This window comes from Bacillus sp. RHFS10 (assembly GCF_016757475.1).
GTDB classification, from domain to species: Bacteria; Bacillota; Bacilli; order Bacillales; family Bacillaceae; genus Bacillus; species Bacillus subtilis_G.
Genome location: NZ_JAESPO010000002.1, coordinates 288,357 through 345,606, shown reverse-complemented (window position 1 = coordinate 345,606; position 57,250 = coordinate 288,357). Strand labels below are relative to the sequence as shown.

Annotated in this window: 60 protein-coding genes (2 of these 60 only partly in view); 18 read left to right on the top strand and 42 right to left on the bottom strand. The window is 45.7% G+C overall.

What is annotated here, in order from left to right; translation table 11 throughout:
- The 5 genes in view from JMN17_RS08405 to spsA are tightly spaced (at most 20 nt apart) and all read right to left on the bottom strand, a layout consistent with a single transcriptional unit that may run on beyond the window.
- A protein-coding gene (locus JMN17_RS08405) for an N-acetylneuraminate synthase family protein (RefSeq protein ID WP_202327896.1) crosses the window boundary here: on the bottom strand, positions 1-59 show its 5' end (the start). The gene continues 1,063 nt to the left of window position 1, outside the view; only the first 59 of its 1,122 coding nucleotides appear in the window; it begins with the start codon at positions 57-59; its stop codon lies off the left edge, out of view.
- Positions 59-928, bottom strand: coding sequence for a GNAT family N-acetyltransferase (locus tag JMN17_RS08400; protein WP_202327895.1), 870 nt, complete (start codon positions 926-928; stop codon positions 59-61). Before JMN17_RS08400 ends, JMN17_RS08405 begins: the two co-directional genes overlap by 1 nt.
- Positions 929-2,098: a DegT/DnrJ/EryC1/StrS family aminotransferase gene (locus tag JMN17_RS08395; RefSeq protein ID WP_202327894.1), complete on the bottom strand. Its 1,170-nt coding sequence runs from the start codon at positions 2,096-2,098 to the stop codon at positions 929-931. It lies immediately after the preceding gene.
- A 20-nt stretch (positions 2,099-2,118) separates the two neighbouring features.
- The gene (locus JMN17_RS08390; RefSeq protein ID WP_202327893.1) at positions 2,119-3,543 is read right to left on the bottom strand and encodes a CDP-glycerol glycerophosphotransferase family protein; all 1,425 of its coding nucleotides are present in this window, start codon (positions 3,541-3,543) and stop codon (positions 2,119-2,121) included.
- A 4-nt stretch (positions 3,544-3,547) separates the two neighbouring features.
- Complete coding sequence (gene spsA / locus JMN17_RS08385; protein WP_202327892.1) at positions 3,548-4,318, bottom strand: spore coat dTDP-glycosyltransferase SpsA; 771 nt, start codon at positions 4,316-4,318, stop codon at positions 3,548-3,550.
- Between the two features lie 321 nt (positions 4,319-4,639).
- Here spsA and gerQ point away from each other — a divergent pair, with 321 nt between their 5' ends.
- A complete protein-coding gene (gerQ, locus tag JMN17_RS08380; RefSeq protein ID WP_087992785.1) occupies positions 4,640-5,164 on the top strand; it encodes a spore coat protein GerQ in 525 nt (174 codons plus the stop codon).
- A 41-nt stretch (positions 5,165-5,205) separates the two neighbouring features.
- Here gerQ and JMN17_RS08375 read toward each other — a convergent pair whose 3' ends face one another.
- From JMN17_RS08375 to JMN17_RS08365, 3 genes are all read right to left on the bottom strand, one after another.
- Positions 5,206-5,577, bottom strand: a complete 372-nt coding sequence (locus JMN17_RS08375; protein ID WP_087992786.1) for a DUF423 domain-containing protein — start codon at positions 5,575-5,577, stop codon at positions 5,206-5,208.
- 61 nt (positions 5,578-5,638) lie between these two features.
- Complete coding sequence (locus JMN17_RS08370; protein WP_202327891.1) at positions 5,639-6,961, bottom strand: purine/pyrimidine permease; 1,323 nt, start codon at positions 6,959-6,961, stop codon at positions 5,639-5,641.
- 19 nt (positions 6,962-6,980) lie between these two features.
- Entirely contained in the window at positions 6,981-7,298 is a 318-nt protein-coding gene (locus JMN17_RS08365) for a YwdI family protein (protein ID WP_202327890.1), read from the bottom strand.
- Between the two features lie 165 nt (positions 7,299-7,463).
- On the opposite strand from JMN17_RS08365, the gene JMN17_RS08360 reads away from it, so the two are divergent.
- Entirely contained in the window at positions 7,464-8,834 is a 1,371-nt protein-coding gene (locus JMN17_RS08360) for an aldehyde dehydrogenase (RefSeq protein WP_087992789.1), read from the top strand.
- 24 nt (positions 8,835-8,858) lie between these two features.
- Here the strand turns inward: JMN17_RS08360 and JMN17_RS08355 are convergent, their stop codons facing one another.
- From JMN17_RS08355 to JMN17_RS08335, 5 genes are all read right to left on the bottom strand, one after another.
- Complete coding sequence (locus tag JMN17_RS08355) at positions 8,859-9,536, bottom strand: uracil-DNA glycosylase (protein WP_202327889.1); 678 nt, start codon at positions 9,534-9,536, stop codon at positions 8,859-8,861.
- Between the two features lie 14 nt (positions 9,537-9,550).
- Positions 9,551-10,357 carry a glycosyltransferase family 2 protein gene (locus JMN17_RS08350; RefSeq protein WP_087992791.1) on the bottom strand — a complete coding sequence of 269 codons (807 nt, stop codon included), beginning with the start codon at positions 10,355-10,357 and terminating at the stop codon, positions 9,551-9,553.
- Between the two features lie 89 nt (positions 10,358-10,446).
- On the bottom strand, positions 10,447-10,980 hold the full coding sequence (locus tag JMN17_RS08345; RefSeq protein WP_087992792.1) for a hypothetical protein: 534 nt from the start codon (positions 10,978-10,980) through the stop codon (positions 10,447-10,449).
- A 47-nt stretch (positions 10,981-11,027) separates the two neighbouring features.
- Positions 11,028-11,663 carry a permease prefix domain 1-containing protein gene (locus tag JMN17_RS08340; protein WP_087992793.1) on the bottom strand — a complete coding sequence of 212 codons (636 nt, stop codon included), beginning with the start codon at positions 11,661-11,663 and terminating at the stop codon, positions 11,028-11,030.
- The gene (locus tag JMN17_RS08335; protein WP_087992794.1) at positions 11,656-11,994 is read right to left on the bottom strand and encodes a PadR family transcriptional regulator; all 339 of its coding nucleotides are present in this window, start codon (positions 11,992-11,994) and stop codon (positions 11,656-11,658) included. Before JMN17_RS08335 ends, JMN17_RS08340 begins: the two co-directional genes overlap by 8 nt.
- A gap of 143 nt (positions 11,995-12,137) precedes the next feature.
- Here JMN17_RS08335 and JMN17_RS08330 point away from each other — a divergent pair, with 143 nt between their 5' ends.
- Positions 12,138-12,953 carry a bifunctional hydroxymethylpyrimidine kinase/phosphomethylpyrimidine kinase gene (locus tag JMN17_RS08330; protein WP_202327888.1) on the top strand — a complete coding sequence of 272 codons (816 nt, stop codon included), beginning with the start codon at positions 12,138-12,140 and terminating at the stop codon, positions 12,951-12,953.
- A gap of 90 nt (positions 12,954-13,043) precedes the next feature.
- Here the strand turns inward: JMN17_RS08330 and JMN17_RS08325 are convergent, their stop codons facing one another.
- From JMN17_RS08325 to scrA, 3 genes are all read right to left on the bottom strand, one after another.
- Positions 13,044-13,292, bottom strand: a complete 249-nt coding sequence (locus JMN17_RS08325) for a hypothetical protein (protein ID WP_087992796.1) — start codon at positions 13,290-13,292, stop codon at positions 13,044-13,046.
- A 93-nt stretch (positions 13,293-13,385) separates the two neighbouring features.
- On the bottom strand, positions 13,386-14,825 hold the full coding sequence (sacA, locus tag JMN17_RS08320) for a sucrose-6-phosphate hydrolase (RefSeq protein ID WP_087992797.1): 1,440 nt from the start codon (positions 14,823-14,825) through the stop codon (positions 13,386-13,388).
- On the bottom strand, positions 14,822-16,207 hold the full coding sequence (gene scrA, locus JMN17_RS08315) for a PTS system sucrose transporter subunit IIBC (RefSeq protein WP_087992798.1): 1,386 nt from the start codon (positions 16,205-16,207) through the stop codon (positions 14,822-14,824). The genes sacA and scrA overlap by 4 nt, the downstream gene beginning before the upstream one ends.
- A gap of 300 nt (positions 16,208-16,507) precedes the next feature.
- Between scrA and JMN17_RS08310 the strand changes: the two genes are divergently transcribed.
- A complete protein-coding gene (locus tag JMN17_RS08310) occupies positions 16,508-17,278 on the top strand; it encodes a formate/nitrite transporter family protein (RefSeq protein WP_202327887.1) in 771 nt (256 codons plus the stop codon).
- 38 nt (positions 17,279-17,316) lie between these two features.
- Here the strand turns inward: JMN17_RS08310 and sacT are convergent, their stop codons facing one another.
- Both sacT and JMN17_RS08300 read right to left on the bottom strand, forming a co-directional pair.
- Positions 17,317-18,147 carry a sac operon transcriptional antiterminator SacT gene (gene sacT / locus JMN17_RS08305; protein ID WP_087992800.1) on the bottom strand — a complete coding sequence of 277 codons (831 nt, stop codon included), beginning with the start codon at positions 18,145-18,147 and terminating at the stop codon, positions 17,317-17,319.
- A 39-nt stretch (positions 18,148-18,186) separates the two neighbouring features.
- Complete coding sequence (locus tag JMN17_RS08300) at positions 18,187-18,489, bottom strand: hypothetical protein (protein WP_087992814.1); 303 nt, start codon at positions 18,487-18,489, stop codon at positions 18,187-18,189.
- 530 nt (positions 18,490-19,019) lie between these two features.
- Here JMN17_RS08300 and vpr point away from each other — a divergent pair.
- Positions 19,020-21,440, top strand: a complete 2,421-nt coding sequence (vpr, locus tag JMN17_RS08295) for a serine protease Vpr (protein WP_202327886.1) — start codon at positions 19,020-19,022, stop codon at positions 21,438-21,440.
- 33 nt (positions 21,441-21,473) lie between these two features.
- Here vpr and JMN17_RS08290 read toward each other — a convergent pair whose 3' ends face one another.
- The 4 genes from JMN17_RS08290 to JMN17_RS08275 form a co-directional block, all read right to left on the bottom strand.
- Positions 21,474-22,478, bottom strand: a complete 1,005-nt coding sequence (locus tag JMN17_RS08290; protein ID WP_087992802.1) for an LLM class flavin-dependent oxidoreductase — start codon at positions 22,476-22,478, stop codon at positions 21,474-21,476.
- Positions 22,479-22,623: 145 nt separating this feature from the next.
- Positions 22,624-23,373 (bottom strand): oxygen-insensitive NADPH nitroreductase, encoded by a 750-nt coding sequence (gene nfsA / locus JMN17_RS08285; protein WP_202327885.1) that lies wholly within the window; start codon positions 23,371-23,373, stop codon positions 22,624-22,626.
- 106 nt (positions 23,374-23,479) lie between these two features.
- A complete protein-coding gene (locus JMN17_RS08280; protein ID WP_202327884.1) occupies positions 23,480-24,664 on the bottom strand; it encodes an FtsW/RodA/SpoVE family cell cycle protein in 1,185 nt (394 codons plus the stop codon).
- A 210-nt stretch (positions 24,665-24,874) separates the two neighbouring features.
- Complete coding sequence (locus JMN17_RS08275) at positions 24,875-25,936, bottom strand: GNAT family N-acetyltransferase (protein WP_242519873.1); 1,062 nt, start codon at positions 25,934-25,936, stop codon at positions 24,875-24,877.
- Between the two features lie 308 nt (positions 25,937-26,244).
- Here JMN17_RS08275 and ywcE point away from each other — a divergent pair, with 308 nt between their 5' ends.
- Positions 26,245-26,511 carry a spore morphogenesis/germination protein YwcE gene (gene ywcE, locus JMN17_RS08270; protein WP_081638379.1) on the top strand — a complete coding sequence of 89 codons (267 nt, stop codon included), beginning with the start codon at positions 26,245-26,247 and terminating at the stop codon, positions 26,509-26,511.
- A gap of 40 nt (positions 26,512-26,551) precedes the next feature.
- On the opposite strand, the gene qoxD is transcribed toward ywcE, so the two are convergent.
- Genes qoxD through qoxA form a run of 4 tightly spaced genes read right to left on the bottom strand, consistent with a single transcriptional unit; the run spans position 26,552 to position 30,498 of the window.
- Complete coding sequence (gene qoxD, locus JMN17_RS08265) at positions 26,552-26,926, bottom strand: cytochrome aa3 quinol oxidase subunit IV (protein ID WP_202327883.1); 375 nt, start codon at positions 26,924-26,926, stop codon at positions 26,552-26,554.
- 1 nt (position 26,927) lies between these two features.
- A complete protein-coding gene (gene qoxC, locus JMN17_RS08260; protein ID WP_087993191.1) occupies positions 26,928-27,542 on the bottom strand; it encodes a cytochrome aa3 quinol oxidase subunit III in 615 nt (204 codons plus the stop codon).
- A 13-nt stretch (positions 27,543-27,555) separates the two neighbouring features.
- Positions 27,556-29,505, bottom strand: coding sequence for a cytochrome aa3 quinol oxidase subunit I (qoxB, locus tag JMN17_RS08255; RefSeq protein WP_087993192.1), 1,950 nt, complete (start codon positions 29,503-29,505; stop codon positions 27,556-27,558).
- A 27-nt stretch (positions 29,506-29,532) separates the two neighbouring features.
- A complete protein-coding gene (gene qoxA / locus JMN17_RS08250; RefSeq protein WP_087993273.1) occupies positions 29,533-30,498 on the bottom strand; it encodes a cytochrome aa3 quinol oxidase subunit II in 966 nt (321 codons plus the stop codon).
- A gap of 513 nt (positions 30,499-31,011) precedes the next feature.
- Between qoxA and JMN17_RS08245 the strand changes: the two genes are divergently transcribed.
- On the top strand, positions 31,012-31,257 hold the full coding sequence (locus JMN17_RS08245; protein WP_003222176.1) for a GlsB/YeaQ/YmgE family stress response membrane protein: 246 nt from the start codon (positions 31,012-31,014) through the stop codon (positions 31,255-31,257).
- 69 nt (positions 31,258-31,326) lie between these two features.
- On the opposite strand, the gene galT is transcribed toward JMN17_RS08245, so the two are convergent.
- The 4 genes from galT to JMN17_RS08225 form a co-directional block, all read right to left on the bottom strand.
- On the bottom strand, positions 31,327-32,868 hold the full coding sequence (galT, locus tag JMN17_RS08240; protein WP_202327882.1) for a UDP-glucose--hexose-1-phosphate uridylyltransferase: 1,542 nt from the start codon (positions 32,866-32,868) through the stop codon (positions 31,327-31,329).
- 3 nt (positions 32,869-32,871) lie between these two features.
- Positions 32,872-34,044, bottom strand: coding sequence for a galactokinase (locus JMN17_RS08235; RefSeq protein ID WP_202327881.1), 1,173 nt, complete (start codon positions 34,042-34,044; stop codon positions 32,872-32,874).
- Positions 34,045-34,112: 68 nt separating this feature from the next.
- On the bottom strand, positions 34,113-34,496 hold the full coding sequence (locus JMN17_RS08230) for a GtrA family protein (RefSeq protein WP_148963448.1): 384 nt from the start codon (positions 34,494-34,496) through the stop codon (positions 34,113-34,115).
- Between the two features lie 17 nt (positions 34,497-34,513).
- Positions 34,514-35,185 carry a TetR/AcrR family transcriptional regulator gene (locus JMN17_RS08225; RefSeq protein ID WP_202327880.1) on the bottom strand — a complete coding sequence of 224 codons (672 nt, stop codon included), beginning with the start codon at positions 35,183-35,185 and terminating at the stop codon, positions 34,514-34,516.
- Positions 35,186-35,535: 350 nt separating this feature from the next.
- Here JMN17_RS08225 and slrA point away from each other — a divergent pair, with 350 nt between their 5' ends.
- The gene (slrA, locus tag JMN17_RS08220) at positions 35,536-35,694 is read left to right on the top strand and encodes a transcriptional regulator SlrA (RefSeq protein ID WP_014115625.1); all 159 of its coding nucleotides are present in this window, start codon (positions 35,536-35,538) and stop codon (positions 35,692-35,694) included.
- A 170-nt stretch (positions 35,695-35,864) separates the two neighbouring features.
- On the opposite strand, the gene JMN17_RS08215 is transcribed toward slrA, so the two are convergent.
- Positions 35,865-36,023: a hypothetical protein gene (locus JMN17_RS08215; RefSeq protein ID WP_176365304.1), complete on the bottom strand. Its 159-nt coding sequence runs from the start codon at positions 36,021-36,023 to the stop codon at positions 35,865-35,867.
- Between the two features lie 114 nt (positions 36,024-36,137).
- Here JMN17_RS08215 and JMN17_RS08210 point away from each other — a divergent pair, with 114 nt between their 5' ends.
- Both JMN17_RS08210 and JMN17_RS08205 read left to right on the top strand, forming a co-directional pair.
- Entirely contained in the window at positions 36,138-36,446 is a 309-nt protein-coding gene (locus JMN17_RS08210; protein ID WP_087993197.1) for a DUF485 domain-containing protein, read from the top strand.
- Positions 36,443-37,984: a solute symporter family protein gene (locus JMN17_RS08205; protein WP_202327879.1), complete on the top strand. Its 1,542-nt coding sequence runs from the start codon at positions 36,443-36,445 to the stop codon at positions 37,982-37,984. Before JMN17_RS08210 ends, JMN17_RS08205 begins: the two co-directional genes overlap by 4 nt.
- Before the next feature lie 95 nt (positions 37,985-38,079).
- Here the strand turns inward: JMN17_RS08205 and JMN17_RS08200 are convergent, their stop codons facing one another.
- The 7 genes from JMN17_RS08200 to cidR all read right to left on the bottom strand — a co-directional run bounded on the left by JMN17_RS08200 (position 38,080) and on the right by cidR (position 45,189).
- A complete protein-coding gene (locus JMN17_RS08200; RefSeq protein ID WP_087993199.1) occupies positions 38,080-38,682 on the bottom strand; it encodes a DsbA family oxidoreductase in 603 nt (200 codons plus the stop codon).
- An 88-nt stretch (positions 38,683-38,770) separates the two neighbouring features.
- Positions 38,771-40,021: an iron uptake transporter deferrochelatase/peroxidase subunit gene (efeB, locus tag JMN17_RS08195; protein ID WP_087993200.1), complete on the bottom strand. Its 1,251-nt coding sequence runs from the start codon at positions 40,019-40,021 to the stop codon at positions 38,771-38,773.
- Positions 40,022-40,039: 18 nt separating this feature from the next.
- Positions 40,040-41,194, bottom strand: a complete 1,155-nt coding sequence (gene efeM / locus JMN17_RS08190; RefSeq protein ID WP_087993201.1) for an iron uptake system lipoprotein EfeM — start codon at positions 41,192-41,194, stop codon at positions 40,040-40,042.
- Complete coding sequence (locus JMN17_RS08185) at positions 41,191-42,636, bottom strand: FTR1 family protein (protein WP_087993202.1); 1,446 nt, start codon at positions 42,634-42,636, stop codon at positions 41,191-41,193. The genes efeM and JMN17_RS08185 overlap by 4 nt, the downstream gene beginning before the upstream one ends.
- A gap of 156 nt (positions 42,637-42,792) precedes the next feature.
- Positions 42,793-43,461: a thiamine phosphate synthase gene (thiE, locus tag JMN17_RS08180; RefSeq protein WP_202327878.1), complete on the bottom strand. Its 669-nt coding sequence runs from the start codon at positions 43,459-43,461 to the stop codon at positions 42,793-42,795.
- A complete protein-coding gene (thiM, locus tag JMN17_RS08175; RefSeq protein ID WP_202327877.1) occupies positions 43,458-44,276 on the bottom strand; it encodes a hydroxyethylthiazole kinase in 819 nt (272 codons plus the stop codon). The genes thiE and thiM overlap by 4 nt, the downstream gene beginning before the upstream one ends.
- Before the next feature lie 7 nt (positions 44,277-44,283).
- On the bottom strand, positions 44,284-45,189 hold the full coding sequence (gene cidR / locus JMN17_RS08170; protein ID WP_202327876.1) for a cidABC operon transcriptional activator CidR: 906 nt from the start codon (positions 45,187-45,189) through the stop codon (positions 44,284-44,286).
- Positions 45,190-45,294: 105 nt separating this feature from the next.
- Here cidR and JMN17_RS08165 point away from each other — a divergent pair, with 105 nt between their 5' ends.
- The 4 genes from JMN17_RS08165 (at position 45,295) to JMN17_RS08150 (ending at position 47,880) form a co-directional block, all read left to right on the top strand.
- Positions 45,295-45,681, top strand: a complete 387-nt coding sequence (locus JMN17_RS08165; protein ID WP_003222205.1) for a CidA/LrgA family holin-like protein — start codon at positions 45,295-45,297, stop codon at positions 45,679-45,681.
- On the top strand, positions 45,663-46,340 hold the full coding sequence (locus tag JMN17_RS08160; protein ID WP_202327875.1) for a CidB/LrgB family autolysis modulator: 678 nt from the start codon (positions 45,663-45,665) through the stop codon (positions 46,338-46,340). The genes JMN17_RS08165 and JMN17_RS08160 overlap by 19 nt, the downstream gene beginning before the upstream one ends.
- Before the next feature lie 106 nt (positions 46,341-46,446).
- Positions 46,447-47,649, top strand: a complete 1,203-nt coding sequence (locus JMN17_RS08155; RefSeq protein WP_202327874.1) for an MFS transporter — start codon at positions 46,447-46,449, stop codon at positions 47,647-47,649.
- Positions 47,650-47,682: 33 nt separating this feature from the next.
- Entirely contained in the window at positions 47,683-47,880 is a 198-nt protein-coding gene (locus JMN17_RS08150) for a YwbE family protein (protein ID WP_202327873.1), read from the top strand.
- 34 nt (positions 47,881-47,914) lie between these two features.
- On the opposite strand, the gene JMN17_RS08145 is transcribed toward JMN17_RS08150, so the two are convergent.
- Positions 47,915-49,102 carry a class I SAM-dependent rRNA methyltransferase gene (locus tag JMN17_RS08145; protein WP_202327872.1) on the bottom strand — a complete coding sequence of 396 codons (1,188 nt, stop codon included), beginning with the start codon at positions 49,100-49,102 and terminating at the stop codon, positions 47,915-47,917.
- Between the two features lie 121 nt (positions 49,103-49,223).
- Here JMN17_RS08145 and glxA point away from each other — a divergent pair, with 121 nt between their 5' ends.
- On the top strand, positions 49,224-49,604 hold the full coding sequence (glxA, locus tag JMN17_RS08140) for a glyoxalase GlxA (RefSeq protein ID WP_087993211.1): 381 nt from the start codon (positions 49,224-49,226) through the stop codon (positions 49,602-49,604).
- A 51-nt stretch (positions 49,605-49,655) separates the two neighbouring features.
- Here glxA and celB read toward each other — a convergent pair whose 3' ends face one another.
- A complete protein-coding gene (celB, locus tag JMN17_RS08135) occupies positions 49,656-50,990 on the bottom strand; it encodes a PTS cellobiose transporter subunit IIC (RefSeq protein ID WP_087993212.1) in 1,335 nt (444 codons plus the stop codon).
- Positions 50,991-51,217: 227 nt separating this feature from the next.
- Here celB and JMN17_RS08130 point away from each other — a divergent pair, with 227 nt between their 5' ends.
- The 3 genes from JMN17_RS08130 to sacY all read left to right on the top strand — a co-directional run bounded on the left by JMN17_RS08130 (position 51,218) and on the right by sacY (position 55,884).
- On the top strand, positions 51,218-53,155 hold the full coding sequence (locus tag JMN17_RS08130; protein WP_202327871.1) for a S8 family peptidase: 1,938 nt from the start codon (positions 51,218-51,220) through the stop codon (positions 53,153-53,155).
- A gap of 452 nt (positions 53,156-53,607) precedes the next feature.
- Positions 53,608-54,987 carry a SacY negative regulator SacX gene (gene sacX / locus JMN17_RS08125; protein ID WP_087993214.1) on the top strand — a complete coding sequence of 460 codons (1,380 nt, stop codon included), beginning with the start codon at positions 53,608-53,610 and terminating at the stop codon, positions 54,985-54,987.
- 54 nt (positions 54,988-55,041) lie between these two features.
- Positions 55,042-55,884: a transcription antiterminator SacY gene (gene sacY, locus JMN17_RS08120; protein ID WP_087993215.1), complete on the top strand. Its 843-nt coding sequence runs from the start codon at positions 55,042-55,044 to the stop codon at positions 55,882-55,884.
- Positions 55,885-55,934: 50 nt separating this feature from the next.
- Here the strand turns inward: sacY and JMN17_RS08115 are convergent, their stop codons facing one another.
- Positions 55,935-56,795 carry a glycosyltransferase family 8 protein gene (locus JMN17_RS08115; RefSeq protein ID WP_202327870.1) on the bottom strand — a complete coding sequence of 287 codons (861 nt, stop codon included), beginning with the start codon at positions 56,793-56,795 and terminating at the stop codon, positions 55,935-55,937.
- 111 nt (positions 56,796-56,906) lie between these two features.
- Positions 56,907-57,250 carry the end of a YwaF family protein gene (locus JMN17_RS08110; RefSeq protein WP_202327869.1) on the bottom strand. The gene runs 370 nt beyond the window's last position, so the window shows 344 of its 714 coding nt (coding positions 371-714); its start codon lies beyond the right edge, outside the window; its stop codon occupies positions 56,907-56,909.

Below are 57,250 nucleotides of genomic sequence, written 5' to 3'. Positions count from 1 at the left end.
ATAATAAATACAGGAGCGTCTTTGCCCACAGTTTTATTCGCGATCTGAAACGTTGCCATTATTTCGCCTCCTTGCCCGGCCAAATATGATAATAGTAATACGATTGTTCAGCGGTGAAGCCCATTCTTTCATAAAGGCGGATCGCCCTTACATTGTGAAGCTGCGTCCCCGCTGTTACCGTTTTATGCTTCTGGATCAACGGGTGTTCTATGAGATTCGCCAATAAATGAAACGCGACACGTTTGCCTTCGAATCCCGGCTTCACAGCCATCAAATCGAGAATACATTCATCTTCTCTGGATAAGCCCTGAAGATAACCGATGACCTCGCCATTATGCTTAGCGGCAACATTGACAGCGGCCCTTCCATTCAGATTGTTTCGTGTCCACTCCTGAAAAATTTTGTTTGCTGCTTCGCGGCTGAGATGAGGATCTTGAAAATATCTGCTTTTGGTAAACGAATCGCGGGCCAGCTCACATATCGCTTCTGTGTCTTCGGGCTCAGGCGGACCCAGTTCAAAAAATGGCGGTGTTTTGTCATATAAAGACGGGGGATTCGCCAGCTTCAGCAAACTGCCGACAAAGTAAGAGGACGGCTGCTGCTGTATCACATGCGCGGCTCCGATATCTTCAGCCGGAACGCGAACAAAGATAAAATCCGTTTCATCCATTTGCCGTACAGAATAAAACGCTTGAAACAGCCTCTTCAGCTGCCCGGTGCTGTTTGCCGCCAGAAGCTTGACGTTCATGACTTTCTTCTGAAGAATCTTGCCTTCCCACAGAGAGTCTTCATAAAGCAAGACGCCTTGGAGCCCGCTGTTTTCAAAAAGGCCGAGGGAAAATTGATAGGGAACGTCCAGTGTAAGCTGCCTGCTGTGGAGAAAACTCTCAATCGCCTCTTTGGAGACATTTTCTTTTACCGTGTACACTTAACCAGCCCCTTTTACGATAGCCCGCACAGCTTCAATGACATCATTTACATCCTCGTCAGACATTGATGGATAAAGCGGGAGCGACAGGGTTCGTTTATAGTAATTCATCGCGATCGGGAAGTCCTCTTCCTTAAACCCGAATCGCTTTTGATAATACGGATGAATGTGCACGGGAATAAAATGAACGCTTGTGCCGATATTGTATTCATCCTTTAAAGCCGTAATCATTTCGCTGCGCGTGACACCGGCCTGTTTTTCATCCACTTGCAGAACATATAAATGCCAAGCGTGCCTGCCGTCATCATGGACAAACGGCGTGATCAGCCCCGAAATCTGCTGAAAAGCGGCTTGGTAGCGGCCGGCAATCTCTTCTCTCCGTTTCTGCATCTCATCCAGACGTTTCAGCTGATGAAGACCGAGAGCCGCCTGCAGATCAAACATGTTCATCTTATAGCCGGGCGATTCGACTTCATAATACCAGCTGCCATTTGAAGAATAACGGTTCCACGCGGCTTTGCTCATGCCGTGAAGGCTCAGCACCCGGATGTGATCGGCAAGCTCCTCATCGTCTGTCGTCAGCATGCCGCCTTCCCCTGTCGCCAGGTTTTTAGTGGCGTAAAAGCTGAATGCCGTCGCGTCCCCGATAGAACCGATCATTCTTTGCTTATAAGTCGTATACACAGCATGTGCCGCATCCTCAAGCACGAATAAGCCATGCTTTTGGGCAATTACCAATATCGCATCCATATCGCAGGACTGCCCGCCAAAGTGGACGGGTACAACTGCTTTCGTTCGCGGTGTGACGGCCGCCTCAAGCTTTACTGGATCAATATTGAGCGTGTTTTCGTCAATGTCCGCAAACACAGGTGTCGCTCCTGTATGAATAATCGTATTGGCGGTCGAGCTGAACGTAAGCGGAGAGGTAATGACCTCGTCACCCGGCCCGATTCCTTTTGCTTTCAAAGCCAAAAATAAGGCGGCCGTACATGAATTCAGCGCCACGGCGTGCTTCGCCCCGACAAACGAGGCAAACTCTTTTTCAAACTGCTGAACCTTCGGGCCTTTGGAGAGCCATCCCGATTCAAGCGTTTCTGTAACCTCCTGAATTTCTTCCTTGCCGATTAACGGTAAAGAGTAAGGAAGAAAATGATTTCTCTTTTGCACCATTTCTTTGCGCTCCTATCATTTTATTCAGTATCTTCCCGCCTGTAATCAACCCCTGTTTTGGCTTTCAATTCCGCAAATAAGGCGTTTGTTGATTCTGCCACCGGGTAATTAGCTGCTGTGAATGCCAGACGCGCCTCTTCTGCTTTTTGATGCACTGAGGGACTTCGAAGAACCGCAATCAAGGTGCGCGCCAGTTCATCCGGCTGATCAAATATAAAACCGCCAAGAGATTCATAATACGGATACGTGCGGGTTCCGGATGATTTCCCGATCAATGCAGGTTTTTGAAACAGCATGGCTTCAAGTCCGACTGTTGAGGTTTGCGTCACTGCCGCGTCAGCATACGGCAGCAAATCATACAGCTCCATCTCCTTTTTGATGACTCTGCAGGCATTATGTTTTTTCGCCGCAGCGTGATACAGATCCAGCTTATTTTTCCCGATTTCCCAAGGGTGGGGTTTGATGATGATTTGCAGCTGTTTCTGATCAGAAAGCTCTTCTAGCAAACCGGAATAAAAATCTTCCGAAAAAGGCTGGGTCGCAATAAGCACGATTTTTTTGGATGGATGAAAAGCAAGTTTTCGATAGAATACGGACATGTCGATAGGGGTTCTGTTAAATATCTGATCGAAGCGGGGATGTCCCGTTACGAGAATCTGCTCAGGTTTACAGCCTTTTCGTTTGAACCACTCCGCTTCATAAGCGCCAAAAACAGCCTGATAGGTTGTAAAAACAGGAATGAAGGCTTCATCTCCCATCAATGCGCCATGCTGAAGACAAATGCTGACGGCCCCTCTCTTTTCACACGTAAGAGCGAGCACCCTGCTGTAAATATCTTCTGCCGTTCCAACGACAACGGCAGAAATCTTCTCCTGCTCAAACAGCGCATCAACCGTATCAATGGCTTCCATAAATAAAGGAATATCTTTGTAAAGCCGGTCGCGAAACGCTTGATCACCGAATGCAGGGTGGTCATCAAAAGGGGCGAGAATCGAACAGGCTGTTTCGAGATACGGCTTCGGATCACCTTTTTGGCATGATTCCGCAATCTCACGCTTGCTAATCACAGGCAGATCACAATAATCAGGCAAACTCCACCGGGCCAAAACAGCTGTTTTTTCAGGATCGAACTGATAGTAATTTTCGTTTGTAAAACGCAGATAATCAAAGTGCAAAATGACTTTTCCCTTACCTGGTATGTTGTTTATTTTGGCTATACTTCGTATTTTTTCTTCAAAAAACGGCTGAATCTGCCCTTCATCGATATGCTGATCCACCGCTCCGAATAACTCCGGCTCTTCATCCATCATCACCCTTAGCTCCGGGCTGATGTATTGATAAAAATTACTGATAAGCCCAAGCGGAATCCCCTTGTAGCGAAGTCTGTCAAAAAGCTCTACATACTTCCGGTACAGCACCCAATAATTGCTTAAATAGGCCGACAAGCTCTCACCCCATCCCAAGCTTTTTTAATGATTCACGCAGCTCTCGGCAATTGCGCTGCGGAGGAAGGTTCCTGACGAATTCATTTTTTTCTGATTCAAACAGCTGAAAGTGAATCGATTGGTCGGTAATATAATTCAGATCCAGCTCCTCAGCCAGCGGGTAAAACGGATAAAAATGGTTGACCCTCCAAAAGAACCGGGCATCCCCGATCCTGTAAAACGCCGGGCTTTCATCCCAATAGGAGCCAAATTTCTCCTTTACCTTCTCAAGCACAGAATACCTGTGCATCACCGAGCAATGGTCGATGGCGCACGGCGCGTTCCACGTCACGTGAACGGCCGGCCTGATAGTTTCTTTTACAATGTCGCGATCCTCGTTTAAGTGATAGGTTTTGGAGGCTGAGTAAATCACAGCCTTTTCAGGATGATCATCGAGCTCCTTCACCATTTTTAAGAGCCGGTCCGGCATATAGACGTTGTCATCCGTCGCATAGGTGATATATTCACCCTTGGCCATCTCAATCGCCTGATTGATCAGCGCCGCGTATCTTGTTTTTTCCGTTCTTTCCTTTACTTCAGATACATCGCTTTGATAAAAACGCACTCGGTTATCATTCAAAAAAGGACGGATTACATTTAGCGTCTCTTCATTGGAGTTGTCATCCATAATAAACAATTCAAAATCGGAAAACGTTTGTGAAAGTATGCTGGAAATGGACTTTGCCACATAATCGCTTTTGTTATAACTCGTCATAATGACTGATACTTTCGGCAAATCCTACACCTCCTTCTTGAAACTTCACACCTGAAACTAACGTTATCTTATGTTGCTTATGCGCAAGTTGCGCTAGGGATACAAACCAATATGCGCGAAAAGTTTGTGTATGCCTACGAAAAACAGCGGCTGCCCAGACGAAAATCTGGCCCGTCCGCTGTTCTTTTTCCGCATATTCCAAGCATCAGCCTCATAAGGTGAAAGAGATAAAAATCGCACCAGCGACTAAGATCGTTTTCCATCGGAGGTGAGTCATCGCGGAGCGTTCATCTATACATCCGGAACTTGTTTTGAATGGTTTTCATAAAAAGGAGGAACGATATGAAACCGAAAAAAAATCAATATCAGCAAATGCAGGGATTTGATAATATGCAGGGATATCAGCCTCAGTACGGCGCCAATCCGTACCCGCAGCAAGGTCAAGGCGCGCAAATGCAGACGATGGGGATGCAGCCAATGATGCCAATGCAGCAAGGGCAGCAAGGATTCGGATTCCCGGGCCAGCAGGGCGGCGGGTTTCAAATTCCATCGGGGCCGACACCGTCGGCGCCCGGACAAAGCATTCCCGGCATGCTGCCTGTTGAGGAATCGTACATTGAGAACATTTTGCGACTGAACAGGGGAAAAACGGCCACCATTTATATGACATTTGAAAACAGCAAGGAATGGGGCTCAAAGATCTTTCGCGGCGTCATCGAGGCTGCGGGACGGGATCACATTATCATCAGCGACCCGAAATCAGGAACTCGCTACCTGCTCCTGACCATCTACCTCGATTACATTACATTTGATGAAGAAATTGCGTATACGTATCCATATTCCATGGCATCCTATTCGCCAAGATAAAGTAAAAGCCAATCACTCATATGATGAGGATTGGCTTTTTTTTATAGATATTTGACGGCTGCGACAATGATCATGATCCAAGAAATAATAAACGCCACACCGCCGAGCGGGGTAATGGCCCCAAGAATGGAGATTTGCGTCAAACTGAGAATATATAAGCTTCCGGAAAACAGCACAATTCCCGCAAACATCAGCCAACCGGCTGTCGTGACACTGCCGATGCCGGATAATTTATCGGCCAGGAAGGCGACAACGAAAAGCCCAAGGGCGTGATACATATGATACTGCACACCTGTGTGCCACACCTGAAGATATTTATCAGGAATTTTCCCTTCTAATCCGTGAGCGCCAAATGCCCCGAGTCCCACAGCAAGCAGGGCGTTAATGGCCCCTAATATGATAAAAACTTTCATCTAGCTCTCCCGCCTTTTCGTTAAACTCATATCCTTTATCTTATCGCACCTATACTAAAATTCAATATTTGTTCTCCGATGACACGAGATTGTCGGATTTTCTCCTGCGCCAAAGCTGGAACTGGTCTGACGCTATTGCAACAAGCGTTCCTAATACAAGCCCGTTGCTTAACAGAGAAATAAATACCGGGTGCAAACCCTTTAAGGCAGTTTCAGGAACAAACATAATGCCGACCCCCGTCAACAGCGAGGTGCCGATCACAGACCGCACCCTTTTCAGTTCCGCTTTCTCATATGAATCAAATTCTGCAAGGGCCAGACCGCCCATCGCGGAAAACACAACAAAGTTTACCGCAAATCCAACGGGTGACGGCAGGCTCGCAAACGCATTCATGAAAAACGGGATCACGCTGATCACAACAACGAAAATACTGCCGAGCATAAACGGTTTTTTAGAAGGCATTTTGGTCGTTTCAATAAAACCCGCTGCTCCCGAAATCGGAACCGGTGCAATGGCTCCCGTCAAACCGCTCAGCAGATGGCTGAATGAGGCGGCAAAACCGGCATGGCGTTCATGATGCCGCCCATCCGGCTGTTTGCCGAATTTTTTTACAGCGATATCCACAACCTTCATGCTCGCCAGCATATTCACGATCAGCAAGATGGTAATAAAAATGGAGGTGATGATAAGACCGCTGTTAAATAAAGGTTTGCCAAAAGGAAACAGGGAGGGCAGCTGAAACAGCCGATCAGGTATTTCCATCGGCTTTGCCGCTCCGGCAGCCGCAAACAGCACCCATCCGCCGAACAGAGCCAATAAAATAGAATATTGCTTAAAAAACGTGATGTTCGAATTTGTCATTATAAAGGCGGCGGCGACTACAACAAGTGCAAGACCAAATACAAGGCCGTCTACACCGTCCTTGCGGTAGCCGATTCCGAGAATTCCTTTTATAATGGGCTGACTCAGCTGCATGACAAGCAGCAATAAATAGACCCCCGTTACAACCGGAGTAAACAAGGCTGCGAGCCGGTCAATGACCTTGAAGATACTTAACAAAAAGAAACATACAGCGCTTACAAGAAGAGCTCCCTGCAAACCGCGCAGTGTGTCCCCGTAAGTTGCAAAAACAGTTCCCGTCAGCCCGCCGTAGATCGTATACACGCCCCACCACAAGCCGGCGGGGCTCTCATTGATCGGCAGTCTGTGGCCTTTCAAACACTGAATGACTGCGGCAATTCCCAATACAAAAAATGTGCTCTGGATCAATCTCGCAGAATCTGAGTGATCCAGATGAAACGACTGGGCAACCGCCACCGGAACAACAATCGCCGCAGCAATGATAAACGCTGTCCATTGCAGCGCGCCAAGAAACAATTTCACGTGCGCTCAACCTTTCTCATTAAAAATCAAATAAAGACTCTCCGTTTCCGTCCTCTTCCTGCTTCTCTTTTTCCTGCTTTCGATAATTTTTTAATCCCGCGCTTCCCATCATTTTTTCCATCATCAACTGGTCTGTCGATGGCGGCGCGGCAGGACTTGGCGTGCTGCTCGGCTGGATGCGGGGCGCGCTCGCGGCCTCCGGCTGATCCAGCACGACGTCACACAAAGAACGGACAACCGCTACCGAGCGCTTCAGCTCCTCATCTAGCTCAGCCGTCTTCGCTTTTTTGAGCTCCTCTTCCATTTTTTGAATCAAAGCAGATATATGAATGTTCATCAAGAACCCTCCAGAATATTTATCGTCTTCCTGCATTTTATCAAATTCCCGCCACAAACGCAGATATGAGTTTGTGATTTTTTCTAACAAACCTTGCGCATTTGACAAGCAGAAGAAATTTTTCACATAATAAATCACCATACTTTACAAAAAAGGAGCGATGGAATGAACAGCATACCCTTTATCGTCAGCAAGCATAAAGCATATTTTGCGGCGGGGCACACGAGACCGCTAGAATCGAGACTGGACCTGTTGCAGAAGCTGAAACAAGCCATCAAAACACATGAAGCTGATCTCACAGCCGCTCTCTATCAAGATCTCAACAAATCCGAACAAGAAGCATACACAACGGAAATCGGAATTGTGTTGGAGGAAATCAGCTTTGTGATGAAACGGCTGGGAAAATGGGCCAAGCCGAAACGAGTCAAAACACCGCTGACCCATCTAGGCTCCAAAAGCATCATCATCCCTGAGCCGTATGGAACCGTTTTAGTGGTTGCGCCATGGAACTATCCCCTGCAGCTGGCGCTTTCTCCCTTGATTGGAGCCATTGCCGCCGGGAACACGGTCGTTCTCAAACCGTCGGAATATACGCCGGCTGTTTCCGCTGTTCTTTCCAACCTCATCAGCAGCGTTTTTCCAAATGATTATGTCGCTATGGCGGAAGGCGGGCCCGACGTCAGCACAGCGTTACTACAGCAGCCCTTCGATTATATTTTCTTCACTGGCAGCGTTGCCGTGGGGAAAATCGTCATGGAGGCTGCGGCCAAACAATTAACACCCGTTACCTTGGAGCTTGGCGGCAAAAGCCCCTGTATTGTCCATAAGGATGCGGACATACAGCTTGCCGCTAAACGCATTGTCTTCGGGAAATTTACGAATGCGGGACAAACCTGCATCGCACCGGATTATTTATTTGTTCACGAAGACATCAAAACAAAGCTCACAGAAGAAATGAAGCGTGCGATCAATGAATTTTACGGCCCTCAGCCCGAACGGAATCCGCAGTACGGCAAAATCGTCAGTGAGCGCCACTATCGGCGGCTGCTCGATTTTCTAAATAATGGCGTCCCGCTCACAGGCGGACAATCTGATTCTGATCACCACAAAATAGCGCCGACGATTCTTGACCAAGTGGAGGATGACTCTCCTGTGATGCAGGAGGAGATTTTCGGGCCGATTCTTCCGCTGTTTACGTACGGCGATATCGATGAAGTCATTGAGAAAGTCCAATCGCGCCCGAAGCCACTCGCCCTGTACGTCTTTACCACAAACAAAGAAATCGAGCGGTCTGTTTTAGAGAATCTGTCGTTTGGCGGAGGCTGTGTCAATGATACGCTAATGCACGTCGCGACACCGTATTTGCCATTCGGCGGCGTCGGAGAAAGCGGTATCGGCAGCTATCACGGATTTGACAGCTTTAACACATTTACGCACAAAAAAAGCGTCGTCAAACAAACGAACCGCTTCGACATCGCTTTTCGTTATCCTTCTTCCAAAAACGGGCTGCGAATGATTCGGAAAATACTCAAATAAAAAAGCGCAGATGATCCGCGCTTTTTACAAATCCTTTATACACCAATCAATCGGCGCTTCTCCCATTTTCTCTAAGCACGCATTCGCCCGGGAAAACGGTCTGCTCCCGAAAAATCCGTTTCTTGCCGAAAACGGGCTGGGATGCGTCGATTCAATGATAAAATGCTTGGACGTGTCGATCCGTTCTTTTTTCATTTGGGCATGCCGGCCCCACAAAATAAAGATTACCGGCTGCTCCCTTTCATTCAACACGTCAATAATCCGGTCCGTCAGCCGCTCCCAGCCTTTCCCTTTATGAGAATTTGCCTGTCCGCGTCTTACCGTCAGCACAGTGTTTAGCAAGAGAACCCCTTGCTTTGCCCAGCTGACAAGCGACCCGTGGTTCGGAATGCTGCACCCGATGTCCTCCTGCAGCTCAAGAAAGATATTTTTTAATGAAGGCGGCTGCTTCACACCCGGCTTTACGGAGAAGCTTAAACCCTGAGCCTGTCCTGGCCCGTGATACGGGTCTTGGCCGAGAATGACCACCTTGACATCATCGAATGGGGTATAATGCAGCGCATTAAAAATATCCCGGCTGTCCGGATAAATCGTTTGCTCCGCGTATTCCCGCTTCAGCATTTCTCTGAGCTCTTGATAATACGGTTTCTCAAACTCTTCTTCCAGCTGATTCCACCAGCTGTCTTCTAAAATCTGTTTCAAGATTCAGGCCTCCCTTACGTACGATGAAGTCTGGAATAGACAGGTTTGCCATCCCAAACGATTTCACTTTTTGCTTCCCGTCTTTTCATCTCAGGCTCTTCAAGCAGGACGGCAAAGTTTTTCGTCGGCAGTTCCCCGAGTCCGTGCTTTTCACTTAAACGATCCAAATATTGTTTCCGCTTGGCGCCAAGGTCCGCGGACTGATTGTCTCCCGCGTCACTGAAGGCATACATCACACTGGCGCAAGGGACACGCTTCACCCGGTAATCCTTCGCCGCGCGCAAATAAAAATCCCAGTCCCAATAATTGTGCACATCAGCATCGAAATAACCGATTTCAGCATGCAGAAAACGTCTGTACATGCTTCCCGACGGCACATATGTAGAGAACACTCTCATATCCTCGTAGTCAGCGGTATAAGCAAACAGCTTCCGCGAAATTGGATATCTTGTTCCGTTTTTCTCTTCAAATGAGACAATCTCCGCATCAGAATGAACGAAATCCGCCGTTTCTATTTCCTTCGCCATTCTCTCCACATGCCCCGGTGTAAAGAAATCATCGTCATCACAAAGCATAATGCAATCGCCAGACGTTTCTTTTACACCGGCATTTCTCGCAGCCACATGCCCCGAGTTCTTTTCTAAATTGATGACAGCAATCGGCAGCTCCGGATACAGTGCTTTGACCGGCACGACCGATTCCCCGGCATCATTCACAATAATGACTTCATAAGGCTTCAAGGTCTGCTGCGAAATCGACTCCAGAAGCTCACACAAAGCCGGAATCCGATTATAGGTCACAATTACGATAGAAATCTTCATGATGCTCTCCTTCACATTTTCATAGTCATGTACTATTAAAACATATATTGGACAGGAGATCAGTGGGAATATCCTACTGAAACAGTAAACTAGAATGATAGAAACAATAATGTGGCACCGATCAATAGCACCAAGATCAGTGCCAGATCTCCAAATACATGAAAGAGATCTTTCAGGCGTACGCTATTCGGAAGGATCAGATGCCACAGCTTAGATTGATAGACCGGAAGCAGCACAAGTGCATAAGAAAGACACAAAAAAGTAAAAGCCGGCGGAACAAAAGCACAGCCTGTATCGTCCCAATTCATCACGATGTCTTTCATACTAGATCCATCCAATAAAAACAAACTTATCATGAAGGCCAGCAGCACAAAGGACCCCAATTGAACATCAAACAGGCGCATTTTCTGGTTATATGCAAACCTGACCGCCCAAAACCAGACATAAGCATATGAACATAACAGCATAAGAATGGCACCGGCTGTAAAGACGACATCAGGCAGCCATCCAAGAAGAAAAACAAAAGGCAAGCTGGCTAACATAGCCAAGAGCATGCAGCCGCCAGTAAACAAAAATACTGCGCCATGAACGAAAAAACCATATAAACAAGAGCTAAGCTTCACGACATACACCTTCCTTACATAGAAATTCTATGCATATACCTAAAAAATCAGGCAAGCTGACGCCTGCCAATATAACAGCCTATTCGGCCGAATAACGGAAATAACAGTGTTGCACAAGCGCAAATTCCGACAAACCAAGGCGTCAGAAAGGATTGAAACAGCGCAGCAGGAATCACATTGAACAGAAATACAAGCATAAAAATGATATTTGGCACTATAGAGATTTGAATCGTTTGTAAAACTAGCTTTTCTCCGCGTTTTCCAAACTCCCTCACCCCTTGATACCCAATCAGCACCCAGTACATGATATATGCAGCTAAGATCAGCCACACAGAAACAGAAATGCCTTTCCATACTGCTTGAACAATAGGCGATTCAAGCCAGACGTGCATCGTCGTAATAGCGATGCCGACAGCGAATAGTGCGCTGTTACAGAAAAGATGGAACACCAAAAACACACGGAACGTTACAGGCTGTTCTTTCTTAAACGAAGAAACAATGTCAGCTGGTGTTCCGAACGTCTGCAATAAAATCTGCATAGCTTCCGCCTCACTCTTCCCTTCCTGAAGAGAGTGGAGCAGATGATGTTCAATATGACTCTCAATCTCTTCTATTATCGTCTCTCCTTCTGGAAGCCCTATAAGTCCATTTTTGATTTCAGACAAATATGTTTCTTTATCCATTCTGCCCGCCCCGCTTCAACATTCGGTCCATCATAGCCGAAAATACGCTCCATTCCTTCGTGCGTTCCGCCAGCACCTCTTTGCCTTCATCTGTAATCCGATAATATTTGCGGTCCGGCCCTTTCTCCTGCTTCTCCCAAAAGGAAGAAATAACCCCTTGGCGTTCAAGCTTGTGAAGAGAAGGATACAAGGTCCCTTCTTTCATCTGCCATTCATTTCCGCTGCGGGTTCCCATTTCTTTTACAAGCTCATAGCCGTACATCGGCCGCTCGTTCAGAAGCGTCAATACCAATATCACAGTGCTGCCCTTCACCAGCTCACGATTTAACATCACAAAACCCCTACCTAGTTTTCTTATGTAGCATTTTACGAAAGCTCTTTAGTATTGTCAAATGATTCCTATAGATCTTCTATATTGTGATACAGAGAAAATCTAACTATAATGAAAGACAAAACATGATGGAGGTTCAAGACATGTCTATGCATAAAGCACTTACCATTGCCGGCTCAGATTCCAGCGGCGGTGCTGGGATTCAAGCTGATTTAAAAACATTTCAAGAGAAAAACGTATACGGGATGACCGCCTTAACAGTGATCGTCGCGATGGACCCGAACAACAGCTGGGACCATCAGGTATTCCCGATCGATACTGATACAATCCGCGCCCAGCTTGCAACGATTACGGACGGCATCGGAGTGGACGCCATGAAAACAGGAATGCTGCCAACCGTTGATATCATCGAGCTTGCGGCAAAAACGATCAAAGAAAAACAATTAAAAAATGTGGTGATTGACCCGGTCATGGTTTGCAAAGGGGCAAATGAAGTCCTTTATCCGGAGCACGCCCAAGCCCTGCGGGAACAATTAGCGCCGCTAGCCACTGTCATTACACCGAATCTGTTTGAAGCCAGCCAGCTCAGCGGCATGGATGAATTAAAAACAGTTGACGATATGATCGAAGCTGCTAAAAAAATTCACGCACTCGGCGCCCAATATGTCGTCATTACAGGCGGAGGCAAACTCAAACACGAAAAAGCCGTTGATGTACTCTATGACGGAGAAACAGCGGAAGTCCTCGAAAGCGAAATGATCGATACGCCTTATACCCATGGCGCAGGCTGTACGTTCTCAGCAGCCGTGACAGCGGAGCTCGCCAAAGGTGCGGAAGTCAAAAAAGCCATCTACACAGCGAAAGAATTCATTACCGCTGCCATTAAAGAATCCTTCCCGCTAAACCAGTATGTCGGACCTACGAAGCATTCTGCGCAGCGTCTGGATAAACAATCATAAACAACATCGGCTGCCTTACTTAGAGGCAGCCTTTTTTATATAACCAATAACTTTTCACAAAAAAAACTGCCGATCCCATCGGCAGCCTGTTTATTTGATTTTTAAATTGTTCGCAGATTTCCTCAAAAATGTTTCTATCGACTGAACAAAAAGTGCGTATTCCTTCATTTGCTCATATGCCCGTGAAAGAATTTCCGCCGTTTCACTGTGCGGTGCGGTCCCGCCAAGCATTTTTTTCAGCTGCAGCAGAACATCCTTATATTCTTCCCGCTTATCTTCAACCTGGTCCGCAGCCTTTTCCAAACATTCCGGTGTTATCTTCTGTTCATGTATATTCAAGAAAACAACTCCTTTTACAGAAAAAAATAGTAGGTTATCGTTGAAGAATAGCACAGATGGCACAGATTTCACATAAGAAAATAGAAGGATTTTCTACATAAGTGTCCAAATTCCGACATTCATTTCAGATTTTCCGGTCGAACTGGCTGTCACGTCATGATTTCCGGGGAAAGGAAAATATCTTGCACTAAAGACCTCTTCTCCATGATTGATAAAGATTTCTATAGATGACGCGTCGATAAACATGTGCACGGTATGCAAATCCTTGATGCGGCAATGTCTCGCTTCTGTTCGTTTTCCGTCGAAGCTCGTTCGCTCCAGCGTAATAACCCCCTCGTTCTGATCAAAGGAGAACGCAGCCGTTCCCCGGATACTGATTGAAAAACCGGACTCTGTCTCAATGTCTTCGATCAAGATCTCAGCTCTTTCAGGGTTTTCAACTGGAAGCGTCCCAGATGATCCATGCATGTTGATTTGTATGTTCTTCTCATTCCTGCGCATGGCTTTCAGCTCAGGCAGCGGCTGCTGAATCAGTTTCTGCCCTGATAGCGTCAGCTGTCTCGGCAGCGTCATACAGTGAATCCAGTGATAGTCAATTGTCGGATGAGATCCTTCATCCTGATCAGGCACCGCCATCCATGCAAACAAAATCCGCCTTCCCTGATCGTCTTCAAGTGTTTGCGGAGCGTAAAAGTCAAAACCTTGATCAAGCTCAATAAAATCGCCATGCTTCAGTTCAGGCTTGTTATAATCAAGACGCCCGACAACATAACCTGATTGATACACGTTCTGATAATGAAAACCGTCTGCCTCAAGACCCTGAGGTGAGACAATCAGCACATCGGACCCCTGAAGAGTAAACAAGTCAGGGCATTCCCACATGTACCCGAAATCGTCCAGCCCATTGAAGCCTGCGCCAGTTACCGGGCCGAGAAATCTCCACTCCGTCAGGTTATCAGAAGCAAACAACACAGCGTGTCCTTGCCTATTCTCCGTTTGCGCGCCAATCACCATATACCATGTGCCTTCATGCTCCCATACTTTCGGATCGCGAAAATGCGGCGTGTATCCTTCTGGAAGGCGGGCGACAACACCTTTCTTCTCAAAGGTCAGCCCGTCATCAGATACAGCAAGGCATTGATATGTTTCTCGGTTCCCCTCCTGATCCCTGACATTTCCAGTGTAAAACAAATAAAGCCGACCGTCTTTCGTGACAGCGCTGCCCGAGTAGCAGCCGTTTTTATCGAACCAATCACTCGGCGCCAGCGCAATCTCTTCCCGCTTCCAATTCACAGCATCCTGACTCGTATAATGGCCCCAGAATTTCGCGCCGTGCCCCGTCTGAAACGGCTGCCACTGAAAAAACACATGAAAGCTGCCCTTCCAATATACAACGCCATTCGGGTCATTCAGCAGCCCAACCGGCGGCATGATATGAAAATGCTGGCGGTGCGGATCACTGTCAGCGATAGGCTCTTTTTTCTCCACTTCTTCATATGCCCGGCGACGAAGCTCCTGATCATGTGATGTCATTTTTTTCTCCCCTCATCCTCATTAATCTTCATAATAAACGCTGCGGTAAACGATGACACTCCCGCTATGGCCATCCCAATCAGATAGTTGATCAAGTTGCCAACGCCAAACGGCGCAGCAATGGCGATCATCGGAATCCCTGTTAACCCGTAAGCGTTTGCAGCAACATGTGTAAAGACGACATACGCACCGCCCAATGCGCCTCCGATCATCGCGGCGATGAATGGCTTACGGTAGCGAAGATTGACTCCGAATATGACTGGCTCAGTAATGCCGAGAAAAGCAGAGAATGCAGCCGGAAGCGCGATTTCTTTTGTCTTTGCCTTTTTCGCCATAAAGAAGACGGCAAGGCCGGCCCCGCCCTGTGCGACATTCGCCATTGACCAGATCGGCAGCAAGTAGTTTTTGCCGATATCAGCAATAAGTCCTGCCTCAATCGCATGGAAACTGTGATGAACGCCTGTCAATACAATAAGTGAATAAGTCCCCCCGAAAACCAGACCCGCGACAAAACCAGCATGATCATATACATACGTTAAAGCAACCGTAATGCCGGAGCCAAGTGCTCTGCCCAAAGGACCAATCGCGATAAAAGCGACAAACCCGGTGACAATCACTGTGACAAATGGGGTAACAAGCAAATCTACCGAATGAGGAACCACTTTTCTTGTCCATTTTTCAATCTTGCTCATGACATAAACCGCCAGCAGGACAGGGATGACAGTCCCCTGATAGCCCAGAAGCGCGATATCAAATCCGAAAAGATGCATAAAATCTGGTGTTGCTTCCGCCAACCCCCAAGGATTCAAAAGCGTCGGATGAATCATGATTCCCCCGATAACCGCTCCCAAGTAAGGGTTGCTGCCAAACTCTTTTGAAGCACTGACCCCGATTAAAATCGGCAAGAAAATAAAGGCTGCGCTTGAAAACATATCAAGCAGCTGCAGCAAAGCAGACTCCTTGCTCATCCAATGAAACGCATTGATCATACCCAGTAAGCCCATTAACAGGCCGCTGGCGACAATAGCCGGAATGATTGGAACAAAAATATTAGAAAGCGTTTTCGCAAATCTCGCAGCGGGATTCAGTTTTTCTTTCGCCGCATCCTGGTGATTTACATGTTCGTCACGCTCGACATCAACTTCCTTCGAAAAAGCATCGTACACCTTATTGACAAGGCCTGTTCCGAAAATGATCTGGTACTGGCCAGAACTGCTGAAAGCGCCTTTGACACCGTCAAGCTCTTCTACTTGTGTTTGATCTATCTTTGATTCATCCTTAATCACTAAACGCAGTCTTGTTGCACAATGAGCCGCGCTGATAATGTTTTCTTTGCCCCCGAGAAGCTCGGTGAGGCGTTTTGCAGTCTCTTTGTAATCCATCTGTTTTTCCCCCTTTTATTTAAACAAAAAAGACCTAAAATTCGCCAACGAATAAAGGACACAGCGATCCTTTTTCATCTACGCAAATTTTAGGTCTTGCCTGCTTTACCAGTCACAATCCCGCTTATTCAGATTGAGAATACGCTTTCATCATAAATCATGACAGCGTTTTCGTCAACTGTTTTTTAGTTAAAAAGTTTGATAAAACATTTAGTCATAAATTCGTTGAATTTAATTGTGAAATACTTCACAATATCATGCTATACTATGCTCAATCATCAAAGAAAGCAGGAAAAGAACATGGAAACTCAAGCATTGCAAAAGGTTGAACAGTACGCTTTAAAAAAACAAAATATATTTATTTCCAGTAAATTCCGTTATTTGCTTAGATCCATTCTGGCCAGCATGTTTATCGGTTTCGGCATTACAGCCGCAAGCAAAACAGGCAGCTATTTCTTCATGGCTGATTCTCCGTTTGCCTTTCCGGCAGCCGCTGTCACATTCGGAGCCGCTATTCTGCTGATTGCTTACGGCGGCGGGGATTTATTTACCGGCAACACCTTTTATTTCACCTATACCGCGCTCCGAAAAAAACTTCGCTGGCGAGACACCCTGCACCTGTGGATGACAAGCTATGCCGGCAATTTAATTGGCGCCATCCTATTTGCTATTCTGATCAGCGCGACAGGACTTTTTGAGGAGGCTTCTGTTCATTCCTTTTTGATTCATCTGGCAGAGCACAAAATGGAGCCGTCAGCTTCCGAACTGTTTTTCAGAGGTATGCTGTGCAATTGGCTTGTGTGCCTCGCCTTTTTCATTCCGATGTCTCTCAAAGGAGAAGGAGCCAAGCTGTTTACCATGATGCTTTTTGTTTTCTGCTTCTTTATTTCAGGTTTTGAGCACAGCATTGCCAATATGTGCACATTCGCCATCGCACTTTTGATCGAGCACCCTGATACAGTGACACTGATGGGAGCGGTCAGAAACTTAATTCCTGTTACGCTCGGAAATCTGACCGCAGGAATAGTGATGATGGGCTGGATGTACTACACGCTCAATCCCGATAAATAAAAAAACTTCCAGAGATCACTCTCTGCAAGTCAAAGCGGTTATTCCGAGAGATCTTGAAGACGCTGGACATGCAGCGTGATATAGCCGGCCTCGGACTCCGGCAAATGTAATTGATATTCACTTTTCAAAAACTCCGCCAGCTCCAGCGCACATTGATAGGCAAATGAATACTTTTTTTGGATGAAATAAAGCATCTCCTCATCCATATGATGGAGCGCTTCATTTGATTCCAACCGACTGACCGCGTATCGCAAATGCGTGACAAGGCGTTGATAGGAAATGCTGTTTTCATCCACCTTTCGATTAAAGTAGTTTTCTATTTTCTCTATCATTTCTTTAATCATGGTCGTATGCTTCAGCGCTGAATACATGCTCTCCGCATCCATCTTCGCCGTATGGATGTGAAGGGCAATATAACCCGCTTCATCTTCAGGCAGAGACACGCCCAATGTCTCTTTTACATGTCTGATTGCCCACAGGCCGACCTCATATTCTTTTTTATAGAGCGCCTTTATCTCATGCAGCAGTTTATTCTGCACAAGCAGCCCATTTTGAACCCTTTCGATCGCAAAGGACAAGTGGTCAGAAAGCGCGATATGAATGTGGTCGCTCAACGGCGCCGCGAGCTCCCCCTCCGCATAGCTGATGATATCCTCAGCGATTTCAATATGCTCCTCCGGCAGCGTTTGCAGGATTTGTTTAAACTTTTCATTCTCGTCGTGCACGACAAAGATCTTTTCCACTTTATTCATAGGGATGAGATCATTTTTCTTTTTTTGAAATGCGATTCCCGGTCCCATCACGATTTTTTCCTGATTATCCTCTTTTATTAAAGCCGCATTGTTGTTTAATACTTTATAGATTTTCAAGAGGCTATCTCTCCCGCCAATTTGCTTTTGACTGGGATTTTACCTCCTTTTGACCGCCATGTAAAGGTGCGGTCCAGCTCTCTCCTGCTTTGGCGATTCCTTGAAGGCTTGCAAACACCTTCTTTTATAAAGCGCGGCGGCTTTCGCTTTCTGCTTTTCTTCGTCATTCACAGCCATCCGCCATTCATAAAACGAAACAAGTCCTGCGGCCTGCACCGCCGCTTTTCTTTGGTATGTACGCTGAGCCGAATAGACCGCAGCAGCCGCAGTTTTTCTGTCCGGCGTCACCCAGTTCATCAAAAAGACCATCCACACCCGTAAAGATACAAGCAAACGTTTCATAGAAAAACATCCCTCCGCTTCTTTTTGGCAGGCAGCCTTTTTAGCAGCCCGTTTTCTCAGCCGCAGCCCGCGGGAAAAGACGGCCGATTTCTTTTCTCGCAAACTAGCGGCTCTAGCAAAACTCATGACTCTATGATAGACCGCGAATAGAGAATTCTTTGTCACAATATGAGTGAAAAAACCAACTAGTTTTTAGAAGTTTTGTTGAAAGCTGAAAGAAATGAAATGAAAATTGGAGAACCGCTTCAAAAACTTTATACACAAGTTATCCCAAAGTTAAGAACAACTTAGTCACAAGAGATATCCACATGTCCACAATCCCTCTCAATATTTTGTATAGGAACATATATTCCCAACTACATATATACACAGGTTTATTCACTTATGCACAGGGTTCTGTGTATAACTCCTCCCTTATACACAATAGAATTTCAATAAATGGTTCATTTGACACAAGGATTTTTTTGAATTTTCAAGAAATATATACTAGGTCTTTAACATTTTTTCTAAAACACAAAGGGGGAAACACATTGAAAAATGGGATTATTCGCTTTCTGCTTCTAAGTTTCATTTTATTTTTCACGTTATCCACAGGTATGACAGGCATACAGGCAGCTCCGGCTTCTTCAAAAACGTCGGCTGATCTGGAAAAAGCCGAGATATTCGGTGACATCGACATGACAACTAGCAAAAAAACAACCGTAATTGTGGAGTTAAAAGAAAAATCCTTGGCAGAGGCGAAGGAAGCAGGTGAAAGCCAAACGAAAAGCAAGCTGAAAACCGCTCGCACCAAAGCAAAAAACAAGGCCATCAAAGCGGTGAAAAACGGAAAAGTAAACCGGGAATATGAGCAGGTATTCTCAGGCTTTTCTATAAAACTCCCAGCTAATGAAATTCCAAAACTTCTCGCGGTAAAAGACGTAAAAGCCGTATACCCAAACGTCACGTATAAAACAGACAATATAAAGGATAAAGACGTCACGATCTCCGAGGACGCCGTATCTCCGCAAATGGATGACAGCGCGCCGTATATCGGAGCAAACGACGCATGGGATTTAGGCTACACAGGAAAAGGCGTCAAGGTGGCGATTATTGATACCGGGGTTGAATACAACCATCCTGACTTGAAGAAAAACTTCGGACAATATAAAGGATACGATTTTGTAGACAATGATTACGATCCAAAAGAAACACCTACGGGCGACCCAAGGGGCGGATCTACTGACCACGGAACACATGTAGCCGGAACTGTTGCCGCAAACGGAACGATTAAAGGGGTTGCGCCTGATGCCACACTTCTTGCTTATCGCGTGTTAGGCCCTGGCGGAAGCGGCACAACAGAAAACGTCATCGCCGGCGTGGAACGTGCAGTACAGGACGGAGCAGATGTGATGAACCTGTCTCTCGGAAACTCTTTAAACAATCCGGACTGGGCGACAAGCACAGCGCTTGACTGGGCCATGTCAGAAGGCGTTGTCGCGGTTACGTCAAACGGCAACAGCGGACCGAACAGCTGGACAGTCGGATCACCGGGCACATCAAGAGAAGCGATTTCTGTCGGTGCGACTCAGCTGCCGCTCAATGAATACGCCGTCACATTCGGCTCCTACTCTTCAGCAAAAGTGATGGGCTATGACAAAGAGAATGACGTTAAAGCGCTCAATAACAAAGAAGTTGAACTTGTCGAAGCCGGAATCGGCGAAGCAAAGGACTTTGAAGGAAAAGATCTGACAGGCAAAGTCGCCGTTGTCAAAAGGGGCAGCATCGCTTTTGTGGATAAAGCAGACAACGCCAAAAAAGCCGGCGCCATCGGCATGGTTGTATATAACAACCTATCTGGTGAAATTGAAGCCAATGTACCTGGCATGTCTGTGCCAACAATCAAACTTTCATTAGAAGACGGTGAAAAACTCATCAGCGCCATGAAAGCAGGCGAGACAAAAGCAACATTCAAGTTGACGGTCTCAAAAGCGCTCGGTGAACAAGTCGCTGATTTCTCATCCCGCGGCCCTGTTATGGATACATGGATGATTAAGCCTGATATTTCCGCACCAGGCGTCAATATCGTCAGCACCATCCCGACACACGATCCTAACAACCCATACGGTTACGGATCAAAACAAGGAACGAGCATGGCATCGCCTCATATTGCCGGAGCGGTTGCCGTTATCAAACAAGCAAAACCGAAATGGAGCGTTGAACAGATTAAAGCCGCCATCATGAATACCGCTGTCACCTTAAAGGACGGCGACGGAGAAGTGTACCCGCATAACGCCCAAGGCGCAGGCAGCGCAAGAATCATGAATGCAATCAAAGCCGACTCCATTGTTTCACCGGGAAGCTATTCATACGGCACATTCTTAAAGGAAAACAAAAACGAGACGAAAAAAGAAACCTTTACAATTGAGAATCAATCTTCCATCAGAAAGTCATACACGCTGGAATACTCATTTAACGGCAGCGGCATTTCCACATCCGGCACTAGCCGCGTTGTGATTCCGGCCCATAAAACCGGAAAAGCTACTGCAAAAGTAAAGGTCAATACAAAGAAAACAAAAGCCGGCACCTATGAAGGAACGGTCATCGTCAGAGAAGGCGGAAAAACCGTCGCTAAGGTGCCTACATTGCTGATCGTCAAAGAGCCGGATTATCCGAGAGTAACATCTGTCTCCGTCAGCGAAGGATCTGTACAAGGCACCTATCAAATTGAAACCTATCTTCCTGCGGGAGCAGAAGAGCTGGCGTTCCTCGTCTATGACAGCAACCTTGATTTTGCAGGCCAAGCCGGCATCTATAAAAATCAAGATAAGGGCTATCGGTACTTTGACTGGGACGGCACGATCAATGGCGGAACCAAGCTTCCGGCCGGAGAATATTACCTGCTCGCCTATGCCGCGAACAAAGGCAAATCAAGCCAGGTTCTGACTGAAGAACCTTTTACCTTGGAATAAGAAGAAGCCCTGCCGAATCGGCGGGGCTTCTTCTTATTCATTCGCAAATGCTTCCTGTAACAAGCGGTAAGAATCAAGCTTATCTTCAAAATGATGCGTTATGGTTACCGCCATGATTTCCTCCGTGCCATACGCTTTACTTAAAGCCAACAGCTGCGCCTTCACCTGTTCTTTCGTGCCGACAATCATTCGATTTCGATTATCAGCAACTCGTCTCTGTTCATACGGAGAATACGTATTTTCCCGGACAGCTTTATACGAAGGAACTCCTTCTAAAGGGATGCCCTGCTCCCCCGCCAAAAGCGTGAAATCAAGCACTGCCGCAAGCTCCTCTGCCTTCTCCTCTGTGTCAGCACAAAGAACAAAAACAGCGACTGCCGCACGAGGCATGTCTCCTAAAACAGACGGCTTGAATCGTCTCTTATACTGTCTGACCGTATCTTCTCCGCCCTCTCCATTGATAAAGTGGGCAAACATATAGCCAGCGCCTGTCTCAGCGGCAAGCAGCGCGCTTTCTCCGGATGAGCCGAGCAGCCACACATCCGGCGCGGTGGAAATATGCGGCGCTGCCGTCAGATTCGGAAAACGGTGTTTGCCATCCGCCAAATCATGCAAATACATAGCCAGCTCCTTGATTTGCTGCGGATACTGATCAGCATTGCGCTTCCCGCCGTCATTCAGCGCCCATGACGCAATCGGCATTCCCCCCGGTGCTCTGCCAAGCCCGAGATCAATTCTTCCCGGTGTCAGCCCCTCCAGCACACGGAAATTCTCAGCTACTTTATAAGCGCTGTAATGCGGTAGCATGACTCCGCCTGAGCCAACACGGATTCGCTTCGTTTTCGCCGCTATATGACTGATCAGCACCTCAGGGCTGGACCCTGCCAACCGCTTTGAAAAGTGATGCTCAGATACCCAGAATCGCTTATATCCAAGATCCTCCGCAGCCTGCGCAAGCTCGACGGTTTGCTTCAACGCCGTTTCAGCAGAACTTCCTTCCGAAACAGGAGATTGATCTAAAATGCTTAATGTCATCATCCTTATCACCTCATCCTAGTGTATCACTGAACCTAAAGCCTTCTCACACTGTTTCATTTTTTTGGTTGAGCGTGTCTATATTTGTCGCATTATGTTACACGTGAAACATAAAAGCCTCTCCGTCAACAACAGAGAGGCTGCGGCATTATTTTTTATTAAAGCCTTTTTCTTTTACATATTCATTTAAGTACGTACGCGGCTTTTGCTTCATAAACTGAAGAATTTGGTCAGACCACGTCTCCACACGCTGGCCTTTTGTTCTTTCCTTATAATAATCAGAAATCGTTTGATCATACTCCTTCAGGTTTTGGCGAAAATTTTCTTCATTTAGGTCATAGGTATTTTCATGATAGACAGCCTGCTTCGGCAATCTCGGCTTTTTGCCTGATGGGTTTGCAGGATGCCCTACTGCTAGGCCAAAGAGCGGAAGCACGTGATCTGGGGTTTGCAACACCTCTGCCACCTTGTCCAGATCATTCCGAATGCCGCCGATATAACAAATGCCTAGTCCCATTGATTCTGCGGCAATGCTCATGTTTTGAGCTGCAAGCGCAGCATCAATTAAACTAACCATAAACAGTTCCGTATTTTCCAGCAGCTCAGAAATATTTTCGCCTTTTTCCTCAGCCAGTTTTTGATGGCGATACAAGTCCGCGCAAAATACAAAAAAGTGCCCGTTCTTCTCAACGTAAGGCTGTGGTCCTGCAAGCACAGACAGCTCGCGTTTCTTCTCAGGATCGGAAACACCGATAATGGAATACGCCTGCACATAGCTGGACGTAGACGCAGCCTGCGCACTTTTCACTAATATATCAATTTCTTCAGCTGTCAAAAGCTGATCAGTAAAAGACCGGATCGACCGATGATTCAAAATGGTTTCGATTGTGTTATTCATCACAAGAACCTCCTTATCTATTTTTTATCATATCCGAAAAAAAGAGAACTCAAAAGCAAAATGCTCTGCAACAAAAAAGACAGCCTCTGCCAAGGCTGTCTGCATATTAAGAATTAAACAGATAACTTCTGTATTTCGTCAGCTGTACACTCGCATTATAAACAATGCCGAAGCAGATTAGCGTGGCAAGCGTCGAGCTTCCCCCGTAACTGACAAACAGCAGCGGAATCCCGGTAACAGGCATAATGCCGATGTTCATACCGATATTCTGGAATGTATGAATGACAATCAACGCCGTATATCCCACGCAAAAGAAAGAAGCGAAGCGGCTATAAGGATGTATCTTATCAATGAGAACGACAAGTCTGTAGATCAAGAAGAAAAACATGATGACGACAATAGCACAGCCTAAAAACCCGAAACTCTCACCTAAAATAGCAAAAATAAAATCGGTCTGTCCCTCTGGTACATACACCTTTAGATTATGAACGCCATTTCCGATGATGCCGCCCGAACCAATTGCCATAACTGCCTGGTCAACCTGCCAGCCGCTATTTGCATCTTCTTGAGTTGTTCCATTTGAATCAGATACCCAAGAGGTAACCCTCTTAATTTGATACTCTTGAATCCCCACTGATTTGGCGACATCAGGGAAATTAATCATGACTAATAATATAAGAGTAATGAATAGAATACCTGCACCGCCAACAATCGCAATCAACTTCCAGTTTATACCAGACATAAAGACCATGACCATCACAATAAACATGCAAACCCCTGCAGTACCGGCATCCTGGAGAAGAATAAGCCCGATTGGCACTACAGAAACACCCGCTATCTTTAATAACAAATAAACATCATCTGTAAGTGATCGGATTTTTTTAGGATTTGCCTTAGAAATTACCGAGGCTACCACCATCATGAGACCAATCTTCATAAACTCTGACGGCTGCAGCGTAACAGAACCAAATTTAAACCAACTTTTCGCACCGTTTTTTTCAGGCGCAATTGACTCAGGGCTCACTCTTAATATCAATAAGAGCAGAATCCCGAATAAGAATACATACAAACTAAGTTTTTCTAACTGCTCAAGATCGAAATAAAGCAATACAAATACAGCGATAGCACCTAATATATAATAGACAATTTGTTTCTTCCAAGCATCGTCCCCATACTGCCCAAACTGGCCGGCAGCATAAATCGCAATTACACTTATAATAAAAAACACACCAAATATAAAAATCAAATCCCCTTGGTAAAAGGGGTTTTGCTGTTTCTTATATCGACTCATTCTATCCCGCCTTACATTTTCATCGGAAAATCACTAATGTTTATTATACATGAACCACGTTCAAGATGACACGTGAAGCTCGCTTCCATTTATGTTTTTTGCGCGCATACACGTCGCTTTTTCAGCTACACGAAATATGACGTATCATAAACCGAAATGTTTCGATTGATATTAAACTTTTCAAATAAAAAAACCCCATATAAATAGGGGTTAAAAGAAATCCATAAGAAATGGAGGTTTTAACTGAAAAACATCATCAAGTCGTTTGATTTCCGATACCGGTCCTTTTATCATACCTGTTTCATAAAGAAAACGGGCACTTCTGGCGCCAAGGAAGAAAGCGGTTAAAGAAGCTATATCGCATTCTATTAGATGGTCAGACACCTCTTCCGAAGTGACCTGTACTTGCCCCGAATCGACGCGGAAAGTCTGTTGATTCCATGGAGCCCATTGATCCGTTACCTTAAAGACAAAGGGTGCTGTCATGCGAGGTTTTGGATATTCCCGCAAAAAACCCTCAACGTCTACTATGCGTGCCATACTATAAGGATATACCTCCTGTTTGACACGGGGTTCGGCAGTTAAAAAATCAAGATCTTCCTCCATCCTTACAGTCAGTTCTACTTCATTTACCATCGAGTCATGCTGGCAAATAAAATTCCACAAGCCTCTCTGTGCCTCCCTGTTCAAATACACAAATTCCTCAACTCGCATCCTATTATTCTTGATGTCATACACAAGATATCCACAAGGCTTCCCATCTTCAGAGATATAAATAGCTTTCAATCCAGAGACCTTCTCTGCCCAATGCTCCTTTGAACGCTTCATCAGCCCGTTATGCTTTGTTCTGTACTGATTATAGATGGCATTCATTGTATCTGTTTCATCCTTTTGAAGCCTTCTTACATATCCTGAAACATGGTCTAGCTTTTGCAACTGTTCTTTAAGATACGTCAGACGTTTTTGGTAGAAACAGAGCTCCCACCCAAATTTGCGGTAGAAGGAAATGAGGAACGGATGTAAAAAGCTGATTTTTTGGTTTTCTTTCTTCATGACCGTTAAAGCGTTTAGAATCAGCTCCTTTACTGTTCCTTTTCTTCTGTATTCAGGCCAGGTTGCCACTCCGGCAATACCGCCCATCTTCATCTCCTGCTCCTCCAGCATGACAGAAAAGGGAATGATGTGAAGCTTGGAAAGTAATTTCTCTTGTTCTTTGATTCCAATGACGTAATGGTTCTCTAAAGCCTTTACTTTTCTCTTCTCGTTCCTCATCACTGAGTTCTTTCTGAAAAGCGTATTCAGACATATAGATCACTTCCCGCCAGTCTCCTCTTTCAAGCTTTATTACTTGGTACATCAACATCCTCCTTAAAAAGAAAGTCCCGTACATTCTCCTAGCTTATAACACTAAAAAATAAGACAATAGGTCCAGACCATTTCCGCAAAAACATGTATCAATTTCTGGAAAACATGGTATAATAATTGTAACAAAATGTTCAAAAAACGACCACAAAACAGACACAAATCAGTTCCTCTATTTCATTTTTGTAAACGTTATCACAAAATGAAAGGAGACGGGTATGATGGACATGTTTTTTGCTTATTTATTGGTTGCCAGCGCAACTCCTCTTTTTATTTGGCTTGATAACAAAAAAGTCGCACTCTCAGCTATTCCGCCAATCATCTTAATGTGGGTATTCTTCTTCTTTTACGCAACTGAAAGCCTTTCTCCATTAGGACACACTCTCATGATTATCTTGTTTGCCGTCAATGTCATTGTCGCTCATATCGCCGCATTTATCATTTACGGTCTTCCGTATCTTCGCAGAAAGCGAAGCAGCAGCTGAAACAGCAAAAAAACCCTCTTCTGACGAAGAGGGTTTTTGCTTATTCGTGGTGGCTTGAATGCTCTGAGTGTTCAGTGCCTCCAGGAGGATTTCCGTCCATATGGTCACCATGGTGATAGTGAGCCGCGAAAATCCAGATGGATCCAAGTACGATAACGATCGCGCCAAAGAATCCGAATAGCGTGTTTCCGACTTGGATGGTGCCGTTTTCGCTCTCTGTCATGTGCATGAACATGAGAAGCTGCAGCGCCGCTTGGATGAAGGCAAAGCCGAAAATGATCCAAAGTTTTGCTGATGAGCTCAGGTCAGTATACACTGCAACCCATAGAGCCAGCAGGGTCAAAACGATAGACAGTGCAAAACCTACGATGTGTTTCCATGGAAAGTGACTGTGTTCAGCAGATTTGTTTGCCATTTTACAGACCCCCCAATCCCATGAGATAGACACCCGTAAAGATGAAAATCCATACAACATCTAAGAAGTGCCAGTATAAGCTTGAGATAAAGATTTTAGATGAAGTTTGCGGAGTTAGGCCGCGTTTCTTCAACTGAATCAGAATTCCTGTGATCCAGAAAATACCGATTGTTACGTGAGTTCCGTGAGTTCCAAGTAAAACAAAGAATCCAGACCAGAACGCACTTGTACCGAGAGATGCTCCTTCATGTACATAGTGGACAAACTCGGTAATCTCAAAACCGACAAAGCCGGCACCGAGAAGAAGAGTGATAATTGTCCAAATGACGACGCCTTTTAAACTTCCGCGGCGCATTTCATGAACAGCGATCCCGCAGGTAAAGCTGCTGATAAGCAGCAAGAACGTCATAATCATTACCAGATTGACTTCAAACAGTTCGTCCGGTAAGACACCTCCTGCTGTTCTGTTTTGAAGAACGAAGAAGGTTGCAAATAGTGTTGAGAACAACACAATTTCTGCCCCTAAAAAGATCCAAAACCCGAGAATATTAAGTCTGCCGGTTTCAGATTGATATTCCATAGGCGCGTTAGAATTGCCGTGTTCTGCATGTTCCATAACTCACGCCTCCTTATTCGGAAATCTTTCTTTCCGTCTCTTTTATTTCATCAACACTAATGTAGTAGCCGTTGTCGTATTCGAATGAACGCAGAACCATGCAGAGCAGGACCCCGATCAATCCGACTACGCCCATCCAGTACCATTCAAAGACAAGTCCAAAGCCGGCAATACCGAAGGCAACAGACATAAAGAATGGTCTGCCTGAGTTGCTTGGCATATGGATTTTCTTGAATTTGCTTTCAGGGTATAACTCCGTTTTTTCTTCTTTCATCTGATGGAACGCATCTTTAGATTTGACTTCAGGAAGCACCGCAAAGTTGTAATGCGGCGGAATCGCAGAAGAAGTCGCCCAATCAAGCGTACGTCCCACACCCCATGAATCTCCGCTGATTTCACGAGTAGAGTAGCGGAAGCTGTAGTAGATGTTATAGCAAAGGATTAAGAATCCTACACCCATCATGAAAGCTCCGACAGTTGAGACAAAGTTCAATGCTGTCCAACCGTCATTCGGTCCGTATGTGTAAATACGGCGAGGCATGCCTTGAAGCCCCAAGAAATATTGCGGGAAGAAACACACATTGAAACCGATCATAAAGATCCAGAAGAACCATTTTCCGATTCTTTCGTTCAGCTTGTGGCCGAACATTTTTGGATACCAGAAAATAAATCCGGCGAAACAAGCAAATACAGTACCCGCGATCAGCACATAGTGGAAGTGAGATACAAGGAAGTACGTATTATGGTATTGATAATCCGCTGCTGCCATCGCAAGCATAACCCCTGTAACCCCGCCGATTACGAAGTTAGGAATGAACGCAAGCGCCCACAGCATAGGCGTTGTAAAGCTGATTCGGCCTTTATACATGGTAAAGAGCCAGTTGAAGATTTTAACCCCGGTCGGGATTGATATGGCCATTGTCGTAATTGAGAAGAATGAGTTAACGGACGCACTGTTCCCCATTGTGAAGAAGTGGTGAGTCCAAACTAGGAAACTCAATACGGAGATGGCGATAATAGATCCGACCATCGCTGTGTAACCAAACAATTGTTTTCTTGCAAAGCTTGAGATAATCTCAGAGAAAATACCGAACGCCGGAAGAATAACGATATATACTTCAGGATGTCCCCAAATCCAGAACAAGTTAGCCCAAAGCATCGGCATACCGCCTGCTTCCAATGTGAAAAAGTGAGCGCCGAACAAACGATCAAATGATAAAAGTGCTAAAGCTACTGTAAGCACAGGGAACGCAAACACGATAATAACCATTGTGATCAGTGTTGTCCATGTGAACATTGGCATACGCATCAATGTCATGCCTTTTGTTCTCATTTTTAAGATCGTGACCATAAAGTTGATCCCTGTCATCAGGGTACCGATACCGGCAATCTGAAGTCCGAGGAGGTAGTAGTTTTCACCCGGTCCAGGGCTCATTTCGTTACTTGCAAGCGGCATATAACTGGTCCAGCCTGCGTTCGGAGAACCTCCGATCACGAAAGAAATGTTGAAAAGCATCGCCCCTACGAAGAACGTCCAGAAGCTCAGGTTGTTCAAGTAAGGAAACGCAACGTCGCGAGCACCGATTTGAAGAGGTACAACAACGTTGATAAGACCGATTAGGAACGGCATCGCCATGAAGATGATCATGATTGTACCGTGAGTTGTAAAAATTTCATTATAGTGGTTTGAGTCTAAAAAACTGTTATTCGGAAGCGCTAGCTGGGCACGCATCATCAGGCCGTCGACACCGCCGCGGAATAGCATAATTACAGCAGCTATAATATACATGATTCCGAGTTTTTTATGGTCAACAGTAGTTATCCATTCAGACCACAGCCATTTCCACTTTTTGAAGTAAGTCAGTACAAAAATAATGGCAATGGTTGAAAGCGCAATGGAAACTTGTGCGCCCAGAATTAATGGGTCACCAGTTACGAAAAATTCGTCCCATTTGAATTTCATGCGGGCTTCCTCCTTTCCTGATCAATATCATTCTTCTGTATCATCAGACTTCTTAAATTCATTTTCTTTTACGTTTTCAAACGGATCTGTTTTAGAGTGCGGTGAAACGGCTTGGTAGCCAAGGCGTTTGCGCGCTTCCATCGCGTATTCTGCGTCCTGTCCGTGATCAACGTATTTTAAGTGAGTAGATGAGAACGTTAATTCATCCACATTTTCAGGAAGCATCAATTGATCATACTTCTCTTTTGTCAGCTTAGGCGCCTCGTTCTGAGACTTTTTCACCCAGCTGTTAAAGTCTTTTTCTGTGACTGCATTCACATCAAACTCTTGGTCTGCAAAATGTTCACCTGTGAAGTTCGCGTTGCGTCCTTCGTAAGTTCCCACTTCATCAGCCTGTAAGTATTGGTCCATCAGCATTCCTGCCATCGCGTATTTTTGTCCTCCAAGCTGAGGAATCCATAGCGAAGCCATTGAATCTGCAGATGAAATTTTGAACAAGATCGGGCGGTCTACAGGAATGTTTAAGTAGTTGACCGTTTCAATATCCTGTTCAGGGTAGCTGAATACCCATTTCCAGTCTACCGAAGTAGCATAAACAACAAGAGGCTCTTTATCCTTTGTTGCTTCAGGAGCTTTTTCTAACGAATATATCGTCTGTACGGTTGGCACAGAAAGTGCAATGACGATTAAAATTGGGATCACTGTCCAGACTACTTCTAAGAACGTGTTACCGTGAATTTCTGGGTTATAAGATCCATTATCTTTGCCTTTACGGTCGCGGTATTTTACTAAAATAATGGTAAATAGAACAAAGACGACCCCGACGATAAACAGCATAAATCCGATAGATAACAGGATCAAATCACTTTGCTGTTCAGCTACAGGCCCTTTCGGATCTAGTACTGAAGCATTGCTGCATCCCCCAAGGACGAAAACCACAGTTAACAGCGCTAATACAAGCAACGGTTTTAATGCTCTGAACAAGAAGATCACCATCCTTCCTATTGATGTAATAAATCTGAAGTGCATACTTCCTCAAAATCTTTTCTCTACTTTGTTATGCTATCAAAAAGTTCACTTATTAGCTTTATTTTTTTCTAAACTTCATCCCATTTTCGCTTAAATGTCATAAAATCGACAAAAATTGCTCCAACTTTATTCACATCTATCGCTTAAGATGAAAAGTTTCTAGTTATTTCCGCATATAAGTAAAGAAAGATGATGAAAAACTAATTCTGACAAATAAAGGTTTACCACAATAAAAAACTTAGGTCAATCAAAAATTTCATTTTGTTAAACTTTCTAGTTAGGAATTAATTTTTCCTTGTCTAGCATCTTTTCACACGATTACCATTTTAACGCATCAAATTTTGAATGAAAAGGCTTAATAAAGCGGCAATATGCTCTAAACTGTTCCCATTTTTTAAGAGAACATCCATTTGTTTAGCTTACACGCAATAGAGGAATGTTATAAGCAAATAAATACAAAATAGGATGTGTTGCATGATGAGTTTTATTATTTCACTTATCGTCGCTATTATTATCGGATGGCTTGGCAGTCTGTTTGTGAAAGGAGATATGCCCGGGGGAATTATCGGGTCTATGATAGCGGGTCTTATCGGCGCGTGGATCGGACACGGGCTGCTCGGAACATGGGGACCGAACCTAGCCGGATTTGCCATTATTCCGGCAGTGATCGGCGCAGCCATTGTCGTATTTCTAGTAAGCCTGTTAGCGAGAAAAAGAGGATAAGAGTGACAGCGCCCGAAGCGTCAGTGCTTTGGGCGTTTGTTTTGCGATAAAATCGAAAATGCCTCAACCCTAGCGGTTGAGGCTTTTGACTGGTTTAACGCCTAAATGATCAATAAACCTTTTGAAGGCCTGTTTTCCTTCCGGTGTTTGTTTAAATACACCGGCGTGTTCAAGAATGCGAGCGAATACATGTCCAAGCTCTTCCTTTATCACTAGATCGGCATTCTCTTTTGTTATCGTTCTTTTTTCCATCATCCGAAGAGCCCACTCCTTATGTTTTGCCGTGAGCGGATTTTGTTCTAAAACTGTTTTCGGATCAGCAGAACACAGCGCCACTGCCGTTTCTTTCATTTCTTCCTGTAAACGGCCCGGCAATATCGCCAATCCCATGACTTCAATCAGGCCGATATTTTCTTTTTTAATATGGTGAACGTCCTGATGAGGATGAAATATTCCTAATGGATGCTCCTCATCCGTCCGATTGTTTCTCAGCACGATATCAAGTTCGTACAAGTCTCCCTTGCGCCGCGCGATCGGCGTAACCGTATTATGGGGTGTATCGTCTGTATAGGCGGCTATCCCGGCTATTTCATCGGAATACGTTTGCCACGTGCGGAATATATGATCAGCAGCTTCAGCGACATGATCCGGTTTGTCTCCTTGGAGCCTGAGAACCGACATCGGCCACTTCACTAAGCCCAGCGACACACCGGGATGATCATGTAATTCATATACTTCCTCCGCTTCTGCACGCGCCATCGGAAAATCGTGCGCCCCGCCTTGAAAATGATCATGGCTCAGGATGCTGCCGCCGACGATTGGCAGATCCGCATTTGAACCGATAAAGTAATGCGGATATTGCCCGAGGAATGACAGCAGCCTTTCAAATGTTTTTCTGCTGATCTCCATCGGTTCATGCTCACCCTTTAAGACGATACAATGCTCTGGATAATAGACGTATGGCGAGAACTGCAAGTACCATTCTTCCCCTTTAAGGATGACCGGAATGATTCTGTGATTTTGGCGGGCCGGATGATTCACGCTTCCCTCAAACCCGACATTTTCTTTACAAAGCAAACACATCGGGTAATGAGTCTGCGTTTGCTCTTTTGCAGCCGCAATCGCTTTTGGGTCCTTTTCGGGCTTTGATAGATTAATGGTCATTTCCAGCTCGCCATATTCGGTCGGCACCGTCCAATGCACATTTTTGGCGATCCTGCCAGACCGGATATAGTAGACATCCTCTGAATATTGATAGAATTCCTTTGTCGCCTGTTTTGGGCCGTATAATGCTTTTGTCTCCTCAAACTTGCGAATGACCTCAGACGGAGGAGGTACGAAACATCCCATCAGCTTTGCGCTGAGCAAGTCACGGTATGTGTCTGTATCCGCTTCCATACGGCCGGTTTCCGCCGCCCATTTGTAAATAGGAGCAAGCAGGTTCGGAAGGCTCTGTTCCTTCTTGATACGTGTGGAGGAGACCGGCTCAGGATGTTCGATGTCCAATGCTTCATATAGACGGTTTCTCGTGTATTCCCGGTCCCAGATCGAAATCAGTTTTCGTTCCAGGCCATACTCCAGCAGCTGTTCCAGATATTCAACAATACGCATGTGTCACTCCCCCTTTAGTTCTCTCGCTCCCTCTCCAATATCAGCGATATAAAATTCCGCTTTGAGACCTGTTTTTTCTTGGTATCTGTCTCCAGCCTTTTGGATAAAATCATCAACAAACGCATCCCTTACAATGCTGATGGTGCAGCCGCCGAAGCCTGCTCCCGTCATTCTTGATCCGATGACTCCTTCGTGGTCCCACGCCGCAAACACAAGCTCATCAAGTTCAGGGCATGTCACTTCATAATCATCCTTCAATGAAAGGTGGGATTCCTTCATTAACCGCCCGATTTCATCTATATTGTTTTCTTTGAACATATCGGCCGTCTTGATCGCCCGGTGGTTTTCATATACGGCGTGCTTTGCCCGGCGTCTGTTCGTTTCATTTCGAATCAGGCTGGAATGCACGTCGAAATCAGCGGGCTTGATGTCGCCCAGCGAGGCAATACCGAGTGCTTTTTGCAGATCAAGCAACGCGTCATTACACTCTTGGCGTCTCGTATTATAGCTAGAGTCTGCCAATGTCCTTTTTTTGTTCGTGTTCGCAATGACAAGTGCGAGGCCTGAGACATCGAGTTTGCTATATTCATAGTCCAGCGTGTCACAGTTCAGCAGCATCGCATGGTGTTTTTTGCCCATTCCGATTGCGAATTGGTCCATAATCCCGCAATTGACACCGATAAATGTGTTTTCCGCATGCTGCGCCATTTTTACAAGTTCAAGCGCATCCACTTCAGGGTGGAAATAGGTTTGAAGCACGACTCCCATCAGCAGCTCAATAGAAGCGGAGGACGAGAGCCCCGCCCCGTTTGGAATATTCCCTGAAAATACAATGTCAAAGCCATGGGGAACTGAATAGCCCCTTTGCTGAAATTCATAAATGACGCCTTTCGGATAGTTCGCCCAGTCGTCTTCTTTTTGATAGCGGATGTCGTCAAGGCTGCACTCCTTGATGCCTGCGTCTTTAAAGTTGTCAGAATACATCCGGACAAGCCCGTCGTTTCTTTCTGCAACTGCAGCATATGTACCCATTGTCAGCGCGCACGGAAAGACATGCCCGCCGTTATAGTCTGTATGTTCTCCAATCAGATTCACTCTGCCAGGTGCGAAAAAAAACCGTAACCCTTCTTTTTCTCCGAATACACTTGCAAATATCCCCTTTAGCTCTTCCCGCATGTGCAATCACCTTTCATGGTTTTATTTTCTTATTTCCCCTTATTTCTTAAGCGAAACGATAGTGCCTGTCACACGCCTTCTTCTTTTGTCTTTTTAAAAACGAGCCATTTGCTTGCGGCATAGTTGACGACAACAATGACCGCGTTGTCGAGTATTTTAGCCAAGGTTTCATTTGTATTGAACTGGCCGACAAGAATGATCATCATGCCTAAATCTATGCCGAGAGACAGAACCCGAACGCTGAAAAAGGCAGTGATCTCTTTCATTAGGCTCTGCAGGTCATGTGTTTTTTGCTGAAACACATATAATTTATTCGTGATGTAAGCAAACAGCACGGACAAAACCCAAGCGGCGACAGTGGCTGCTTTGTAATCCATATTCATGATCTCTACCAATATATAAAAGCTGGCGATGTTCACAATGGTTGTGAAAACCCCCATGATGATATACATAATCATTTCTCTATACTTCACTGATGTTCCTCGCTTTCTGAAAAACTTTTCAAGATTCTTGGTCTCACGCGCTCTCTGTCTAGCGTGAAAAAAATCGAGAGTGCGTCTAAAAAGCTGCGGAATGTGGCGGGCTGTCCCAATACATATGCTTGTTTAATGATTCCGTCGAGTACCGCACATATTATTTTAGCCGTATATCCCGGATCAATACAGGCGTCAATCAGCTTTCTCTCCTTCAGCCACATAATATATAACGCGTTTTCCTCGACCCACAATTCGTACAGCCGTGCATAGGCCTTGCATTTCCGAAGGATTTTATATGTCGGCATATTCATGGCAAATGAGACAATGTCCCACGACGGCTTATTTATGTAATAGGAATAAAGCATCTCTGCGGCATGTTTCGCAGCCTCGTCCAATGTCAGCGGTTTCACTGAAATCTGCTCCATTTGATCAAGATACCCTATGATCATCTTTATTTTCATTTGGCGTTTTTCGAGAAGATGCTGCAGAAAATCCTCCTTGCTGACAAAATGAACATAAAAAGCTCCTTTGCTGTACCCGGCTGCTCTGCTGATATCCTCTACAGAAACCGGATCATACGCTCGGTCAATCAACAAATTCAAGCCAGCTTCTATAAAACTTTCAAATGTTACTTCTCTTTTAATTTGAAATTTGTTTTTTTTCATATTTTTCTCCAGGCGGCATGATTATCCTTATCTTACAACGGATCAATCTTTAGCGGTATTTATTTCTTTGAACGCTTATGCTACTCGGTTTCCCCGGGGTCATTTTTAATAGGCTAAATGATTTATTTTCATTTACGTACTATCCAGTCAGTATTTAATTGTTTATTATTATAAATAAGATTCATTGGTTATATTAGTCATTTTTTTAGGGAATAGGTAGGTGGTTTTTCCTTCAGTTTGTGAACATCGGGCAACTATGTGTGAAATTTGTTGTACTCGCCTCATCATCGCGCGGCTTTCTTTGTTGCCCGCATGTTGCAGGAAAACATTTTATACAATTGGAGGTTACTATGAAAACTCATGTTAAAAAAGATTTGGACAAAGATTGGCATATGCTAATGCAAGAAGCTAGATCCATTGGGTTAGGCATTCGTGATGTGAGGCAGTTTTTAGAATCTGAGACAGCTTTGAGAAAGAACAATCACAAAAAAACCGTCCGCCAAGACTAATCCGAACAGGCGGATCTATTACATCTGGCTTTTCTATCATCTGATCTGAGTTTTCACCATATCCTCTATTCGAAAGCGATTGCCGCGCCGAGCTTGAGGACAAACGGTGTGTCAGCTAACATACGACAGACAGCCGGTGATGCGGTCACCTCTTGGCACATGCATTGTCATTAAGAGGTGATGCGAACATCCATAACCAGGCTCTGGTAAACAGCAGCTTTGCTGAGAACAAGCTGCATTCGGTGAGGTTTTGAAAGCAAACTCGTATATACGCGGCCGAGCTGGAAAACCTTCGCCTGTCTTTCTGCCAATTTCGTTCCTATCTTCACGACTTCCTTCTTTTTTCATTCTTCAGATATTCTTCAATGCATAAATCAGACTTTCAGTACATACCTATTGGTGTACCTTTTTGCTTACGTTTAGTCAATAAAAGGAGGAAAGCCATGTACAAAGCTGATTACAAACAGATTGCTGCAACGCCGTCTTTCCAAGCTTTTTTAAAGCAGAAACACGCTTTTATTGTTCCTTCTGCGATTTTCTTTTTCGTCTTTTATTTTTCACTTCCTGTTTTGACGTCTTATTTCACCTTTTTGAATGCGCCGGCCATTGGAGCTGTTTCATGGGCTTGGCTGTTTGCTATCGCCCAATTCGCCATGACCTGGATACTGAGTACCGTGTATTCCCGAAGGGCAGCTCGTTTCGACAGATATGTAAGCGCTTTAAAGGAAGATTTGAAGGGTGAACAGACATGAATATGACTGCTTTTCTATTATTTTTAGCAATCGTCGGCCTAACGCTTGTCATCACCTATTTTGCCGCGAAGAAGACGAAAACGACGAGTGAGTTTTATACGGCTGGCGGCGGGCTCACCGGCGTTCAGAATGGACTGGCAATTGCCGGCGACTACATGTCCGCAGCCTCGTTTCTCGGGATTGCCGGAATGATTGCGTTATATGGATTTGATGGATTCTTTTACAGCATCGGTTTTCTGGTGGCTTATCTCGTTGTCTTGTACATCGTGGCGGAACCGCTTCGGAATCTTGGGAAGTATACGATGGCTGACATGATTGCGGCTCGTTTTAAGGAAAAGAAAATCCGCGGCGTCGCGGCTCTGAATACCATTGCCATCTCTACTTTTTATATGATCGCCCAGCTCGTGGGGGCCGGTGCGCTGATCAAACTGCTGCTTGGGCTGGATTATACCGTGGCGGTTCTCATCGTCGGAGTGCTGATGACCATTTATGTCGTGTTTGGCGGCATGATCGCGACAAGCTGGGTTCAAATCATTAAAGCGGTTTTGCTGATGGCCGGCACACTCGTGATTTCAATCATCGTGTTTTCAAAATTCGGCTTTAACCTTAATACCATGTTTGAGCAGATGAAAACGGCCACTCCGCTTGGCGCTGATTTTTTAAATCCCGGAAATAAATACAAGGTGCCGCTTGAGACTTTGTCGTTAAACTTGGCACTCGTGCTGGGAACTGCCGGGCTTCCTCATATTTTGATCCGGTTTTATATCGTTAAGGATGCTAAGACGGCCCGGACATCTGTTGTGTCAGCGACATGGATTATCGGCGTGTTTTACATTATGACGGTGTTTCTCGGCTTTGGCGCGGCTGCGTTTGTCGGTTTTGACGCGATTACGGCGGCTGACCAAGCGGGAAATATGGCGGCTCCGCTTTTGGCGAAAGCGCTCGGGGGAGACTTTCTGTTTGCGTTTGTGTCAGCCATCGCCTTCGCTACCATTTTAGCTGTCGTGACCGGATTGGTGCTGTCTGCCGCCTCAGCGTTTGCCCATGATATTTACAGCCAAATCATCAGAAAGGGAGAAGCAACTGAAATAGAACAGATGAAAGCGGCCAGATGGGCTTCTGTCGCCGTGTCAGTGCTCTCCATTCTTCTTGCGATTTTTGCACAGTCTTTAAATGTGGCGTTCCTTGTCGCACTTGCGTTTGCGGTGGCGGCCAGCGCAAACCTCCCGCTGATTGTGTTTACGGTCTTCTGGAAGAGATTCAATGCCTCAGGCGCTTTATGGGGCAGCCTGACAGGCCTGATCAGCGCGCTTGTGCTTGTGTCGATGAGCCCTAGTGTGTGGGATCCGTCCGGAGGTGCTGTTTTTATCGGCGATCCGATCATTCCGCTTTCCAATCCGGGCATTATTTCCATCCCGCTCGGCTTCCTCGGCGCGTGGCTTGGAACGGTGCTGTCGTCAGATAAAACAGTTGATGAAGATACGTTTGCGGAAATACAGGTGAAGGCGCATACCGGCATTCATATGGATCAAGAGTAAAAAAGAAATAGGAAAAACCAATCTGTGCTTGAAATCCAAAAAAGGCTGTCGAGGTACTCTCGACAGCCTGAGTTCTCTTGTATAGAGAGTTTTCCTTACTTTTTCTGCTGTTCCTCAGAAATCGCTTTTTCAAATACATCCTTGCCGGCAACACCCGGAATCACGGTGTCGCCAATGATAAAGGTTGGAACGGCTGTGATGTCAGCCTCTTCGTAGGCGTGTTTTAAGGCTTGGCGCTGCACGTCCTGATATGTTCTTAAGTCCAGTGCGAATTTGAATGAAGCTCCGTCTAGCCCCACTTCCTTGGCAAGCTTCGTCAAGATGTCAATGTCGCCGATATTTTGGCCCTCTTGGAAAAATGCCTGAAAGACACGGGTATTGTATTCATGTCCTTTATTGTATTCCTTTGCAAAGTGAAAGCCTTCAAACGCCAAATCTGTATATGGATGAGGCGAGATGTTTGGAAAATTAATCTCGACTCCTAATTTCTCCGCCATTGGCTGAATTGATGTCTGCCACATGTACTGCTTGGAAGGATCATTGACCGGGTCAAGCTTTGGAGATGGGCTTGGGCGCAGTTCAAACGGCATCCACTCGACTTCAATATCCTTTCCTTTAATCGCTTCTTCAAAAGCGGCTTTGCCAATGAAACAAAATGGGCAGACGTAATCTGAATAAACTTTGATGTGTACTGTCATGATAATCTCCTTTCGTATAGGTTGATTTTAAACTGTAACTATTAAAGTTACAAATGTTTTTTTTAAAAGAAGCCGATAAAGGCTTCTTTTATGATTCCAGCAAACGCTGGGCAATATATTCGCCCTTTTTGCAGCCGCCTGGGCATGCATATAAAGCGGAACCGATTGTTTGCGTGTATTCGTTTAACGCATCCTTTGCCGAAAGGGCCTTCAGCATGGGGATGAACTGATTGTCGGGATTTTTTTGAAAGCTGATAAACAGGAGGCCCGCATCCATATAGCCGGTTTTCGGATCAAGTCCTTCTGTGTAAGAGAAAGCCCTACGCAAAATTTGTTTTCCCGTAGATTTGGAAAGGCTGACGTGTGAATTTGACGGGATTTGATTCAGCTTCACAGGGTCTGTTTCTTTTTTCTGGCCGAAAGGCGCCCCCGAGCTTTTTCTGCGCCCAAAGGTGTCCTCTTGATCCTTGAGGGAAGAACGGTCCCATATCTCAAGGAACATTTTGATTTTCCGAAAGGCCATATAGGTGCCGCCCGTCATCCAGTCAGGCTCACCGGACTGAATCCACACGATCGAGTTCATCAAGGTATCATCCTTCGTGCTCTGGTTGCCTGTTCCATCTTTAAACCCGAAGAGATTGCGCGGCGTTTCGCCATTTTTCCCTCCGCTTAAAAAGCCTTTGTTCACAAAGCGGACCTCACAGGTGCCGATCGCTTGGTTCAGCAGATTTCTCAGCGCGTGAAACGCCACTTGCTCATCGTCTGCGCATACTTGAATGCAGATATCTCCGCCTCCCTGTTTTTCATCCAAGTTGTCATTCGGCATAGCTGGAAGAGCGGCAAGGTGCTTCGGTTTTTTGTTTTTCAGCCCGAAGCGGTCCTTTCCGTCTTTTTCAAAAAGGTCAGGCCCGAATCCGAATGTGATCGTTAAATTGGAAGGGGATAAATCAGCAGATTCACCTGTATCCTGCGGCGGCAAATATTGATTTTTCTGCTCAACTGACATTTTCTTTCCTGACGTCAGCATCTGTGTCAGACTTGTCCAGTTTCTGAATAATGTAATGATGTCGCTCTTCTCTTTTGCTGTTATATCCAGCGCGGCAAAATATACATACGTCTGATGGGCAGTTGTGATTCCGGCCTGATGCTTTCCGTAAAACGGGACGGCCTGCTCCTCCTCTTGCTCATCCTTTTTTGATGACTTAGCAGCAGTCTGAACAAGCGGGGCAAGACCGCCGAGTCCGCTGGCACCGATCGCAACGGCCGCACCTGCCATCGCTCCCCATTTTAAAATGTCCCGTCTATGAATTTGTTCTGGCTTTTTTTGTTCATCGCTCATGCTGTTACAAAACTCCTTTTATAGCACATTCGCAATCTTCGACATGGTTTCAGAAAGAGTCGTCAGCTTTGTGCTCAGCTCTCTGATTTGATCTTCACTTAATTTATCATAAGACGTATAAGACTGATCATTTGATTTGTATTTTGCCATTAAAACTTCAAATTCGCTGAATTCCGTATCCAGTTTTTCCGTCAGGTCAGAGTGATCTTTGACAAGCGCGCTTTTTACTGTTTGATAAACAGCTTCGGAGCCTTCCACATTCGCCATGAGGTCGACTAAATCAATTCGTGAGTAGCGCTCCTCTTCTCCCGTGATTTTCGAAATGCCGGCTTCGTTCAGAAGCTCCATCGCGCCTGCTACCATTTGTTCAGGTGTTAATGTCAGTGATTCAATTGAACCGTCAAGCTCCTTTACATCCTTGAGAAGCTGGTCAGCTATTGCCTTTTCCCCGGAAATATCTTTATCCTTCCAGATGGCTTTCTCAAGCTTATGGAAACCTGTCCATTTGCCCCCTTCTTCTACATCATTTTCACGGGCGTCAATTTTCGGATCGAGATCACCGAGGCTTTCAGCGATCGGTTCGATTCGTTCGTAATAAACACGCGCTTTCGCGTATAACGTTTTAGATTTTTTGATATCGCCTGATTTTACAGCGCTTGTAAATGCTTCCGTCGCTTTTACAAGCTGATCGCTCTGTTCTTTGACATAGTCTTTATATTCGTCCGCTGCCTTTGCCAGCTGTTCGCTTGCCTTTTTGCTGCTCTTCTTCGCTTCTGTCAGGTCTTCTAAGGATGCTTTCAATGACTCGGATTCCGTCTTGATTTTGTCAGTATCTGGTTTGTCTTTTTGCGCTTCTGTATAGATGGGCTGAAGGTGCTTTTCGATTTCTGTATACTCGAACGGATAATCGCTGCGGATATCATTTTCAAAGGAAAGCCAGTAGCTGTTTAACTCTTTCCCCTTTTTTTCGATCTCTTGTTGGTCTCCTTTTTCCGCTGAATCATTCAGCTTGGAAATCATGGTTTCCATTTTATCTACAGATGCGGCGATCTCTTTAGTAACCCCGCTTTTTTCAGATGAAGCTTTTTCTTTGGTTGAGGATGTCTCATTAGCTCCGCAGCCTGCTAGCGCAAGGATGCAGCCTGCTGATACAGCGATTTTTGTGAAATTCATTTTGTCAGTTCCTTTCCGTTTGTAAAATATTTTGCCGCTTCTGAGATAAGCGCAATCAGTAAAAAGAGTAAAATCAGCAATTGCGGAATGGCGCTGTACACGGACGGATAAACACCAAGCACCGATATAGACGGCAGCCAGCTCTCCGCATCAGACGGTAGAATGCCCGCCAGCTGCAGGCTGTGAACGCCTGTTCCGAGAAATTTCACGCACATATACAGGACGACCGCCATGGACAGCAGGAAAAACGGCTTTAATGGAATACGCATTCCGAGCTTGATCATTAGAACACCGACGATGACGAGAACGACAAGCCCCGCGGCAGTTCCGCCGATCAGCTCAGTGAGCGGGAGCTTCCCGACAAGGCCGATGAAAAAGATGACTGTTTCGAGCCCTTCTCTTACAACTGCCAGAAATGCAATGAGCGCAAAGGAAAGCAGGCTTCGTTTTTTAAGCGCCTGTGACTTCTGGATATTGATTTTTTCTCTCCATTTATCCATTGAGGCGTTTCTGTGCAGCCACACCCCGACATATAAAAGCATGAGAGCGGACAGTACGCCGGTGACGCCGCCAAGCAAGAAGTTGTTTTCTCCGAATACGCTGGAGGAGAACAGAAGCGTGACACCGATGCCGGCTGTCAAGGAAATAACCATGCCGGCTGACGCTCCACCCCAGATCCATACCGAGGAACGCGTGACACGGGCTTTCTTTGTCATGGTCAAAAGCGCCCCGATGACTAGCAGCGCCTCCATCCCTTCACGAATCGGGATCAACGCAGCATCCCACCAGCTGTAGCTGCTTGAAGCGATCGGCTCGAGCAATTGGATCATGTCGTCAATTTGCTTTGATACCTTTTCGGGATGGCTGCCGATCTCAGCCTTCATCAGCGCCAGATTTTCCTCTGATGTCGTATAGGCTTCTTTCGATTGGGAAACGACGTCTCCCTCAACAGCGAGCCAGGATGTAATTAAATTGTCGATTGCGGATGACGCTTCATCCAATCGGTTTTGCTCTATTAACGTTTTTGTGTCTTTTAAATTTTGAATATAGGCTGTTAAGGACGCCCTTGATTGACCCGAGGATGTCTTTTTCAGCACGACAGCCTGCTGATAGGTTTCTAGATGAGAAGAAAGCTCTTCAAGCTGCGTTTTGAGTTTATCTGCATCTTGATTAATGAAAGAAAGAGAAATCATCGCGATATTCGAGTCCATTTTGCTGTGGGAAGAAAGGTTTTCCTTTTTAATAGAAGGTTCTTCTTTTTTCCACTTTGCCTTGAATGTTTCAAACGTTTGTTGTGCCGATTCCGTATCTCCGTCTTTTACGGATTCGGTCATTTGCTTGTTTAATTGAATCAGCGCAGCGATCGGATCGTCTTCCGCATATGCCGCAGAACCGAAAACCATCAACAAGCTAAATAAAATAAGCGCCAGCCCCCGAGTCATCATGCTCCTCCTATAATTGAAAATGATTATCATTGTATAACATAATCATAGCCAGTTCCTGTTTTTTGTCAATTAAAATTTGAAGGTCTGAAAACCTTGATGCCACGGCAAAAAGGCTGTCCATTACGGAACAGCCTTTCGAAGAAATAAGAACGCTTATCTACCCTTTTTATACGTTTGAATGTCTTCATAAAACTTGCGTGCGGCACCCTCAGGATCATCCGCTTGACTGATGGCGCTGATCATACTGACACCGTCGGCCCCCGCTTGGATAACAGGTACGGCATTTTCGATTGTGATGCCGCCGATGCCGACAATTGGAATGCCGATGCCTTGGCGGCGAACCGCTTCGATAAGAGATACATCCTGTACGGCTTTCGTATCCTTTTTCGTTTCTGTCGGGTAGATTGGCCCGAGTCCGATATAATCCGCTCCATCTTCTTCAGCTTGCTTCACCTCAGACATTGTATGGGCGGAAACGCCAAGAATCATATCGCCTATAGCACTTCTTACTTCTTTTGCGCTGGCGTCTTCCTGGCCGATGTGGACACCGTCAGCCTTCAGTTTCAGAGCCAGCTCCACATCATCATTGACAATGAAAGGAACGCCGGCTTCACGGCAGGCTTCCTGCACGTTTTTAGCGAATTCAATCCGCGCCTCCCCTGTCAGCGCATCCCCGCCCTTTTCACGAAATTGGTAGAGAGTGGCCCCTCCTTTTAGCGCTTTATGTACGACTGCGAGAGGATCGGCTTTCGTATTGTTTGACCCCATAATGAAGTAAACAGACAATAACTCTTTCATCATTTCCCGAGAAATACGTGTCATGAGACAGTCACCCTTTCTATTGTCGCTAATTCTTGGACGTCTTGTTCAGTAACAGATGAAAGCTTGTTCAGCAATTCAATCTGAAAACTTCCCGGACCTTTGTCAGCTGTCTCTTGTGCGGCAAGCTGGGCTGCGACCCCATACGAAGAAATGGCTGCGATAGCAGCAAACAATTGATTTTCTTCGACAGCGCAAAACGCACCGACAACGGAAGTCAGCAGACATCCGGCGCCTGTCACTTTCGTCAGCAGCTTGTGGCCGTTATGGTGGGTATATACGTTTGACGAGTCGGCTATGACATCGACTTCGCCAGTGATCGCAATGACCGTGTTGAGCTTTTGTGCCGCCTGCTGAGCCAGGCGGATGATGTCGCCTCCACCTTCTCCCGCATCCACACCTTTGATCAGCCAATCGGTCACACCGACGGTATGGGCAATTTCCGCCGCGTTTCCTCTAATCGCAGAGAGGCGCACCTCACGAATGATGTCACGCGCTGATTCGGTGCGGAACGGTGTTGCTCCGGCACCGACAGGATCAAGAATGACGGGGACGCCATGTTCATTGGCTGATTTTCCCGCGATGATCATCGCTTCGACTGACTCCTTGCTCAGCGTTCCAATATTTAAAACGAGCGCACCCGCAATCTTCGCCATGTCGGCGACCTCTTCTTTCGCGTACGCCATCACGGGCGATGCGCCGAGGGCGAGCAGGCCGTTCGCTGTAAAATTCGTAACGACATTGTTGGTTATGCTGTGCACCAGAGGGCTATGGCGGCGGACAGCAGTAAGACATTTTGCAGCTGATTGTGCATCCATGTTTGCATCATCCTTTACTTTCTTTTTTCGGGTCCCATAAATACGATTTCGTGTGTTCAAGCCAAGCTCTGGCCGCAAAGGACAAGTAGCGGTCTTTTCTCCAAATAATGGCGAGGTGCCAAGGGATGACCGGCTCAACAAGCGGAATGACTTTCACTTTTTCCAAGTCAAGCCCGCGGCAGATTCGTTCCGGCAAAAGCCCGATTCCAAGGTTGGCTGACACCATCTCACTGATAAAATCCCATTGTGAGGTTTCGTAAATGATATGAGGCCGGAATCCAGCCTTGATACACTCGGTCATAATTCGATTGTGCAGGACAAAATCCTCCCTGAAGAAAATAAAAGGCTCGTTCTTTAACTCACGCAGCTTGCACTCTTTTTCAACTGCCAGCCGGTGGGATGGGTGAACGACAAGCATTAAGGTTTCTTTTACGATTGTAAACGAATGAAAGATGTCTTCGTTTGCAGGAAGAACCACAACGCCGATATCGAGAGAGCCGTCCCCAACACCTTCTTGGACTTTTATAGAACCGTCTTCGACGAGCTGAAAGGTGACATTCGGATAGTTTGCACGAAAATCGCCGAGCACTCTCGGGAAAAATCCCGACCCGATCATCGGCGGCAGCCCGATCCGCACGTGTCCTTTCTTGACCTCCATAATATCATTTAATTCTGACGTCAGGTTTTGAAACGATTTAATAATCTCCTGCGCCTGCACATACATGCTTTGGCCGGCGTCAGTCAGTTCCACCTGCCTGCCGTTCCGGTAAAATAGTTCGATTCCGAGCTCTTCTTCTAAATTTTTGATCATTTTTGATATTGTCGGCTGCGAAACATAAAGCGATTGGGAAGCCTTCGTAAAGCTTTTTAAACGGGCGACTTCCAAAAAGTATGTTAAATGGCGGATATCCATGTACTTCACCCTTCCTATAGACAAAAGGAATACTTATTATTCTTAATATATATTTTACCTATAGCGAGACCTTATGTACAATATGAATATAAGGGAGGCATCAATATGAAAAAACTGTTGCTAACCGTTATTCAAATCGCTCTGTTATTTATATTTGCTCGGCTGATTAATTGGGTGACAGCCCTTCTTCATATAAATATTCCCGGCAGTATAATTGGGATTGTGATTCTTTTCACATTATTACACTTTAAGATTATCAAGCTTGAATGGATAGAGCTTGGCGCGGCGTGGCTTCTCGGGGAGCTGCTTTTATTTTTTATCCCGTCTGCCGTCGGAGTGATTGAATACGGAGACATTATGTCGAAATTTGGTGTCAGCATTCTGCTTGTTGTCATCATCAGCACGTTTGTCGTGATGGTGTCCACAGGAACGCTTACACAAATCATTGCAAAAAGAAAGGAGAAAAAGCATACGTGTTCATCGGAATTGTAAGTTTGTTTTTAACGGTCTTGGTGTATGTAGGAGCAAAAAAGGTATATCAACGCTTTCCGCGTGTCTATACGTCTCCGCTATTGGTAACGCCCGCTGTGTTAGTCGGTCTGCTGCTGCTGGTGAATGTCCCGTACGAGTCATATAATCTTGGCGGCGAATTGCTGACCGATATGCTTCAGCCGGCCACCGTAGCTTTTGCGATCCCGCTATATAAATATTTCCCTGTTTTGAAGAAATACGCAGTGGAAATTATTTTGAACGTAGCCGTCGGCTCATGCATCGCGATTATTTCAACTGCTCTTATTGCGAAATGGCTTCACCTCGGCACCGGCTTAATTGACAGCCTCGTCCCGAGATCAGTGACAACGCCGATCGCTATGAACGTATCTGAAATGATCGGCGGAATGCCTGCCGTCACAGCCGTGTTTGTGATTTTGACCGCTTTGTTAGGCACAGTGATCGGCCCGATAGTCATCCGCTATTTCCGTATTGATAACGAAATCGCGCGGGGCGTGCTGCTCGGCACAAGCGCACACGGAGCGGGAACGTCAAAAGCATTTGAACTCAGCTCTGTGTCCGGTACGATTTCCAGTGTGTCGATGATCTTAGCTGCGATTATGACGCTTTGCGCGGCGCCGTTTTTGCTTTCATTTATGTAAGAAAAAACTGTCCTCTCGAGGGCAGTTTTTTTATGTGCTTCTCCTTATTGAAAAGCTGGCAGATTACAATATAATGTAATTTGTGGATACTAAAGGAGGCACCCCCATGCATAACTTGCAGGTGAGACGGCATTACGCCGCGTTAAAAGGATTTTATTTGTTTGCCTTTCTCGGCACGGGCAGCATGATCCCCTTACTCAGCATGTATTTAACGAAAGAACAGCATTTAAGCGGAGCACAGGTCGGCTTGATCATGTCACTCGGCCCGATTGTGATGATTTTCTTTCAGCCGTTTTGGGGCATGCTGAGCGACTATACGCAAAAAACGAAAAGCCTGCTGGCGGTTTGCACAGCAATCACAGGCATCATCGGATTAGGCTATATTGCATTTGACGGGTTTCCTCTTTTTATTTTAGTTGCGGCCTGTTTTGCAGTCTTTCAAAGCACGATTATTCCATTATCGGACAGCATTTCACTAAGGTACACTCAAGAAACAAACGGCAACTACGGCGGAATCCGCCTGTTTGGTTCTCTGGGCTTCGGCGTCGCCGTGTTTGTCATGGGACAGGTGACGAATCAGCTGTACCCCATTCACGTGATCTTTATTTTTGGCTGTGCCTTTCTCTGTATTGCCGCCATACTGGCCTCACAAATGCCGGGCCAGCAGAAGACAAAAACAAAGGTCAATATCCGCAAAGGATTCCGGGAGCTTATCAGCAACAAAACGTTCCTCATCTTTATGATCATCACCTTTACGACATTTGCTCCAAACTTAGCGAACAATACGTATTTCAGTCTTTTTCTGGACAAAAACGGCGCGTCCCTTTCCGCTATCGGCATTTTATTTTTTATCGGCGTGATCTCGGAAATTCCATTTATGCGATTCGCCCAAACATTTATAGATAAAATGGGGCTGCTCAATGTCATTATGCTGTCAGGCGGGGTCTCATTATTCAGGTGGGCGCTCTATTTCACAGCGCCTTCATTATGGATCATTTATGCGACAGTCTTTCTTCAGGGAGTGGCCATCGGTTTATTTATCCCGGCGGCGCTTCAATACGTGAAAAAAATCACCCCAAGCCACGTTGAAGCGACGGCGTTAACCATGTACGCGGCCATCGGCAATGGATTCGGCAACTGGTTCTGTACATTTGCGGGCGGGTACATTTTTGACTACGTGTCCATCTTCGCAGTCTACCTGCTTTTTAGCATTCTGAGCATAGCAGGCTTTGGGCTGACATTCTATTTAATGAGGGCTGAAAAAAACAAAAATACACTTCATCAGCCGGCTGTTACTTTTAAACCATAATGACTATAATGAATAAAAGAAAGGATGAGCGCGATGAACGGGCAAGAGCGAAGAAGCATTTCGAAAGGTTTACAGGTGGATATTGTATTGAAAGAAGACCAAAAAACAGGAAAACTGACGAGAGGCACAGTGAAGGATATTTTGACGAAATCAAGCTATCACCCGCACGGCATTAAAGTCCGGCTTGAAGATGGCCGCATCGGCCGCGTCCAGCAGATCATTTCTACATAAAAAAAGCTGCTCCTGAACAGGGCAGCTTTTTGCTTTATTTTTTCTGCAGAAAGACCACTTTTAGATAGTTGCCTTCCGGAAACGCCGAAATCGTTTTGAAATCCTCCGGCAGCGTAAATTCCTCAATGATCGTGTAGCGTTCATTTGTTTCTTTAAAGGCGGCATCGATAAAGCCTTTGAATTTCTTCATGCCAAAGGCGCTGCTGTTTGTGGAAGCAACGATGACGCCCTTGTCAGCTGTGATAGCGATCGTTTCCTTCAGGAGGTTTTTATAATCCTTAGCCGCGCTAAAGGTGCGTTTTTTTGTGCGCGCAAAGGAAGGCGGGTCGAGAATAATCAGATCAAAACGCAGATTCTTTTTCGCCGCGTACGAAAAATAGTTAAAGACGTCCATCACTTTAATGTCGTGTGCCTCGTAATCGAGCTTGTTCACGCTGAATTGCTCGATCGTTTTGGCCATGCTCCGGTTTGCCACGTCCACGCTTGTTGTTTTCTCCGCTCCGCCAAGCGCAGCTGCCACGGAGAATGCCCCCGTATAAGAAAACGTGTTTAAGACGGTTTTTCCTTCTGCATAGCGGTCTCTGATCGCCTTGCGTACATGTCTTTGATCCAAAAAGATGCCTGTCATGGCGCCTTCATTCAGATCTACCGCATATTGAATGCCATTTTCCTGAATAATGATCGGGAATTCGCCTCTTTTCCCCTTCACGAAGTCATCATCTTCGACGTATTGCCCAGCCGTGTCGAAGCGTTTTTTCTCGTAAATCGCTTTATAATCCAGATCAAGCTCATCCAAAGCGGAAATCAGCATATCTTTAAAGGCGTAAATGCCTTTGCTGTACCATTGAACCAGCAGATACCCGCCATAATAGTCGATGGTGACGCCGCCGATGCCGTCACCCTCACCATTGAACATACGGAAAGCTGTTGTGTCTTGAGCCGCGAAAAGTTTGGCGCGCGCTTCGATCGCTTTAGTTAATTTGCTGAGAAAAAATGCTTGGTCTATCTGTTCTTGTTTATTGCGGGTAAGCGTCCAGCCGACCCCTTTGTTTTGCAGGCCGTAATAACCCCGCGCGAGAAACTCGCCGCTCTCTGACACGATATCAACGAGGTCTCCTTCTTTCACGTGCCCCGCACTCCCTGCGAGAGCTTCCTTATCGATGAGCGGATAGCCTTTTTTGATTTTTGCAGCATGTGCTTTCTTTAGAGTGAGTAGCTTCATATCTGTTCGTCCTCTTTCTGTTTGCTTTCTCTTATCGTACCACAAAACGCCAAGATGTCTGCATTGACAGAAAGGAAAGGTTTTTCTACGATAGACAAAAAGAGTTACGAGGAGGAGCAGCATGGCAAAACGAATTGACCATACAGGCATTATGGTAAGGGATATCAACGCGTCCATCACATTTTATGAAGAGGTTCTCGGCATGAAATTGAAGGATCGCATCACTCACACGAACGGTATAATCGAGCTTGCTTTTCTTGGCTTTGAAGACGGGCCGGAAACAGAAATCGAACTGATTCAAGGCTACAGCAGCGAGCTTCCCGCCGAAGGAAAAGTGCACCACATTGCCCTGCTGACGGATGACATCGCGGCTGAATATACAAAAGCGGAAAGAATGAACGCGAAATTTATCGACGAAGAGATCACAACACTTCCAAACGGATACCGTTATTTCTATATCGAAGGTCCTGACGGTGAGTGGATTGAGTTCTTTCAGCGGTAAGAAAAAAGCAGCATAACGCTGCTTTTTTTCGTTAATTAAATGCTTACATAATCACAAAACATTCTTATCCACAGCTACACCCGCACTCTCTTCCCGCCATTTTTGATGGTCCCATATTCTGAAAAACGGATAGTAGATCGCACAGGTGATCACAAGATTCACCAGCTGCATAACGGCTCCGGACACTTTTCCGCCAGTCGCCAGATAGCCTGATATGAGCGGCGGCATCGTCCATGGCACGGCGATTCCCGCCGGCCTTGCCACCAGTCCGGTGCTCATGCCGATATAAGTTGTTGTAATCGTGAGGAGCGGCGCGATGATGAATGGAACGATGAGGAGCGGGTTCATGACAATCGGCATGCCGAAAATGATCGGCTCGTTGATATTAAATAGCGCAGGACCAATCCCCAATCGGCCCAGCTGCTTCATTTGTTTGCTCCGGGAGCGTACCAGCATTGTCAGGACAAGCGCCAGCGTCGCTCCGCTTCCGCCGACATTAATCCAAATTTGAAAAAACTGGGCCGTAAAAATACTCGGCATCGCCTCTCCCGCTTGGAACGCGAGACGGTTGGCATCCATCGCGCCATACCAAATCGGCGCCATAATTCCGCCAATGATGGAAGCTCCGTGAATCCCGCACGACCACAGCAACATCTGCACAAATTCAGCGATCAGGCTTCCGCCGAGACTGCCTCCAAGGATGGAAAGCGGTGTGCCAAGCAAGTCTCCAACGACATTGTGCAGGCTCTGAAAAGGCGTCATTTCAATCAGAAGACGCGCCAGCCACACGAGAAACACAATGATAAATCCGGGAATCAGCGCGACAAATGATTTGCTTACCGCCGGCGGCACGCCGTCTGGCATTTTGAAGACGATATTTTTTTGAATAATGTACCGGTAAATTTCAGTCGAAAACAAAGCGATCAGCATAGCGACAAACAAACCCTTGCTGCCAAGCAATGTAATCGGAATTCCGCCCCCAACAAAGATGGATTCCGTTGATCCATCCGGCGTAAATGGCACCTCAAACGGCGTTGCCAACAGAAATGCGGCAATTGATATCGCGCCGGCCGACAGCGCATCTACACCATAGCTTTCCGCAAGACGATAGGCGATTCCAAAAGCGGCGATCATCGCCATAATATCAAATGAAGCATTAACGGGATAACCGAGCTTATCCGCCCACTGATCTCCAAACACACTCGCCATGAAATCAGCATAACCGGGAATCGGCAGGCTCGTTAAAATCAAAAAGACAGACCCGATAATAATCAGCGGCATGGTCAGGATAATGCCGTCACGCAAAGCGCTGAGATGCCGCTGCCCGGCAATTTTCCCAGCGACAGGCATGATTTTTTCTTCCATCACCCGAGTGAATGCGCTCATCTGAAAAGCCCCCTTTTTGCATTGCTTTGTAAACAACCTTCGCAATGTTTTCTTTATCTTATTTTGAAAACGCTTACAAATTCATTTGGAAAATTTCCTCTTCCTGCGGAAAAAACCTGCGTTCTGCTCTACAGTCCTGTCAATGAAAAAATTTTTCCTCCTAACTATTAAACTCTCTTTTTTCTCCGATATATATATCAAACATCATAGAAAGAAGGAGATGAATCATGCAAAACGTGTCGTGCAAGCTTGTCATATCAGTCACTCTGTTTTTCAGTTTTCTCGCCATAGGCCCTTTCGCGCATGCGCAAAACAGCAGCGGGAAAGAAGTTATTGTGGTTTATAAAAATAAGGCCGGCAAGGAAACCGTCCTTGACAGCGATGCAGAGGTTGAACAGCAGTATAAGCATCTTCCCGCGGTAGCGGTCACAGCTGATCAGGAGACAGTGAAAGAATTAAAACAGGATCCTGATATTTTGTATGTCGAAAACAATGTCTCATTCACCGCAGCAGGCAGCACAGATTTCAAAGTGCTGACAGACGACACTGAGGACACTGAAAATTTTGAACAATGGAACCTTGAACCCATTCAAGTGAAACAGGCTTGGAAAGCAGGACTGACTGGCAAAGGTGTCAAAATCGCAGTTATTGACAGCGGGATCTCTCCCCACGAAGACCTGTCGATTGCCGGCGGGTTTTCAGCTGCCAGTTACACCTCTTCTTACAAAGATGATAACGGCCACGGAACACATGTCGCTGGGATTATCGGAGCCAAGCATAACGGCTACGGAATTAACGGCATCGCACCGGAAGCTCAAATATACGCGGTTAAAGCGCTTGATCAGAACGGTTCGGGGGATCTTCAAAGCCTTCTCCAAGGAATCGACTGGTCGATCACACACGGGATGGACATCGTCAATATGAGCCTTGGCACGACCTCAGACAGCCAAATCCTTCATAACGCCGTGGACAAAGCATATGAACAAGGCATTCTGCTCGTTGCCGCCAGCGGTAACGACGGGAACGGCAAACCAGTGAACTATCCGGCGGCATACAGCAGTGTCGTTGCCGTTTCAGCGACAAACGAAAAGAATCAGCTTGCCGGATTCTCAACTACCGGAGATGAAGTTGAATTTTCAGCGCCGGGAACCAACATCACGAGCACTTACTTACATCAATACTATGCGACAGGAAGCGGAACTTCCCAAGCGACACCGCACGCCGCTGCCATGTTTGCTTTGTTACTGCAACGTAATCCTGCCGAGACAAACGTGCAGCTGCGCGCAGAAATGAAAAAAAATATCATTGATCTTGGAACCACAGGCCGCGATCAGCATTTTGGCTATGGGATGATCCAGTATAAAGCGCAGAAAGCAGATTCTGCATACGCTGAGGCAGAGCAAGCGGTGAAAAAAGCGGAACAAACAAAAACACAAACAGATATCGACAAAGCGAGAAAACTCGTCAGCCAGCTGCCGAATTCTAACGCCAAAACGGCCCTGCAAAAAAGACTGGATAAAGTACAGTCATTCAGAAATGTAAAAGATGCGAAAGACAAAGTCGTAAAAGCTCAAAAATATAAAACTCAGCAAACCGTTGATACAGCACAAGCTGCCATTAACAAGCTGCCAAACGGAACAGACAAAAAGAACCTGCAAAAACGCTTAAACCAAGTAAAACGCTATATCGCATCAAAGCAGGCGAAAGAGAAAGTGGCGAAAGCGGAAAAAAGCAAAAAGAAAACAGATGTTAACAGCGCACAATCAGCAGTCAGCAAGCTGCCGGCAGGTTCAGAAAAAACGTCCCTGCAGAAGCGCCTTGCCAAAGTAAAAAGCACCAATTTGAAAACGGCGAAGCAATCCGTATCTGCAGCAGAAAAGAAATCAACTCATGCCAATGCGGCAAAAGCACAATCAGCCGTCAATCAGCTTCAATCAGGCAAGGACAAAACGTCATTGCAAAAACGGTTAGACAAAGTGAAGAAAAAAGCGGCCGCAGCCGAAGTGAAAAAAGTTGAAACTGCCAAAGCAAAAGTGAAGAAAGCGGAAAAAGCCAAAACGAAAAAAGCAAAGACATCCGCTCAGTCTGCAGTGAATCAATTACAAAAATCCAATGAAAAAACAAAGCTGCAAAAACGGTTAAATGCCGTCAAACCGAAAAAGTAACCAAAAAGCCTTTAAGACTTGTATTCTAGGTTTTAAAGGTTTTTTCCATTGCAAGAACATCACACACAACCATTTTCCCATACACCGCGCAGGCTTTTCCTACTATTGCTATCCAGCCATGAACAGCATAAAATGTACGTTATTACAGTTATCGCCACATATGGAGGGATTGTGACTGGTCAGCAGGCAAGACCCAATGATGTAAAGGGAGTATTAGTGCCTAATAAACAGGGCATTTTTTACCCTTCTTTTCGTGTTGGGCTCATAACGGCGCCATGGACAACCCCTATTCCTATTTTCATGCTCCGTCACCGACGCGGGCATTTTTTGTTGTCCCTGCTCATTTTGTCATTTTGAGCCGGTATTTCTCACTTTTTTCATTTTGATTGTCAACTTTTCATTTGATACGATGAACAAGCCGACTTTTCTGCAGCAAAGGAGGTTTTGATTGCTTGCAAAAAGAGATTGCAAAAGAATTATTTCTCCTCACAGGAGGAAAAAGCAATATTATCAGCATCAGCCATTGTACGACCCGTCTTCGTTTTGAGGTAAAAGACGAGACGAAAATCGATATACATGCCATTGAACATCTACAAGGTGTGCAGGGCACCTTTTTCCGATATGGGTTATTCCAGATTATCTTCGGAGCAGGCGTCGTCAACAAAATATATAAAGAAGTCGTTCAAGTGTGGGAGGCCGCGCCTTCTGAGGAGCCTGTTCAACAGAAAAAGGCCAGCCGGAAGCTGACCCCTGTCGCAGCATTCGCGAAAACGCTGTCCGATATTTTTGTGCCGATTATCCCGGCAATCACAGCAAGCGGCCTGCTCATGGGGCTGATTGGCATGATTAAGGTGTTTCACTGGTTTGCAGCCGGCAGCCCTTGGATCAAAATGCTCGACCTCGTGTCCAGCACAGCCTTTATTTTGCTGCCGATTTTGGTTGGCTTCAGTGCCGCACGGCAATTTGGCAGCAATCCCTATTTAGGGGCAGTGTTAGCAGGGCTCTTGACGCATCCCGATCTTCTGGACCCGTCTATGCTCGGCAGCAAAACCCCTGCTTCCTTAGACATATGGGGGCTTCATATTCCAATGATGGGCTATCAAGGCTCCATTATCCCGATTCTTCTTTCCGTTTATGTCATGAGCAGAATTGAGAAGCTACTAAAATGGATTGTGCCGAAGTCGCTTGATGTCATCATCATTCCTTTTATTACAGTCATGGTGACAGGATGCCTCGCACTGATTGTCATGAATCCCGCCGCTTCCATCATCGGCCAGATCATGACACAGTCGATTGTCTATATTTATGATCACGCCGGCATTGCCGCAGGTGCCCTATTCGGCGGCATCTACTCCACTGTCGTTCTATCTGGCTTGCATCATAGCTTTTATGCGATTGAAGCAACGCTGCTTGCTGACCCGCATGTCGGTGTGAACTTTTTAGTGCCGATATGGTCGATGGCGAATGTGGCCCAAGGCGGAGCGGGACTTGCGGTCTTTTTCAAAACGAAACAATCAAGCCTGAAAAAAATTGCGCTCCCCGCTGCCCTCACCGCGTTTTTAGGCATAGTGGAGCCCATTGTGTTCGGGGTAAATGTCAAACTGATCCGTCCCTTTATCGGAGCTGCCATCGGCGGCGCTATTGGCGGAGCATACGTGGTTGCGGTACATGTCGTGTCGAATTCCTACGGGCTGACAGGCATTCCGATGATTTCAATCGTGCTGCCGTTCGGCGCCGCCAATTTTGTTCATTATATGATCGGTTTTTTGATCGCGGCCGTCTCTGCTTTTATAGCTACATTGTTTCTCGGGTTTAAAGAAGAGACAGAATAACTGGATTTATTCGTTTTCATTCATAAAACGGGGGATGAAAGGACAAAAAAAGCTATGAAAATTAAAAGAATCTTAAATCATAATGCTATCGTCGTAAAGGATCAAAGTGAAGAGAAGATTCTCTTAGGTGCAGGAATTGCGTTCGACAAAAAGAAAAATGATATTGTCGATCCGTCAAAAATAGAAAAAACCTTTGTCAGAAAAGACACAGCTGACTATAAGCAGTTCGAAGAGATTTTAGAAACATTGCCGGAAGACCATATTCAGATTTCCGAGCAAATTATCTCCCATGCCGAAAAAGAGCTGAACATTAAAATCAACGAGCGCATACACGTCGCTTTTTCAGACCATCTTTCCTTTGCGATCGAACGCCTGAGCAATGGAATGGTGATCAAAAATCCGCTGCTGAATGAAATCAAAGTCCTTTATCCCAAGGAATTTCAGATCGGCTTGTGGGCCAGAGCGCTGATTAAAGATAAACTGGGGATACACATTCCTGATGATGAAATCGGCAATATCGCCATGCATATCCACACAGCAAGAAACAATGCCGGTGATATGACACAGACGCTTGATATTACAACTATGATCCGTGATATCATTGAGATTATTGAAATTCAGCTATCAATCAATATTGTAGAAGATACCATTTCTTATGAGCGGCTTGTGACCCATCTCCGCTTTGCGATCCAGCATATAAAAGCGGGCGAATCCATTTACGAGCTGGACGCAGAAATGATCGACATTATTAAAGAGAAGTTTAAGGATGCATTCCTGTGTGCCCTAAGCATCGGTACATTTGTGAAGAAGGAATACGGCTTTGTGTTTCCTGAAAAAGAATTATGCTATATCGCCATGCATATTCAGCGATTTTACCAACGGTCAGTCGCACGCTGAGGCAAAATAAAAACGCTTTTGAGATCATCAAAAGCGTTTTTATATTCAGTTTATTGGTTGATCGCCGGATTGCTGATTGTATTCCACTTCGTATACGACATGTAATGGAAATACTGGTCGCGATACGGGTGTTTTGTATTGGAATTCCAAGGCTTTTCTCCGCCGCAGAAGTGGACAATGGCCGGGTTCTCTCTCGTTTCTCTATAAAGCTTCTGGCCTGACAGCGTCGCAGGCGTTTTTTGTTTTAATATGATATAAGTTTGAGCGTTCCAGCGCGGGTGAAGTTCATACCACTGATCATACAAGATCGCATTCAGCGCATCTTGGTCGTGAAGCACAAGAAAGTCTTCAGACGGGTTTTCATTGATAAAGTTGATGACTTTTTCAGTGATGTTTTGCTTTCTCCAAGAATCAAAATCAATAATCATCATACCTGAGTTAAAATACTTCCCTGTATCACTGACGTTCATTTCTTTCAGGCGTTCATGCTGCCCCGCATCCTCAACAGCAGCGACCGTATATGGCGCAATATCCAAATCCCACAGTTTCGAAATATCCTCCAGAATAATTGCATCACAATCGATATAAATCATTCGTTTGATACTCTCATCCTTAATTAAGTCAGGAATTGAGATGCGGTAATACGCCGCTTTTGTAATATGGCTGCTTTCCACCGCATGTTCATACATGTTGGTATCCACTTCTAAAAATTCAATCGGCACGCCGAATTTCATTGTGGTTTCTTCCAGCCTTTTTTTGTTATCAGGCTCGATTCCTCCATCAATCACATATAGCTTTACTTCTCTGTTCTGGTCCATATTTGTCAATAAAGAAACGAACATTCCACCTAAATGACGAGCATAATTATCATCAGCGCATGACACGATATGCATAATTTCATCTTTCTTCAATGGTATTCATCTCCCTTTGTGTTGTACAAGTTACATTCCCGATTTCAGAAAATTAAACACTATTCTTCAATATTTCTTTAGACAGAATGTGCTATAACAACAAAAAAGGCGTCATGTTTTGAACCTGCGATAAAGCCAATAAAGAATGTAAAAACATGCGATCGTAATGGCTTCAGCCGAGGCGATATACCACGGCCACGGCCCGAGAACATCCAAAAGAGAAGAGCCCCCCGGTTTTTTCGTCAAATACATATAATTCGCGCCAAGCCAGCGATCAAGCAAATAAATGCAGACCCCGTACACATTGACAATGAGGACGGTCACCCACAAAGAACGCTGTCTGAGCCTGTACGTCCCAATTACCGTCATCAGCAGGCAGGAGAGAAACACAGATCCGTGCGAAATAAAAAAGAGGATATATCGGATATGCGGAAAAGAAAACATACCGAGATCAG

What these genes read in the sequence shown, in the direction of transcription:
- qoxC (WP_087993191.1), bottom strand. Translation starts at nt 27,542, where the DNA reads ATGGAACATGCAGAACACGGCAATTCTAACGCGCCTATGGAATATCAA.
- thiM (WP_202327877.1), bottom strand. Translation starts at nt 44,276, where the DNA reads ATGGATGCACAATCAGCTGCAAAATGTCTTACTGCTGTCCGCCGCCAT.
- nfsA (WP_202327885.1), bottom strand. Translation starts at nt 23,373, where the DNA reads ATGAATAACACAATCGAAACCATTTTGAATCATCGGTCGATCCGGTCT.
- galT (WP_202327882.1), bottom strand. Translation starts at nt 32,868, where the DNA reads ATGCGTATTGTTGAATATCTGGAACAGCTGCTGGAGTATGGCCTGGAA.
- JMN17_RS08230 (WP_148963448.1), bottom strand. Translation starts at nt 34,496, where the DNA reads ATGTATATCATCATGGGGGTTTTCACAACCATTGTGAACATCGCCAGC.
- JMN17_RS08290 (WP_087992802.1), bottom strand. Translation starts at nt 22,478, where the DNA reads ATGATGACATTAAGCATTTTAGATCAATCTCCTGTTTCGGAAGGAAGT.
- qoxB (WP_087993192.1), bottom strand. Translation starts at nt 29,505, where the DNA reads ATGAAATTCAAATGGGACGAATTTTTCGTAACTGGTGACCCATTAATT.
- JMN17_RS08300 (WP_087992814.1), bottom strand. Translation starts at nt 18,489, where the DNA reads ATGAAACGTTTGCTTGTATCTTTACGGGTGTGGATGGTCTTTTTGATG.
- scrA (WP_087992798.1), bottom strand. Translation starts at nt 16,207, where the DNA reads ATGGATTACAAAGAGACTGCAAAACGCCTCACCGAGCTTCTCGGGGGC.
- JMN17_RS08375 (WP_087992786.1), bottom strand. Translation starts at nt 5,577, where the DNA reads ATGAAAGTTTTTATCATATTAGGGGCCATTAACGCCCTGCTTGCTGTG.
- sacA (WP_087992797.1), bottom strand. Translation starts at nt 14,825, where the DNA reads ATGACATCACATGATCAGGAGCTTCGTCGCCGGGCATATGAAGAAGTG.
- efeM (WP_087993201.1), bottom strand. Translation starts at nt 41,194, where the DNA reads ATGAATTTCACAAAAATCGCTGTATCAGCAGGCTGCATCCTTGCGCTA.
- JMN17_RS08395 (WP_202327894.1), bottom strand. Translation starts at nt 2,098, where the DNA reads ATGGTGCAAAAGAGAAATCATTTTCTTCCTTACTCTTTACCGTTAATC.
- JMN17_RS08225 (WP_202327880.1), bottom strand. Translation starts at nt 35,185, where the DNA reads ATGAAAAAAAACAAATTTCAAATTAAAAGAGAAGTAACATTTGAAAGT.
- JMN17_RS08165 (WP_003222205.1), top strand. Translation starts at nt 45,295, where the DNA reads ATGAAAAAACTGTTGCTAACCGTTATTCAAATCGCTCTGTTATTTATA.
- qoxD (WP_202327883.1), bottom strand. Translation starts at nt 26,926, where the DNA reads ATGGCAAACAAATCTGCTGAACACAGTCACTTTCCATGGAAACACATC.
- JMN17_RS08310 (WP_202327887.1), top strand. Translation starts at nt 16,508, where the DNA reads ATGGAAACTCAAGCATTGCAAAAGGTTGAACAGTACGCTTTAAAAAAA.
- JMN17_RS08280 (WP_202327884.1), bottom strand. Translation starts at nt 24,664, where the DNA reads ATGAGTCGATATAAGAAACAGCAAAACCCCTTTTACCAAGGGGATTTG.
- thiE (WP_202327878.1), bottom strand. Translation starts at nt 43,461, where the DNA reads ATGACACGTATTTCTCGGGAAATGATGAAAGAGTTATTGTCTGTTTAC.
- JMN17_RS08245 (WP_003222176.1), top strand. Translation starts at nt 31,012, where the DNA reads ATGAGTTTTATTATTTCACTTATCGTCGCTATTATTATCGGATGGCTT.
- efeB (WP_087993200.1), bottom strand. Translation starts at nt 40,021, where the DNA reads ATGAGCGATGAACAAAAAAAGCCAGAACAAATTCATAGACGGGACATT.
- cidR (WP_202327876.1), bottom strand. Translation starts at nt 45,189, where the DNA reads ATGGATATCCGCCATTTAACATACTTTTTGGAAGTCGCCCGTTTAAAA.
- JMN17_RS08150 (WP_202327873.1), top strand. Translation starts at nt 47,683, where the DNA reads ATGAACGGGCAAGAGCGAAGAAGCATTTCGAAAGGTTTACAGGTGGAT.
- JMN17_RS08145 (WP_202327872.1), bottom strand. Translation starts at nt 49,102, where the DNA reads ATGAAGCTACTCACTCTAAAGAAAGCACATGCTGCAAAAATCAAAAAA.
- JMN17_RS08200 (WP_087993199.1), bottom strand. Translation starts at nt 38,682, where the DNA reads ATGACAGTACACATCAAAGTTTATTCAGATTACGTCTGCCCATTTTGT.
- JMN17_RS08210 (WP_087993197.1), top strand. Translation starts at nt 36,138, where the DNA reads ATGTACAAAGCTGATTACAAACAGATTGCTGCAACGCCGTCTTTCCAA.
- JMN17_RS08235 (WP_202327881.1), bottom strand. Translation starts at nt 34,044, where the DNA reads ATGCGGGAAGAGCTAAAGGGGATATTTGCAAGTGTATTCGGAGAAAAA.
- JMN17_RS08205 (WP_202327879.1), top strand. Translation starts at nt 36,443, where the DNA reads ATGAATATGACTGCTTTTCTATTATTTTTAGCAATCGTCGGCCTAACG.
- JMN17_RS08365 (WP_202327890.1), bottom strand. Translation starts at nt 7,298, where the DNA reads ATGAACATTCATATATCTGCTTTGATTCAAAAAATGGAAGAGGAGCTC.
- JMN17_RS08350 (WP_087992791.1), bottom strand. Translation starts at nt 10,357, where the DNA reads ATGAAGATTTCTATCGTAATTGTGACCTATAATCGGATTCCGGCTTTG.
- celB (WP_087993212.1), bottom strand. Translation starts at nt 50,990, where the DNA reads ATGAGCGCATTCACTCGGGTGATGGAAGAAAAAATCATGCCTGTCGCT.
- glxA (WP_087993211.1), top strand. Translation starts at nt 49,224, where the DNA reads ATGGCAAAACGAATTGACCATACAGGCATTATGGTAAGGGATATCAAC.
- JMN17_RS08335 (WP_087992794.1), bottom strand. Translation starts at nt 11,994, where the DNA reads ATGTTAAATCGTGAGCTGGTGAAGGGCAGCACTGTGATATTGGTATTG.
- slrA (WP_014115625.1), top strand. Translation starts at nt 35,536, where the DNA reads ATGAAAACTCATGTTAAAAAAGATTTGGACAAAGATTGGCATATGCTA.
- JMN17_RS08155 (WP_202327874.1), top strand. Translation starts at nt 46,447, where the DNA reads ATGCATAACTTGCAGGTGAGACGGCATTACGCCGCGTTAAAAGGATTT.
- gerQ (WP_087992785.1), top strand. Translation starts at nt 4,640, where the DNA reads ATGAAACCGAAAAAAAATCAATATCAGCAAATGCAGGGATTTGATAAT.
- sacY (WP_087993215.1), top strand. Translation starts at nt 55,042, where the DNA reads ATGAAAATTAAAAGAATCTTAAATCATAATGCTATCGTCGTAAAGGAT.
- ywcE (WP_081638379.1), top strand. Translation starts at nt 26,245, where the DNA reads ATGATGGACATGTTTTTTGCTTATTTATTGGTTGCCAGCGCAACTCCT.
- JMN17_RS08330 (WP_202327888.1), top strand. Translation starts at nt 12,138, where the DNA reads ATGTCTATGCATAAAGCACTTACCATTGCCGGCTCAGATTCCAGCGGC.
- JMN17_RS08130 (WP_202327871.1), top strand. Translation starts at nt 51,218, where the DNA reads ATGCAAAACGTGTCGTGCAAGCTTGTCATATCAGTCACTCTGTTTTTC.
- JMN17_RS08360 (WP_087992789.1), top strand. Translation starts at nt 7,464, where the DNA reads ATGAACAGCATACCCTTTATCGTCAGCAAGCATAAAGCATATTTTGCG.
- JMN17_RS08185 (WP_087993202.1), bottom strand. Translation starts at nt 42,636, where the DNA reads ATGACTCGGGGGCTGGCGCTTATTTTATTTAGCTTGTTGATGGTTTTC.
- JMN17_RS08275 (WP_242519873.1), bottom strand. Translation starts at nt 25,936, where the DNA reads ATGAGGAACGAGAAGAGAAAAGTAAAGGCTTTAGAGAACCATTACGTC.
- JMN17_RS08340 (WP_087992793.1), bottom strand. Translation starts at nt 11,663, where the DNA reads ATGGATAAAGAAACATATTTGTCTGAAATCAAAAATGGACTTATAGGG.